The organism is Streptomyces griseochromogenes, assembly GCF_001542625.1.
Taxonomy (GTDB): domain Bacteria; phylum Actinomycetota; class Actinomycetes; order Streptomycetales; family Streptomycetaceae; genus Streptomyces; species Streptomyces griseochromogenes.
Genome location: NZ_CP016279.1, coordinates 3,480,513 through 3,537,111 on the forward strand (window position 1 = coordinate 3,480,513; position 56,599 = coordinate 3,537,111).

Here is a 56,599-nt window from a genome sequence, read left to right on the forward strand (position 1 = left end):
CCGACCACGCTGATACGCCGCGCGTCCGCCTAGACCGCCGGCCCGCCTGGGGTGCCGGCCCCTCTGCACCGGCCGTCCGCCTGGACCGCCCGTCTGCCCGAACCGCCCGTTCGCCCGAGCGCCGTCCGTCCGCACATGCAGAGAGACCACGCGTCCGCATGGGCCGACCGTGTCCACCCCACGTTGTGCAGCCGCCCCCGCGACCTCAGCCCTGTGGTGGCGCGCTCTTGATCACCGCGAAGCGGACGCCGTACGGGTCGGCGAGCTTGGCCATGCGGCCGACGCCCTCCACGGTCGTCGCCGGCATGCGCACCGTGCCACCCAGCCCCTGTGCCTTCTCGACCAGGGCGTCCGTGTCCTCGACCTCGAAGTACGGCAGCCAGTGGGCGTCGGTCTCCGTCGGGTCGTCGGCCAGCGGGACCATCCCGCCGAACATCGTGTCCTCTCCGGCACCGCCAGGGTTGACACAGGTGTACGTACCGCCCGGGAACGGCACGGCCGAGGTCTCCAGTCCGAGGACCCGGTGGTAGAAAGCGGCGGCCGCGGCGATGTCCGGCGTGTACAGCTCGACCCAGCACAGCGCACCCGGCTCGTTCGCCGCGTCCACGCCCTTGGTCCGGCCGGGCTGCCAGATCCCGAACGGCACGCCCGCCTGGTCGGCGAGAACCGCCATGTGCCCCTGGCCCATCACGTCCAGGGGCTGGAACAGCACGCTGCCGTGGGCCTGTTCGGCCGCCTTGGCGGTGGCCTGCGCGTCCGCGCTCTGGAAGTACACCGTCCAGGCGGGCGGACCCTGATCCGGGCCGGTCTGCATACCGCCGGCGACGGTCCTGCCGTCCAGCTGGAAGAAGCCGTAGCCGCCGGCGTCCGGCCCGGCCGACTGGAACCGCCAGCCGAACAGACCGCCGTAGAAGGACTGGGCGCCCTCGATGTCGGGGGTACCGACGTCGATCCAGTTGGGAGCGCCGTCCACGAATCGGGTGGTGAGCATCTTCGCCCTCCTTGAAAGCGAGCCCACGAGATGGGCCTGTCCGCTGCACTGCCGAGTCTTGCACCGCCCACTGACAACCGCCGCCCCGCGCCGCCGTGCGCCGGGCCGATACCCCCCGGTCGCCCTGGACGGCGAGCGGGACTCCGGCAGGCCTCTCGCGGGCCTGTCGTAGCGTGCTCGAAGGCTTCTCCGGGTTCTTCGGGATTTCTTGCCGATGCCGCGCGCCGCCGTGCGGCGGCCTGTCCCGGGGAGCATGATCGGGGGTGGCGCAGGGGCCCCGGCCGCGTCGTTGACCTGGCGTTGATCGAACGTTTTTCGCCGCCCGGCACGATCCTGGCCATGCACATCGAAACGATCACCCCGGCCGACACCGCCTGGCAGGCTCAGGCTCTGTGCGCGCAGACCGGGGCGGATTTCTTCTTCCCCGAGCCCGGCAGTTCGGTGCGCGAGGCGAAGCGCATCTGCGGCATGTGCGAGATGCGCTCGGCCTGCCTCGACTACGCGCTCGACAACGACGAACGCTTCGGCGTCTGGGGCGGCCTGTCCGAGAAGGAACGGCTCGCCCTGCGGCGCACGTCCTCCTGACGCCCCGCCGCCGGAAATCCGTGTCCGGCGGGACCGGGCGGGCGGTTAGGATCCCAGGGCGCGTCCGGAGGTAGCGCAGAGGCAGGCGCACCCGCATGGCATGCGGGTCACGCCGGTTCGAATCCGGTCGTCCGGACGCGTCTGCCGGTCCCGTGGAGCAGAGGCAGACTCGCCGCCTTCCCAGGGCGGTCACGCCGGTTCGAATCCGGTCGGGACCACTGCGGTACGACGGACAGGGCGGGCGGGGCGGGACGGATGAACGAGGCGACCGGTGCGGCGGTCACCGAAGCGGTGGCCGACGACGCGGTGGTCGGCGGTGAGGCGGTCGGCGAGGCCGAGCTGGCGGTCTTCCACCGGATCGTGGGCAGGCTGCGGGCGCTGCCCGTCGACGACCCGGTGCGGCTGAGGGCCGAGCAGGTGGCTGCGTCCTTCGCCCGGGACGGACGGCTCAGGCGCCGCAAGGCACGTGGGGCGGAGGCCTCGGCGGCCGACGCCGCGGCGATGGCCGCGACCGCCACCGGTGCCCTCGAACGCCGTGAGGACGCGCCGTTGGCCGGGCCCGGCGCCCCCGGAGTCTTCCGCAAGCCGCGCACCTGCTATGTCTGCAAGGCGCCGTATCGACGAGTCGACTCCTTCTACCATCTGCTCTGCCCCCGCTGCGCGGCCGACAACACCGCTCGCCGTGCCCTGAGCACGGACCTGAGCGGCCGTCGTGTGCTGCTCACCGGCGGCCGGGTGAAGATCGGCTTCCAGCTGGCGCTGATGATGCTCCGCGACGGCGCGGAACTGCTGGTCACCTCACGCTTCCCGCACGACACCGTGCGCCGCTTCCGGGCCGCACCGGGCAGCGCACGCTGGCTGGACCGGCTCACCGTCCTCGCCGTCGACCTGCGTGATCCGCGCCAGGTGCTCGGCCTGTGCGAGGACCTCAGGCAGCAGGACCGGCCACTGGACATCCTGGTCAACAACGCCGCCCAGACGGTCCGGCGGCCGCCCGAGTCGTACGCGCTGCTCGCCGCCGGCGAGCACGACACATTGCCCCCGGGCGCGCGGCAGGCGCCCGGGTTCACACCGATCGGCTCGCTGCCGGGCTCGGCCACCTCCCTGCCCGTTGCGCTGCGGGAGGCCGACGAGGCCGGGCTGCTGCCGGACCCGTCCCCCGAGAACTCCTGGTCGGCACGGCTCGGCACACTGGACCCGGCCGAGGTCCTGGAGACACAGCTCGTCAACGCGCTCGCCCCGGCCCTGCTGTGCGACCGGCTGCTGCCGCTGCTGCTGGCCTCGCCGCACCCGCGCCGCTATGTCGTCAACGTCACCGCGGTGGAGGGCCGTTTCGCCGTCCGCAACAAGACCGCCGGTCATCCGCACACCAACATGGCCAAGGCCGCCCTGAACATGCTGACCCGCACCAGCGCCGCCGAACTCGCCGAGCGGGGCGTGCACATGTGCGCCGTCGACACCGGGTGGATCACCGACGAGAACCCGGCGCCGAAGAAGGCCCGGATGGCGGACGCCGGTTTCCGCACCCCGCTGGACGTGGTGGACGGCGCGGCACGGGTCTACGACCCGATCGTGCGCGGCGAGGCAGGCGACCCGGTGTCCGGTGTGTTCCTGAAGGACTACCGGGAGGCGGAGTGGTGAGCGAGGAGACGAGCGAGCCCATGACCGGGTTCGCCGGTGTCCCCGACCTCGTGCCCCGCCCCCTGGCCGACCTCGACCCACTGCTGGACTGGCTGCGCGCCGGGCGCCCGGCGGGGGAGCGGCTGGACTTCGCGTCCGGTACGGCCCTGCCGGACGGGCGGCTGGACCTGTGCAAGCAGGGCGTCGGCGCCGAGGGGCCGCGCTGATCGCCGGAGCCCTGGCCGCCGGACCCTCGCCGGTGCGGCATCTGCTGCTCGGCACGGACGCGCTGGGCGACGCCGGAGCCGAGGCCGTGGCCGGGGCGGGCGTGGACGTCGAGACGCTCTATCTCGGCTGCAACGGCATCACCGCGGCCGGTGCCTGCCGGATCGCCGACCAGCTGCGGGCCTCCCCGCAGGTCGTCACCGGTGTCTGGCTCAAGCGCAACCCGCTGGGCGGGGCGGGCGGGCACGCGGCGGCCGAGCTCCTGGAGTCGGCACGGTCGTTGCGCACCCTCGACCTCGTCCAGACCGGGCTGGACCCGTCGGGCGCGGCCGTCCTCGCCGACGCGCTGCTCGCAGCGGAGCAGGGCGGGCGGCGGATCGAGCGGCTCTTCGTCGGGGGAAATCCGCTGGGCGAGGCGGGCGCTCGGGCCCTGGCCGCCGTGCTCGCCGCGGGCGCGGTCGACGAACTGTACGTCTCCGCCGTCCGGTTGGGCGACGCCGGCGCCCTCCGGCTCGCCGAGGGTCTGGAGCGCGCACCGCACGGCCGGCTCATCCGGCTGTCCGTCGCCAGCAACGGCATCGGTCCACGGGCCGTCGTCCGTCTCGTCACGGCTGCCGCCGCGGCCGGCGTGACCCTGCTCGACCTCGGCCGGGTCCGGGCCGCCGCGGTCCTCGCGGCCGAGGACAACCACGTCGACCTCGCCGCCGCCGACGCCATCGGCCGGGCCCTCGCTCAGGCCGAGCACCGCCTCGGCCACCTCGTCCTCACCCATACCGGCATGCGCAGCCCGGAGGCCCACCGCCTCCTCGACCACGCGGCCGATTCCCGCACCGCCACCCGCTACCGGCTGGGCAACGGCATCGCCACCAGCGTCAAGCAGCGCCTGGCCGCCCTCAGCAGCCACATTCCCGCCCTCCCGATCCCACGGGACGTGGCGGCGGTCCGCAGCGTGTACCGAACGGCGCCGCCGGACGAGCAGTGAGCCGGAGGACAAGCCTTCCTCCGCTCAGCCGCGTCTCATCGTCGTGAAGACCTCCGTCCAGAACCGCTGCTGCTCCTCCGACGCGCCCACCAGGTAGGTCGCCCGCAGCTTCGCGGGCAGCAGGCGCACCAGGCGGGCGACCGGCCCCCGGTGCTTCTTCAGCTGGGAGAGTTCCGCGTTCGCGAGGATCTGGTGGACGGTGTCACTGTCGTCGCCGCCCTCGGTGGAGTGCTCGGCGGCCCGGCGAAGGCGTGCCTCCCAGGCGTCGGTATCGCGGGCGAGTTCGCGCAGGCCGGTGACCTGGCGGTCGCTCAGGCGGTCGATCAGCGCGGTGAGCGGCACGGGCGCGTACTCGCCGTCGCCGAGGTACATCGTGCCCATCTCCAGCGGCAGTCCACGCCGGTGCAGCTTGATGAGCCGCTCCAGAGTGCGCTTGGTGATCCAGGCACGGCCCTCGTCGTCGATGTCGTGCTTCCACCACTCCAGCACCGTTTCGGCGTCGGAGCCGTAGCGGGACAGCAGCCACTCGTTGGCCGGGACGTCCTCGGGCTCCACGGTGAGCGAGGCGGTGAAGCGGGTCGCCTGAGTGATGTTGTTCCTGGACACCAGCAGCTTGCGGCCCAGGTGGTACGGCGGGTTCTGTACGGCGATCTGGGCGCGCAGGTTCTCGATCCGCCGTCCTGCCAGCGACCACTCCTGGGTGATCTCCATCAGCTTGGCGAACGCGGCCCTGTCCTTGGGCCGGTTGTACTCGTCCCAGACGATCGCCTTCGGCTCCGGGCCGGTGAACTTCGCCGCCAGCAGGTTCTCGAGCGTGCCGTCCGGGGACGGGACGGGCGCGCACAGGTCCTCGACATTGGTCACGGGCAGCGAGAAGTACAGCGGTTCCCGGCCCATCCCCTCGCGCAGGGTCTCCCGCACGGCCTCCGTCTTGCCGCACCCCGGCGGGCCCTGGAGCAGCACCGTCCAGCGGTTGCGCAGCGCGGCCCGGACGACCTGCCGGACCGGATCCGCGATCCTCGCCGGATTGGCGACGCCCACCGCCTCCGCGATCCGGTCGAGTACCTCGGCCGTGCGGTCGTGTCCGGGCCTGCCGTCCGGGCCGGGCTCGGCCAGCCGCAGCCGTGCGCCGTCGAGCAGGGGCAGGCCCCAGCGCAGCGGGAACCCCTCCCGGGCGTTCGCCAGGATGTGGTCCAGGGTGCGCGGGGACAGCAGCTCGCGCAGGGCGGGGGAGAGCGACGCCCACAGGCTGAACACCGCACGCAGGTCCCACGGGCGGTACTTGGCCGCCAGGTGCCGGCGCCAGGAGGTGTCGTTCGCCGTGATCCGCAAGGTCACCATGCGGTCGAGCAGCGCCAGGTCCCCACGCCGGGCCGACGTCTCGGACAGCGACTCGTTGTCCGTGAGGAACACGCCCACACAGCCGAGGGCCCGCAGATCGTGCTCGCCCAGGGTCCAGTTGCAGGCGATCTGCATCAGCTGCGACTGGATCGTGTCGCCGGCCTGCAGCGAGTCGTCGACGAGCAGTACGAACGGGCGGCCCGGCGTGAGCTGGCTCATCACCAGCTGGCGCAGCACCAGTTCACCGGTGTGCGGATCGCGCACGGGCGCGTTGACGAGCAGGTCGTCCGGCGTCAGGTTCGCCGCGGGCACGTACACCAGGGACGTGTCCGGGTGGGCGCGGGCCAGGTGCGAGAAGAACGTCGCCGTCTTGCCGATGCCGTGCTCGCCGAAGACCTGACCGGTCTGTCCCATGTCGATCATCGCGTCGATGAACGACTCCAGCCGGGAGGCCGTGGTCGTCTCCGTGTGTGTGGTCATCTTCCGTCTACCGCGATCCTGTGGTGACGCGATGGGAGTCCATCGCGGGTCGGTGCCGTTCGGGCCATTCGTCGCCGCCCTCGGTGATCAGCCAGATCCATTTCTCCGGCTCGGCGGGTGTGATCGGCGGGGCGTACCCGTCGGTGAGGACCACGACGGCGTCCGGAACGGCGTCCAGCCGGCGGCCGCCCACCTCCGTGCGGCCCTCGACGTAGTCCGCGACCGCCTGGAAGCTCGTGCCGCCACCGCCGTACACATGCTCGCCCGGCCGGAAAGGCATCACCACCGCGTCGAAGGACAGCCAGTGTGCCTCCACCCCGTCGATGCGGCCGACGAGTTCGGTGAGCCAGTGGATCACGTGCTGGGGCATCGAACCGGAGGTGTCGTAGGCGATCACCAGCACCTTCTCCCGGACCGGGCCGCGCCGGGCGAGCACCGGGTCCTGGCCGAGGGCCGCCAGCAGCGCGCCCCGCTTCTTGGGGTACACGAGCCGCTCGCCCTCGCGGAGCCTGGAACCCAGCACGTCCACGAGCCAGCGCTGCCACCAGTCGACGGTCCGCGTGCGCGTCGTCTCGCCGCGCAGCATGCCGGCGCCGAGCTTCCCCCAGATCCGGGCGGCCCGCGCCGAACCGTCCTCGGTACGGCCCATCAGGTCCAGCAGCTCGCGCTCCGCGCCCGCGTGGCCGCGGCGGGCCGCCAGCAGGGAGTTGAGCAGCGCGGAGGAGGTGATCGCGTCGACGGTCTCCTGGTCGGCGGGGACGAGGCCGTCCACCAGGTGCGCGCACAGCGGTTCCGGGACGGGGGGCCGGTGCATCCGCTTCAGCTCGCCGTAGACCCGCAGGTCCGTCTCGATGAACCGTTCGTACGGCACCGGCTCCAGGGCGTGTGCCGTCAGGTCCGCCACGTAGCCGTCGTACACCGCCCGGGGGTCGATGCCGGTGGGCCGGCCGTCCAGGAGCGGGAGTTCCTCCCGGTCGAGGCGAACCAGCGCCACGTGGTTGATCGCCACTTCGGCGGCCAGCGTGAACACCGGGTCGGCACGCAGCTCGTCGTCGGCGAACAGATGGCGGTGCACCAGGTGCCGTGCCTCGTGGAAGAGCACGAACTTCACACCGTCCAGGCCCAGCCGGACGAAGAAGTCAGGGTTGTACAGCAGCAGGCAGGAGCCGTCGCCGGAGGCGACCACCGCGGCCGTGTCCACCGCGGTCGTCGGGATCTGGTGCCGGCATTTGCTGTACAGCCAGGAGGCCACCGCCGACTGGGTGAGACCGAAGTCCAGCAGCGCGGCCTCTTTCAGCCGCCGCGCCTCCTCGACCACCGCCGGGTCCGCCGGGCGGTACCGCTCGATCGCCCTGCGGTCGGCGAGGTCCACCACCGGCGCGCGCGGCCGCCCCCGCTCTCCGTACGCCATGTGCCGTACCCCCGTACCGTGATTCCCCCGTGCCTCCTTGGTACCAGCCCGCACCGACAACGGGCCAAGGCATTACGCTCGGCGCCAAGGGCGGGGCCGTAGCGCAGAGGCAGACGCACCGGTCTGCAAAACCGGAACACGCTGGTTCGAATCCGGCCGCCCCGCCCCCTCGGCCCGCTCAGGCGATGGCGCCGGCGGTCGCGATCAGCTCGGGTGCCGTGCCGCGGAAGGTGTCGACGAGCTGGGCCAGGACCGCCCAGGCTTCCACGCGGTCCCCCAAGTGCTCGTGCACGAGCGGACGCAGGGCGTCCTCGGCCTCCTGGGCCCGCGCCGGGAACAGCGTCCGGCCCATGGACAGCACCTGGAGCACCGGGGCGGCGGAGCGATGCGCCGTCGCGTACTCGGCGGGGCCGTCGAGCACCCCTGCCTGTCGCACACGGTGCGTGAACTTGGGATGCGAACCGAACCGCGCGCGCAGTGCGGGCGGGCAGTCGGGGCGCACGGACAGTGCCCAGCGGACGTAGCCGGGCAGCGGGCCTTCGCCGTCGGCCGCGGCCGCGGCCGCCCAGTCGGCCGGCGTGAGGACCATCGAGGCCGCCGCGCGTGCCGTGCTCATGGACCGGGCGGCACGCAGGGCGCCGGCCAGCCCGAGACGGACGTAGCTCTCCGGGGTCTCCGGCTCCTCGCCGTGCAGGGTGGGGTGGACCGGGACGGGCTCGGTGCGTCCGGCCCCGAACGGCACACCCCGGGCGATGGCCCGCCGCAGCCCGGCGTCGGTGCCCATGAACCGCCACACCACCGCGTTGAGGTCCGGATCGTCCTCCTGCAGGACCCACAGCACCACCGAGGCGGGCAGCACGTTCCCCCACGCCCATGCGCGCTCCAGCCGCCGCCGGACCGCCCGCGGATCCTCGGGTCCGGGCAACCCCGTCCGCTCCCGGACCCGCCCGGCGGTCTCGTCGTCGATCAGACGCAGCAGAAAGCCCGCCGCCTGCTCGGCCCTGGTGTGATCACGCATGCGGGCATGATGCCGCAGGCCACCGACGGCCCGCACCGTCGATTCCGCACGCGCGCGTACGGCATCGACATGGTTCGGTCATACCCGTGGGCACGGTGAGCCGGGTCGGTGCCCAGGCTCACCGCGCCCACGGGCTGGGCGATCAGGCCCCGGCCCGGGCCGCCATCCGCGCCTTGCGGGCCGCCAGCTTCTCGTCGAACTTCAGCGCCTCGGAGTTCAGACCGCCCATGAACAGGCCGAGTTCCTCCTGTGCCTGGAGGCCCTCCGGGCCCAGGCCGTCGATCTCCAGGACCTTCAGGAAGCGCAGCACGGGCTGGAGGACGTCGTCGTGGTGGATGCGCAGGTTGTAGACCTCGCCGATCGCCATCTGAGCCGCGGCCCGCTCGAAGCCGGGGATGCCGTGGCCGGGCATGCGGAAGTCGACCACGACGTCCCGGACCGCCTGCATGGTCAGGTCGGGGGCGAGTTCGAAGGCGGCCTTCAGAAGGTTGCGGTAGAAGACCATGTGCAGGTTCTCGTCGGTCGCGATGCGCGCCAGCATGCGGTCGCAGACGGGGTCGCCGGACTGGTGGCCCGTGTTGCGGTGCGAGATCCGGGTCGCCAGCTCCTGGAAGGCGACGTAGGCGATCGAGTGCAGCATCGAGTGCCGGTTGTCGGACTCGAAGCCCTCGCTCATGTGCGCCATCCGGAACTGCTCCAGCTTGTCCGGGTCCACCGCGCGCGAGGCGAGCAGATAGTCGCGCATCACGATGCCGTGCCGGCCCTCCTCGGCCGTCCAGCGGTGCACCCAGGTGCCCCAGGCGCCGTCGCGGCCGAAGAGCGAGGCGATCTCGTGGTGGTAGCTGGGGAGGTTGTCCTCCGTCAGGAGGTTCACGACGAGGGCGATCCGGCCGATCTCCGTCACCTTGGACTGTTCCTTGTCCCAGGCCTCGCCGTCCTCGAACAGGCCGGGGAAGTTGCGGGCGTCGCTCCAGGGCACGTACTCGTGCGGCATCCAGTCCTTGGCGATCTTCAGATGCCGGTTGAGTTCCTTCTCGACCACTTCCTCCAGCGCGTACAGCAGCCGTGCGTCGGACCATGCGGACGGGCTGCCGAGGTGAGGGGAGGTGATCGTCACGGGAACTCCAGGGGGAACGCCGAACAAGGGGGAGAGACGGGGAACGGTCCGGCGAGCGGTGCCGGAAACCTACGAGATCGTAGGCTACGAAGCCGTAGGTTACGAAGCCGTAGGTTAAGTTCGCTGTAAAGATGGCTGATCAGCGACACCGCGCCCGCTTTTTGAGGGCATGTCAAACGGCCCCGAGACCCGCAGGTCCCGGAGCCGTAGTGGTGACGCGATCACCCCGTCAGGCGTACAGCTCCCGCAGTCGCACCGAGAGACAGGTCACACAGCCTTCGAGCTTCTCGAACTCGCTGATGTCCACCGTGACCACCTCGTGGCCGAGGTCGGTCAGCAGCTCCGCCGTCTTCGGGGCGCTCGCCGCCATGAGCAGCTTGTGGCCGCCGAGCAGGACCACGTGCGCGCCGGACTCCTCGGGCACCGACAGGAAGCCAGGGAACAGCGACGGCCGGTCCACCTTCGGGATGTGCCCGATGACCGTACCGTCCGGCAGCGCGGTGACCGCCGACTTCAGGTGCAGCACCTTGCTCACGGGCACGGGCACCACGCGCGCGCCGAGCGGCTCGAAGGCGGCCCGCAGCTGCTGCACGCCGGCCGCGTTGGTGCGTCCGCCCCGGCCCACGTAGATGGTGTCGCGGACCTTCAGGACGTCACCGCCGTCCAGGGTGCCCGGCTCCCATATCCAGTTCACCGAGCAGCCGAGACGGGCCACCGCCTCCTCGACGCCCGCGGTCTCCTCCCGCCGGGACTCGGCGCCGGGCCGGGTGATCAGCGCCACGTTCTTGTACATGACGACGGTGTCCTCGACGAACACCGAGTCCGGGCAGTCGTCCTCCGCGTCGACCTCGATCGTCTCCCAGCCGTGCGTGCCGAGGGCCTCGACGTAGGCCTCCCACTGCTCGACGGCCAGCTCGACGTCGACCTTCTCCCGCTCGATGTGCGTCACCAGGCCTTCGGCGAGGCGGGGGCTGGGACGGCGGACGAGCGCCTTCTTGCTGGGCACGAGAGGCCTTTCGAATCGGTGGTGCGAGGCGGCGCCCAGGACCCGGCACCGCTGCGCCATCATGCAGGGCGGCCCGGCCCGCACAAAACCCCGGGTGCCGGGCTGTGGCCCTCCTGAGATGCTCGGGCCGGGTCACGCTCGGGGCAGAGGCGCCCGAAGCGGCCCGGCCCGGCGCACTCGCGGACCATCGGGTCCGCCTCACGGGCTCAGGTGACGGTGACGACGTCACGTACACCGTTGAAACCAGGCGGGATGCCCGACCTCCTCCGGCGCGATCTCCTTCAGCTCTCCCTCCTCCAGCAACAGCCACCGCGTGATCCCGATCGACTCCAGGAACGGCAGGTCGTGGCTCGCCACGAGCAGCGCTCCCTCGTACGACTCCAGGGCCGAGGTCAGCTGCCGGACGCTCGCCATGTCGAGGTTGTTGGTCGGCTCGTCCAGCAGAAGCAGCTGGGGTGCGGGCTCGGCGAGCATCAGCGCGGCCAGGGCCGCACGGAAACGCTCGCCGCCCGAGAGCGTCCCGGCCCTCTGGTCGGCCCGCGCGCCCCGGAACAGGAAGCGGGCGAGCCGCGCCCGGATCCGGTTGTTCGTGACGCCCGGCGCGAACCGGGCCACGTTCTCGGCGACCGTGCGCTCGTCGTCCAGCACGTCCAGGCGCTGGGGCAGGAACCGCAGCGGGACGTGTGCCCTCGCCTCACCGGCCACTGCCGTCAGCTCCCCGGCGACGGTCCGCAGCAGCGTCGTCTTGCCCGAGCCGTTGCGGCCGACGAGGGCGATCCGCTCCGGACCGCGCAGATCGAGGGTCCCCTCGACACGCGCCCCGTGGGTCATCTCCAGGTTCTCCAGAGTGAGCACCTGCCGGCCCGGCGGGACGGCGGTGTACGGCAGGTCGACACGGATCTCGTCGTCGTCCCGTACGGCCTCCACCGCCTCGTCAAGACGCTCCCTGGCCTCGGCGAGCTTCTCCTCGTGCATGATCCGGTGTTTGCCGGCCGACTCCTGGGCGGCACGCTTGCGCGCGCCCATGACGATCTTCGGTTCCCGCTTCGAGTCCCACATCTTCTGCCCGTACCGCTTGCGGCGGGCCAGCTTGACCTGGGCGTCGGCGAGTTCGCGCTTCTGCTTGCGCAGATCCGCCTCCGCGACGCGCACCATCCGCTCGGCCGCCTCCTGTTCCACGGCGAGAGCCTCCTCGTAGGCCGAGAAGTTGCCGCCGTACCAGGTGATCTCCCCGGAGCGCAGATCGGCGATCTGGTCGACCAGGTCCAGGAGTTCACGGTCGTGGCTGACGACCACCAGCACGCCCGGCCAGGCGGCGACGGCCGCGTACAGCCGGCGGCGCGCGTACAGGTCCAGGTTGTTGGTGGGCTCGTCAAGGAGCAGGACGTCAGGGCGGCGCAGCAGCAGCGCGGCCAGGCGCAGCAGCACCGACTCGCCGCCGGACACCTCGCCGACGGTGCGGTCCAGGCCGATGTGGCCGAGACCGAGTTCGCCGAGGGTGACGAGGGCGCGCTCCTCGACGTCCCAGTCGTCGCCGACCGTCTCGAAGTGCTCCTCGGCGACATCGCCCGCCTCGATGGCGTGCAGGGCGGCGCGCCGGTCGGCGATGCCGAGGGCCTCGTCGACGCGCAGCGCCGTGTCGAGCGTGACGTTCTGCGGCAGGTGACCGACCTCGCCGGTCACCTTGACGGTGCCGTCGGCCGGGGCCAGCTCGCCGGCCAGCAGCTTCAACAGGGTTGACTTGCCTGATCCGTTGACGCCGACGAGACCGGTCCGGCCGGGGCCGAAGGCGGTGTCGAGGCCGTCGAAGACGGGGGTGCCGTCGGGCCAGGCGAAGGACAGGGACGTGCAGGTCAGGGAAGTAGACATGAGGGCCTCGCGGTTGCTGGATGCGGTCGGGCGGACGCGTGCGGAGACACCGCGAGGCGGAAACCGAAGAACCTGGGGCACGAAAGGAAGACCTGTGCCTACGGACGGCTCGGACGCCGAGGTCGTACGCCACGCACACCTCACCGGTGTGAACGCGGTGTCTCAGGACCTCAGACGAGCAACGTCCTTCTCCAATCGGCGGCAACAGGAACATTGTACACCGTACGAGGGGGGCGGAAGCGCTGTCAACGCCATTTGTTCCGCGCTCTCCGCGGTCCGCGTTCGTGTCGGATTTCTGCCAGCGCCCGGCCCGCCGTGGCTGTTTGACTGGCGCCCATGACGCTCCGGTACCCGCTTCCCGACATCGCCCTGGCCTTCCGCGCGCTGCACGTGCCCGGCCGCCCCCTGGTTCTGCCGAACGCCTGGGACCCGGTGAGTGCCGCCGTCGTCGCGGAGGCGGGCGCCCCCGCCGTAGCGACCACCAGCGCGGGGCTCGCCTGGGCGCTCGGCGCCGCCGACGGGGACCGGCTGGACCGCGACCGTGCGCTCGATGCGGTCGCGCGCATCGTGGACGCCGTGCCGGGGATCCCGGTCAGCGCCGACATCGAGGGCGGCTACGCCGAGGACGCCGCGGGAGTCGCCGACACCGTGCGGGCGGTGGTCGTCGCGGGCGCGGTCGGCGTCAACATCGAGGACGCCCGCCACCAGGCGGGCGGTGCGCCGCTGCGGTGCGTGGCGGAGCAGGCGGAGAGGATCGCCGCCGCCCGCGCGGTCGCCGACAGGGCGGGCGTGCCGCTGTTCATCAACGCGCGGATCGACACTTTCCTGCGCGGTGCCGGGGGAGTGGAGCCGACCCTGGAGCGGGCCGCGGCCTTCCTGGCCGCGGGCGCCGACGGGATCTTCGTCCCCGGGGCCGTCGACCCGGAGACCGTCAAGGCGCTCGTCGCGGGCGTCGACGGGCCGCTCAACGTGATGGTGGGCCCCGGCGCGCCGTCGGTCGCCGAGCTGGCCGCACTCGGCGTCGCCCGGATCAGCGCGGGCGCGGGCCTCGCCCAGGCCGCCCACGCCCTGGTCCGCCGCGCCGCGCGGGAGCTGCTGCGGGAGGGGACGTACGGGGCGCTCGCCGGCGGGCTGGACTACGGGGAGCTGAACGAGTTGCTCACGCGCGCGTAGTGGGTCAGCAGGCGTCCCGCATCAGCTCGGCCAGGCCGTGGTCGAGATCCAGCTGAAGGTGCTCAAGGCCGACCGGCACGAGGTCGCCGGTCGCCTCCAGGAACCGCCGTATCTCGCCGGAACGCACGTGCACGATCGCGGTGCCCTCGGGCGCGTGGAACTCCAGTACGGTGCGGTCGTAGCCGTACGGCCGCACGCGGACGTCCCCGAAGCCCTCCGCGCCGTGCAGCCCGGCCGCGAGGAGCTCGCGGGAGAAGGTCCAGCAGACCTCGACGCCCTCCAGGGTGGCGGGGGCCGGGAAGGTCATACGGACGGCGAACGGATCGTTCCGGTCGTAGCTCAGCGTGGCGGGAATGCTCGGCATGCGCGGTGCGGCGGCGACGAGGCGGGCCTCTACTGGCTGCTCGATGACGGTGGACAAGGCCTTGCTCCCTCGTGACGGCTGGAAATCTTCCGGGCGTGTCAGACCTGGCACTGGAAGAGACGTCAGAATCGGCCAATCCGTGCACAGGAGGAACGAGTGACCTCGGTCACCGCCTTCATGCGAGGGAATCGCGAGGAACGCGGCCGGGGAGATCCTCTGGACGGCGGCCCGCCGGTGGGCTAGCTTCGCCCGCCATGAGGCGTTCGGGGAGCACGCGACGCAGGGGACGGACGGGCCGGCTGGTGGCGACGGGGGTGGCTTGCGGGGCGGCGCTCGCCGCGCTGACGGTCCCGGCCGCCGAGGCACAACCGCTCGGGCACGGGACGGTGCACTGGGCCGAGAAGGACAGCGGCACCCCTCAGGTGCGCTACCGCGGCCTGGCCGCCGTCGACCGCGACACCGCCTGGCTGGCCGGTACGGCGGGCACGGTGCTGCGCACCACCGACGGCGGAACGAGCTGGCGGAACGTCTCCCCGCCCGGCGCGGCCGCGCTGGAGTTCCGGGACGTCGAAGCGTTCGACGCACGGCACGCGGTGGTCCTGGCCATCGGCGAGGGCGAGGCCTCGCGCATCTACCGCACCGACGACGGCGGCGCGACCTGGACCGAGTCCTTCCGCAACACCGACGCGAAGGCGTTCTACGACTGCCTCGCCTTCTCCGACCGCCGTCACGGCCTCGCCATGAGCGACCCCGTGGACGGCAGGTTCCGCATCCTGTCCACCAGTGACGGCGGCCGCTCCTGGCGGGTGCTGCCCGCCGACGGGATGCCGGCCGCGCTGGACGGCGAGGCGGGCTTCGCCGCGAGCGGCCAGTGCCTGGTCACCTCCGGCCCGAAGGACGTCTGGCTGGCCACCGGCGGCGGCGCCCACGCGCGCGTGCTGCACTCCGCCGACCGCGGCCGGACCTGGACGGCCACCGACACGCCGATTCCGGCCGGGGATCCGGCCCGGGGCGTGTTCGCGCTCGCCTTCCGGGACCGCGCGCACGGCCTCGCGGTCGGCGGCGACTACCGCCCCGGCCGGTCCTCGCCGCAGGCCGCCGCGGTCACCTCCGACGGCGGCCGCACCTGGCGGCTCGCCGCCACCCCGCCGCCCGCCTACCGCTCCGGCGCCGCCTGGCTCCCGCACAGCCGCCGTGCAGCGCTCGCCGTAGGCCCCACCGGCACGGATCTGACCACCGACGGCGGCCGCAGCTGGCGGACCATCGACACCGGTTCGTACGACACGGTCGACTGCACTCCGGACCTGAGCTGCTGGGCGGCCGGGGAGCAGGGGCGGGTGGCCCGGCTGGAGAACTGACGCACGAGGCCGGATCGCGGGTACTCGTTCCCTGCCGCGAAGGAGCGAGGAGAGGAGTGGTCATGCCACGCGGTTCCAGCCCCAAGCGGGAACGTCAGTACGAGCACATCAAGGAGAGCGCGCTGGAGCGGGGCGAGAGCCCGAAGCGCGCAAAGGAGATCGCCGCGCGGACGGTCAACAAGGAACGCGCCCGCTCCGGCGAGTCCGGGACCGCCAGCCGCAGCTCGACCCAGGACATGTCGTCCGGCGAGCGCGGCGGCAAGCGGTCGGGCAAGGGGTCCCAGGGCCCGACCTACGACCAGTTGTACAACGAGGCGAGGCAGCGCGGCATCGAGGGGCGTTCGGACATGAACAAGGCCCAGCTGCAGCGCGCGCTGAACGCCAAGAAGGGCTGACCCCGCCGGCTCAGCCCAGTGTCTGCCGGTGGCGTGCCAGTTCGGGTGCGGTCTTCGTGGCGACGAACTCCGTGACCCGGTACTCGCACACCCCGGCAGCCAGGAACGGATCGCCCGCGACGACCTCCTCGATACGGGCGCGGTCCTCGGCGACAGCGAGGATCACCCCGCCGTCGCGGGGGTCCTTGCGCCCGGAAGCCAGGAAGAAGCCCTTCTCGTACTGCTCCTCCAGCCAGGTCACATGCGTCGGCAGGACAGCGTCCACGGCATCGAGCGGGGCGGTGTAGGTCAGCTCCAGTACGAACATGATCGTGAGCGTACCCCCGGCGCCCGTCGGGCCGCTCGCGGGCCGTACAGTCGGGACACCATGACGACCGTAGGCGTACCGGCGGGCTGGCCCGCGACCGAGGAAGAGGCGCGCGCCGTACAGGACCGGCTGCGCGCGCGGGTGGTGCTCGACGAGCCGGGGCCACCGCCCGGGACGGGCCATGTCACCGGAGTCGACGTCGCCTACGACGACGAACGCGACCTGGTCGCCGCGGCGGCCGTCGTCCTGGACGCGGCCACCCTGGAGGTCGTCGCGGAGACGACGGCCGTCGGCCGGATCTCGTTCCCCTACGTTCCGGGACTGCTCGCCTTCCGCGAGATCCCGACCGTGCGGGCCGCTCTGGACGCCCTGCCCTGCCCGCCCGGTCTGGTCGTGTGCGACGGCTACGGCCTCGCCCACCCGCGCCGCTTCGGTCTCGCCAGCCACCTCGGCGTGCTCACCGGCCTGCCGACCATAGGCGTCGCCAAGAACCCGTTCACCTTCACGTACGACGATCCCGGGCCCGCCCGGGGCAGCGCCGCACCGCTCCTCGCCGGGACCGAGGAGGTCGGCAGCGCCCTGCGCACCCGGGACGGAGTCAAGCCGGTGTTCGTCTCCGTGGGCCACCGGGTGAGCCTCGGCAACGCCCTCGCCCACACCATGGCGCTCACGCCCGAGTACCGGCTGCCCGAGACGACGCGCAGGGCGGACGCGCTGTGCCGGCGGGCGCTTCAGGATGCCACGACGCGCCAGGCGCCCACCTCCTGATACGCCGAGTCGTAGACGGCCGAGCCGTCGCCCGGTTCCAGGGCGTAGTGGTGGAGATTGCCGCCCCAGTAGCGCAGGATCCGTCCCAGCTCGCCGGCCCGCTCCGCCGCCGACGCATCCTCGCCCACCGTCACTTCCAGCACGAACTTCACTTCCGTTCCGCCTCCTTCTGCCTGGGCCTCCAGCGTCTCATTGACGTTTCCGGTGAAACTTATGAGCGCGCGGCCGCAGGTGACTCCGCATTCCGGGAGCGGAAAGTCTCAAACGCGGGAGAAGGGCCGGAGGTGCTCGTACCTCAGGACCACCGGTCGGCCACCACCCGGAAGGTGATGCCCGCCGAGCGCAGCCGCTCGGTCAGTGCGTCGCCCATCGCGGTGGCCGTGGTGACCTGCCCGGCGGTCGGCGGCAGCTCGTCGAAGGCCAGGCTGAGTGCCGCCTCGGCGAACATCTTCGCCGTCTCGTCGTAGCCCGGGTCGCCGCCCGCGACCTCGGTGAAGACACGCCGCCCGCCGCCCTCGCCGACGAAACGCACCTTGAACCAGCTCTTCGCCCGCTTCTCGGGACCCGGCCCGTCCCCGGGCCTGAGCCGGTCCGACAGCCAGCGCCGGGCGGGCGGCAGCCGGGCGGCGGCCGCGAGCGCTCCGATCGCGGCGACACCGCCCGCGGCGACCGGCAGATACCTGACCGCCGCATAGTGCCGGTAGCGGAAATCGGGACCGTACCGCGCAAGGGCCTTCGCCGACCGGCGCACGATCTGCGGATCGATGGTCGGCAGTGGCAGCGCCCAGGCGCCGACCTCCTTGGCGAACCGCGGCGCGCCGACCGGTGCCGCCACCCGGCGCTCCATCAGACGGGGTTCGTGCCGGCCGCGTTCGCGGGCCGCGGCCGCCATCTGCCGGCCGCGCGCGAGCTGGTTCAGTGCCGACGCCAGCGTGCCGCCGGAGAAGGTGGCGTCCGCGGTCACGAACCCGTTCACGGTCAGCGGCACACCCTCCGGCAGCTGCCGGACCGTGAAGTACGCGCCCAGGTCGTGCGGTACGGAGTCGAATCCGCAGGCGTGCACCAGCCGGGCGCCCGTCTCACGCGCGCGTGCGTCGTGCCGTACGTACATCAGGTCGACGAACTCCGGCTCACCGGTGAGATCGAGGTAGTCGGCTCCGGTGTCCGCGCAGGCGGCGACGAGCTCCTCGCCGTAGGTGACGTACGGGCCCACCGTCGTGGCCACCACGCGCGCGTGCTCCGCGAGCGCGCGCAGCGTGGCCGGTTCCCGCACGTCGGCCCGCAGCACCCCGACACCGCGGGCGCCGGGCAGCCGGTCGCGCAGCTGGTGCAGCTTGCGTTCGTCACGGCCCGCGATCGCCCAGCGCAGCTGCTTGGGGGCGTGTGCGGCGAGGTACTCCGCCGTGAGCGCGCCGACGAAGCCGGTGGCCCCGAAGAGCACGATGTCGTAGGGACGGTCCGTCCTGTTCAGCCTGCTCATGACACCCCTTGCCGGTGCAGCCCGCGCCGCTGTCGGTGGCTGAGGCTAGCGTGAACGATGCGGACCCCGGACACGGCCTCGGCAGGGCTGCCCGGGCACTTGGCTAAGCGCTTGCTCGTTCAGGTCTTGTGTCCGGTGGAACGTGTTCTTAGCATCACTGGTGTTACATCAGTTGTGTCACATGAGCTGGGGGCAGGACGGCATGACGACGGCAGGGACGCCGAGGACGTCGGGGGACGGCCCGCTCGGCGGTGTGCGCGTGGTGGAGCTGGCCGGCATCGGGCCGGGCCCCTTCGCCGCCATGCTCCTCGCCGACCTGGGCGCCGACGTGGTCCGGGTCGACCGCCCGGGCGGTCCGGGCCTGGGCATCGACCCCGCGTACGACGTGACGAACCGCAACAAGCGCTCGGTCGTCGTCGACCTCAAGGCCCCGGACGGCCCCGCGCGCGTCCTGGACCTGGCCGAACGGGCCGACATCCTCATCGAGGGCTACCGCCCCGGGGTGGCCGAGCGGCTGGGCGTCGGCCCCGGGGACTGCCACGCCCGCAACCCCCGTCTGGTCTACGGCCGCATGACCGGCTGGGGTCAGGACGGCCCCCTCGCCGACCGCGCGGGTCACGACGTGGCGTACATCGCCCTCACCGGCACCCTCGGCATGATCGGGCCTCCCGACGAGCCGCCGGCCGTCCCCGCCAACCTGCTCGGCGACTACGCGGGCGGCTCCCTCTACCTGGTCGTCGGCGTCCTCGCCGCCCTGCACCACGCGCGCGTGAGCGGCATCGGACAGGTCGTGGACGCGGCCATCGTGGACGGCACCGCGCACCTGTCCGCGATGATCCACGGCATGCTGGCCGCCGGCGGCTGGCAGGACCGGCGCGGCGCCAACCTCCTGGACGGCGGCTGCCCGTACTACGGCACCTACGAGACCGCCGACGGCGGATACATGGCGGTCGGCGCCCTGGAGGCGCGGTTCTACGAGGAGTTCCTGCACCTGCTCGGGTTGGACGACCTGGCCCCGGCCCGCAAGGACTGGACCCGCTGGGGCGAGCTGCGCGAGCGTGTGGCCGCCCGCTTCAAGTCCCGTACCCGCGACGAGTGGACGGCGCTGTTCGAGGGCTCTGACGCCTGCGTGGCGCCCGTCCTGTCCCTGGGCGAGGCCCCGCACCACCCGCACCTGGCCGCCCGCGGCACCTTCACCCGGCACGGCGGCATCACCCAGCCGGCCCCCGCCCCACGCTTCTCCGCCACCCCGACGACCGTCCGCACCGGCCCCGCCCTGCCCGGCGCCGACACGGGGACGGTGGCGCGGGACTGGGGCATACCTGATCTCGTGAACGACGACCTGATCCCGGACGGCGACTGAGCCCGCCCGGCCGACGACCCTCCGCCCGGCCCACCCTCCCGAAAGGCACCCCAGTGAGCACCGAAGCGTACGTGTACGACGCGATCCGCACCCCGCGCGGCCGCGGCAAGGCGAACGGCGCCCTGCACGGCACGAAGCCCATCGACCTGGTCGTCGGCCTGATCCACGAGATCCGCGACCGCTTCCCGGGGCTCGACCCGGCCGCGATCGACGACATCGTCCTCGGCGTCGTCGGCCCTGTCGGCGACCAGGGCTCCGACATCGCCCGGATCGCCGCCATCGCCGCCGGACTGCCGGACACGGTCGCGGGCGTCCAGGAGAACCGCTTCTGTGCCTCGGGCCTGGAGGCCGTCAACCTGGCCGCCATGAAGGTCCGCTCGGGCTGGGAGGACCTGGTGCTGGCCGGTGGCGTGGAGTCGATGTCCCGCGTACCGATGGCCTCCGACGGCGGCGCCTGGTTCAACGACCCGATGACCAACCTGGCCGTCAACTTCGTGCCGCAGGGCATCGGCGCCGACCTCATCGCCACCATCGAGGGCTTCTCCCGGCGGGACGTGGACGAGTACGCGGCCCTGTCCCAGGAGCGCGCCGCCACCGCCTGGAAGGAGGGCCGCTTCGAGCGTTCCGTGGTTCCGGTCGAGGACCGCAGCGGCCTGGTCGTCCTGGACCACGACGAGCACATGCGTCCCGGCACCACGGCCGACTCCCTCGCCAAGCTCAAGCCGTCGTTCGCGGACATCGGCGAGCTGGGCGGCTTCGACGCCGTCGCGCTGCAGAAGTACCACTGGGTGGAGAAGATCGACCACGTCCACCACGCGGGCAACTCCTCCGGCATCGTGGACGGCGCCTCGCTGGTCGCGATCGGCTCCAAGGAGGTCGGCGAGCGCCACGGCCTCACCCCGCGCGCGCGGATCGTCTCCGCCGCCGTCTCCGGCTCCGAGCCCACCATCATGCTCACCGGTCCCGCCCCCGCGACCCGCAAGGCGCTCGCCAAGGCCGGACTGACCATCGACGACATCGACCTGGTCGAGATCAACGAGGCGTTCGCCGCGGTCGTGCTGCGCTTCGTGAGGGACATGGGCCTCACCCTGGACAAGGTCAACGTCAACGGCGGCGCCATCGCCCTCGGCCACCCGCTCGGCGCGACCGGCGCGATGATCCTCGGCTCGCTCATCGACGAACTGGAGCGCCAGGACAAGCGGTACGGCCTCGCCACCCTGTGCGTGGGCGGCGGCATGGGTATCGCCACCATCGTCGAGCGCATCTGAACTCCCTGCGGAATCACGAGACTTCAACGGAGACGACTGTCATGACCGAGAGCAACACCATCCGCTGGGAGCAGGACGACACCGGTGTCGTCACCCTCGTCCTCGACGACCCGAGCCAGTCCGCGAACACCATGAACCAGGCGTTCCGCGACTCCCTCGCCGCGATCACCGACCGGCTGGAGGCCGAGCAGGACTCGATCCGCGGCATCATCTTCACCTCGGCGAAGAAGACCTTCTTCGCCGGCGGCGACCTGCGCGACCTGATCCGGGTCACCCCGGAGACCGCGCAGGACCTGTTCGACGGCGGCCTCGCCATCAAGCGCAACCTGCGCCGCATCGAGACCCTCGGCAAGCCCGTCGTCGCGGCGATCAACGGCGCGGCCCTGGGCGGCGGTTTCGAGCTGGCCCTGGCCTGCCACCACCGGGTCGCCCTCGACACCTCCGGCACCAAGATCGGCTGCCCCGAGGTCACCCTCGGCCTGCTCCCCGGCGGCGGCGGAGTCGTCCGCACCGTACGACTGCTGGGCATCGCCGACGCGCTGCTGAAGGTGCTCCTCCAGGGCCAGCAGTACAACGCGCGGCGCGCCCAGGAGAACGGCCTCGTCCACGAGGTCGCCGCCACGCCCGAGGAACTGCTCGCCAAGGCCCGCGCCTTCATCGACGCCAACCCCGAGTCGCGGCAGCCCTGGGACAAGCCGGGCTACAAGATCCCCGGCGGCACGCCCGCCAACCCCAAGTTCGCCGCCAACCTGCCCGCCTTCCCGGCCAGCCTGCGCAAGCAGACGAACGGCGCCCCCTACCCGGCGCCGCGCAACATCCTCGCCGCGGCCGTCGAGGGCTCCCAGGTCGACTTCGAGACCGCCCAGGTCATCGAGGCCCGCTACTTCGTGGAACTGGCCGCCGGGCAGACCTCGAAGAACATGATCCAGGCGTTCTTCTTCGACCTCCAGGCCGTCAACTCCGGCGCCAACCGCCCGAAGGGCATCGAGCCCCGCCAGGTCCGCAAGGTCGCCGTTCTCGGCGCCGGCATGATGGGCGCGGGCATCGCCTACTCGTGCGCCCGCGCGGGCATCGACGTCGTCCTCAAGGACGTCTCCCCGGAGGCGGCCGCCAAGGGCAAGGGCTACTCCGAGAACCTGTGCGCCAAGGCCGTCGCCAAGGGCCGTACCAGCCAGGAGAAGGCCGACGCGCTGCTCGCCCGCATCACCCCCACCGCCGAGGCGGCCGACCTCGCGGGCTGCGACGCGGTGATCGAGGCCGTCTTCGAGGACACGGCCCTCAAGCACAAGGTGTTCCAGGAGATCGAGGCCGTCGTCGAGCCCGACGCGCTGCTGTGCTCCAACACCTCCACCCTGCCCATCACCGCCCTCGCCGAGGGGGTGCAGCGCCAGGGCGACTTCATCGGACTGCACTTCTTCTCGCCCGTCGACAAGATGCCGCTGGTCGAGATCATCAAGGGCGAGCGGACCGGCGACGAGGCCCTCGCGCGCGCCTTCGACCTGGTCCGGCAGATCAACAAGACGCCGATCGTCGTCAACGACTCGCGCGGCTTCTTCACCTCCCGGGTGATCGGCCACTTCATCAACGAGGGCGTCGCCATGGTCGGCGAAGGCGTCGAGCCCGCCTCCGTGGAGCAGGCCGCGGCCCAGGCCGGCTACCCCGCCAAGGTGCTCTCCCTCATGGACGAGCTGACCCTCACCCTCCCGCGCAAGATCCGCAACGAGTCGAAGAAGGCCGTGGAGGAGGCGGGCGGCACCTGGTCCGCGCACCCGGCGGAGGCGGTCATCGACCGTCTGGTCGACGAGTTCGGCCGCACCGGCCGCAGCGGAGGAGCCGGCTTCTACGACTACGCGGAGGACGGCAAGCGGGCCGGGCTGTGGCCGGGCCTGCGCGAGCACTTCACGAAGCCCGGGTACGAGATCCCGTTCCGGGACATGCAGGAGCGGATGCTCTTCTCCGAGGCGCTCGACACCGTACGGCTCCTCGAAGAGGGCGTGCTGACCTCCGTCGCCGACGCCAACATCGGGTCGATCTTCGGCATCGGCTTCCCGGGCTGGACCGGTGGTGTGCTGCAGTACATCAACGGCTACGAAGGGGGCGTGCCCGGATTCGTGGCACGCGCGCGTGAACTCGCCGAGTGCTACGGCGAGCGGTTCACCCCGCCCGCGCTGCTCGTGGACAAGGCCGAGAAGGGGGAGCGGTTCAGCGACCCTGCGCGCTCATGATCCGCTGAGCCACTCGCTCAGCTCTTCCCGCAGCGACCGCTGGAACGTCGTCAGCAGCGCCTGCACCACCAGGGGGTGCATGTGAGCCGACAGGGACTTCACGTCCCGGGCGTCACGCTCCGCCACCTCGCCGCGGAAGAGCTGAGCCAGCTCGTGGGCCGCGGCGCGCGAGTGCTCGATGAGCACTTTGCGCGCCGCGAGGATCGCGTCCTGCGACAGCGGAACGTCCAGGAGCCGGACGCCGAGCCGCAGCAGCCCGGAGTCGACACGGAAGGTGTCGCCGTCGTCCGGCACCACGACGCTCATCGCCGCCAGCCGCTCGATGTCCTCGGCGGCGAGCGGCCGTCCCGCCCGCCGCTCCAGTTCCCGCCGCGACACCGTCTCCGCCGGGTCCGGTGCCCAGGACGCGACCACCGCGCGGTGGATGGCCAGGTCGTGCGGGGTGAGGTCCGGTGGCAGCTGTTCCAGGTACCGCTCGATCGCCGCGAGCGTCATGCCCTGCTGCTGCAACTCCTCGATGAGGGCAAGCCGTGCCACGTGCCCGGGCCCGTAGTGCCCCACCCGGCGCGGACCGATCACCGGCGGCGGGAGCAGCCCCTTGCTGCCGTAGAAGCGGATGGTGCGGACCGTGACGCCCGCCCGCGCGGCCAGCTCGTCGATGGTGAGGGCGGGCTCCCCGGCGTCGGTCGTCGCCTCGGTCGTCGCGTCGGTGGTCATGTGCAGCAGTATCGCTGTCTCACCACTGCTGTGACACCTCCACGGCAACGGCCGCACACAGTGTGACGCGCATGAATGCGAAATCTCTGTCCTCCTTTCGAGGGGCCGTCTCGGCAGGCGATTCCGTGGAGTGAAATTGCACGGATGTGGTGATTTACGGCAGCTTTCCGGCCGGCGGAATCGAGGGAGTGAACGCCTGTCCTGCCGACGCTTTGCTGTTCCTTGGGGGTTTGTGACAAACGCCGCTGTGTGACGTGGGTCATCGCATGGAACGCGATCTTCCTGGAAAGCTGCTGTCTTGGTATGTGCCGCCTCCGGGCTGGTGCGGACCAAGGCACGTACGGACCCACCCGGCCGGTGATCCCGCCCGGGTGCCCCAGAGAGTGGAACCACCCGTGAGCAAGGACGCCGTGCACACCACAGCGCAGGCCGAGACCCGCAATGGGGCGGCCGGGACCCCGGTCGACGCGGGCGACGCCGGCTACAGCAAGGACCTCAAGGCCCGCCACGTCAACATGATCGCCATCGGCGGTGCCATCGGTACCGGCCTCCTCCTGGGCGCCGGCGGCCGACTGCACAACGCCGGACCGGCACTCGCCCTGGCCTACCTGGTCTGCGGCATCTTCGCCTTCTTCGTCGTCCGGGCCCTGGGCGAGCTGGTCCTGTACCGGCCGTCCTCCGGTTCCTTCGTGTCGTACGCGCGCGAATTCCTCGGCGAGAAGGGCGCCTACGTCGCCGGCTGGATGTACTTCCTGAACTGGTCGACCACCGGCATCGCCGACATCACCGCGATCGCGCTCTACACGCACTACTGGAGCATGTTCACGACCATCCCGCAGTGGGTGCTGGCGCTGATCGCCCTCGCGGTGGTCCTCGCCGTGAACCTGATCTCGGTGAAGATCTTCGGCGAGATGGAGTTCTGGTTCGCGATCATCAAGGTCGCCACCATCGTGGGCTTCATGCTGATCGGCATCTTCCTGCTCGCCACTCAGCACAAGGTCGGCGGCCACACCCCCGGCCTGAGCGTGATCACCGACCACGGTGGTGTCTTCCCGCACGGCGTCATGCCGGTCGTCCTCGTCATGCAGGGCGTGATCTTCGCGTACGCCGCCCTGGAGCTGGTCGGCGTCGCCGCCGGTGAGACCGCCGAGCCGGAGAAGGTCGTCCCGCGCGCGGTGAACTCGATCATGTGGCGCGTGGGCCTGTTCTACGTGGGCTCGGTCGTGCTGCTCGCCCTGCTGCTGCCCGGCTCGGTGTACTCCGCCGACCAGAGCCCGTTCGTGACGGTCCTGTCGAAGATCGGCGTCCCGGCGGCCGGCGACGTGATGAACCTGGTCGTGCTCACCGCCGCCATGTCCTCGCTCAACTCCGGCCTGTACTCCACCGGCCGCATCCTGCGCTCCATGGCCATGGCGGGCTCCGCCCCGAAGTTCACCGCCCGGATGAACCGCAGCCAGGTCCCCTACGGCGGCATCCTGCTGACCTGCGGGGTCTGCGTGCTCGGCGTCGGCCTGAACTACCTGATGCCCAGCCAGGCCTTCGAGATCGTGCTGAACATCGCCTCGCTCGGCATCATCAGCACCTGGGTGATCATCATGCTCTGCCACATGATCTTCGTCCGGCGGGCCCGCGCGGGCCTGGCCACCCGGCCGCACTTCCGGCTGAAGGGCAGCCCGGTCACGGAGATCGCCACGATCACCTTCCTGCTGGTCTGCCTCGGCATGATGTGGAACGACCCGGACGTCGGCCGCAAGACCCTGCTGCTCATCCCGGTGATCGCCCTGCTGCTGGTCGTCGGCTGGTTCGGCGTCCGCCGCCGTGTCTCCCGCGACACCGACAAGGAACTGACCGAGCTGTCGCGATGACGAAGTAGCAGCTCAGCGCCACTGTCAGTGGCACCGCCTACGGTGGCGTCATGTCGGAGATCATGTATGTCCGGGGTGACGCCACCGTTCCGTCGGTCAAGGGCGTCAAGGTCATCGCCCATGTCTGCAACGACATCGGGGGCTGGGGGAAGGGCTTCGTCCTGGCGCTCTCGCGCCGCTGGCCGGAGCCGGAGGCGGCGTACCGCGCCTGGCACCGCGACCGAGCCAAGAACGACTTCGGTCTGGGCGCGGTCCAGCTCGTCAGGGTCGACCCGTACGTGTGGGTGGCCAACATGATCGGCCAGCGCGGCATCCGGAGAGGCAGCAAGGGCGCTCCCGTCCGCTACGACGCGATCGACACCGCCCTCGCCCGCCTCGCCGGCGAAGTGATCGAACTCGGTGCGTCCGTGCACATGCCCCGCATAGGCTGCGGCCTGGCGGGCGGCACCTGGTCCCGCACAGCGCCGCTCATCACCGAGCGGCTGGTCAAGCGCGGCATCGCGGTGACGGTGTACGACCACGGGGAGGGTGGCGGATGACGGCACACGAGGGTGCGATCGACGTCCTGGTGCTCGGCGGAGCCGGGGTGGACACGATCGTGTACGTTCCCGAGCTGCCGCTCCCGTACGCCGACAGCTACATGATCGATTCCGGTATCCGCACCCGCGCCGGGCAGACCGGCGACTTCGTCGCCCTGAGCCTGACCTCGCTGGGACTGCGCACCCACCACCTCGACCTGCTCGGCGACGACCCCGAGGGCGACCTCGTCCGCGCCCTGCACCGGAAACGGGGCATCGGGTTCACCGCGCTTCCGCAACCCGCCGGGACCAAGCGCGCGGTCAATCTCGTCGGCCCGGACGGCCGGCGGCTGTCCCTCTACGACACCAGCCGCGCCCACCCCGACGACCGCTTTCCCGAAGAGACCCTGAACACCCTGGCCACGGCGAGCCGGCACGTCCACGTCACCCTCACCCAGCCCTGCTCCCACGCCCTGCCGGCGCTGATCGAGACGGGCGTTCCCCTCTCCACCGATCTGCACGACTGGGACGGCGAGAACCCGTACCACGAGCCTTTCGCCCTCGCGGCCGACGTCGTCTTCCTCTCGGCGGCCGCACTCACCGACCCCGAACGGACCATACGGCGCATCGCCGGGCGTGGCCGGGCCGAGGTCGTCGTCGCGACCGCCGGAGCCGACGGCGCATATCTGCTGGCCGACGGCGAACTGAACCGCGTACCGGCGGCGGACCCGCCCGCGCCGGTGGTGGACTCCAACGGCGCGGGCGACGCCTTCGCCGCCGCCTTCCTCTACGGCCGCCTCATGGGCGAGCCTCCCCAGCGATGCGCCCTGTACGGTGCGGTCGCCGGGGCGTACGCCTGCACGGTCCCGGCCACACGCGCGGAGGCGATAGGCCGGGACGAACTGCTCGCGCGGGCGGACCGGACGAGACCCTGAGGCCCCGGGCGTCAGTGCCCGTGCACGTCGTTGGTGGCCTCGATCTTCTTCCACGACTTCGGCTGGACGACGGCCGTACCGGCCTTCGTGAGGGACGCCGCGCGGGCCGCGGCTGCGGCCGGCTTCGACGGCTGGAACAGCCAGGTGTCGAACAGGGCGGCCAGCGGCTTGCCGGAGACCTGCTCGGCGTACCTCTGGAAGTCGGCCACCGAGGCGTTGCCGTACGCGTGATCCTTCGGCCAGCCCTTCAGAAGGGCGAAGAAGGCGTCGTCACCGATCTCGTCGCGCAGCGCCTGGATGGCGAGCGCGCCCCGGTCGTAGACGGCGAGGTCGAACTGGCCGTCCGGGCCCGGGTCGCCGGGCTTGACCGTCCAGAACGCGTCACCGGACGGGTGAGAGGCGTACACGTAGTCGGCGAGTTCCTGCGTGGTGCCCTCGCCCTCGTGCTCCGACCACAGCCACTGCGCGTACCGCGCGAAGCCCTCGTTGATCCAGATGTCCTTCCAGCCCTTCAGGGACACGTCGTCGCCGTACCACTGGTGGGCCAGCTCGTGCACGACCACCGAGGTGTTGGAGCCGTTCGCGAACTGCTTCGGACTGTAGTAGACACGGGTCTGCGTCTCCAGCGCGTACCCGGTGGTGGTGTTGGGCACGTAGCCGCCGGCCGAGCTGAACGGATACGGCCCGAAATAGCCGCTCAGCCAGTCCACGATCTCCCCGGTGCGCTCCACGCTCGCCCGCGCGGCCCCGTCGTTGTCGCCGAGGTCCTTGCTGTAGGCGTTGACGACCGGCACCCCGCCGTCCGAGGTGCTGGTCGTGATGTCGAACTTCCCGACCGCGAGGGTGGCCAGATAGGTCGCCTGCGGCTTGTTCTGCCGCCAGTTGTAGGTGGTCCAGCCCAGCTTCGAACCGGTCGACTGGAGGGTGCCGTTGGAGATGGCCTGGGTGCCGTCCGGGACGGCCACCGACACGTCGTAGGTGGCCTTGTCGCTCGGGTGGTCGTTGCTCGGGAACCACCACCAGGCGGCCTCGGGCTCGTCCGCGGCCACCGCGCCGTCGGGCGTGCGGTGCCAGGTGTTGAAGCCGTAGGCGCTCTTCTTCGACGGCACTCCGCTGTAGCGGACGACGACGGTGACCGGCGTGCCCTTGGCGAGCGGTGTCTTCGGAGTGATGACCAGCTCGTGCTGGTCGGACGTCGTGAAGGACGCCTTGGCGCCGTTGACCCGCACCTCGCTCACGTCCAGCAGGAAGTCCAGGTCGAAGCTGGACAGGTCCTCCGTGGTCCTCGCCAGGATGGTCGCCGTGCCCTGCAACTCGTCCGTCTTCGGCTGGTACCGCAGCCTCAGGTCGTAGTGCGAGACGTCGTAACCGCCGTTGCCGTAGGACGGGTAGTACGGGTCGCCGATGCCCGGCGCGCCGGGGGCGTAGCTCGCGGCCGATGCCGGGATCGCCAGCAGGAGGGAGGCCGCCACGAGTGCGCCCGGCGCGATGATTCTGCGGTGCACGTCAGCTCCAAGTCGTCGGGACAGGAAGTCTGTTCGGAGCCTATTCAGTCCCTGTGGCCGCTGACCTGTCCATGGCCCCTGCTGTCACACGATCGCCATTCAGCCGTCACGCACCACGCTAGACCGTACGACACCCTCAGCTGTCCTCTTCTGTACGGGAGTTGACCGGGGTAACGTCCGCGCATGCCGAACAGCACACCGATGCGCACGCGCTTCACGATCTGGAGAACGCTGGCGACCGCGGCCGTCACAGCCCTGATGGCCGCCTTCCTCGTCCCCACCGCCGCCCAGGCCGCGCCCCGTGAGAGCCGGCCCGTCTACTCCTACGCACACGCCATCCGTGAGGCGGTCTGGGTCGACACCGGCCTCGACAGCGACGGCGACGGGAAGACGGATCGCGTCGCCGCCGACATCGTCCGGCCCGCCGAACCGGCCCGCCAGGGCCGCAAGGTGCCGGTCATCATGGATGCCAGCCCGTACTACTCCTGCTGCGGCCGCGGCAACGAGAGCCAGAAGAAGACGTACGACGTACACGGCCGCGTCGTGCAGATGCCGCTGTTCTACGACAACTACTTCGTGCCCCGCGGCTACGCCTTCGTCGGCGTCGACCTGGCCGGTACCAACCGCTCCGACGGCTGCGTCGACGTCGGCGGCCGCTCCGACATCCGGTCGGCGAAGGCGGTCATCGACTGGCTGAACGGCAGGGCCAGGGCGTACACGACCCGGACCGGCACGAGCACCGTCAAGGCGAGCTGGACCAACGGCAGAACCGGCATGATCGGCAAGAGCTGGGACGGCACGATCGCCAACGGCGTCGCGGCCACCGGCGTCAAGGGCCTGAGGACGATCGTCCCGATCAGCGGCATCTCCTCCTGGTACGACTACTACTTCGCCCAGGGCGCCCCGCTGTACGACGGCGGCCCCGACGAACTGGCCGGCTATGTCGAGAGCGGCGACGCCGCGGCCCATTGCGCGGCCGTGCACAAGAAACTCGCCGACGGCAGCCCGCGCAGCGGCGACTGGACCTCCCTGTGGACCGAGCGGAACTACGTCAGGGACGCGGCCAAGGTGCGGGCCAGCGTGTTCCTGGTGCACGGCATGCAGGACCTCAATGTGCGCACCAAGCATTTCGGCCAGTGGTGGGACGCCCTCGCCGAGCACGGGGTGAAGCGCAAGATCTGGCTCTCCCAGACCGGGCACGTCGACCCCTTCGACTACCGGCGCGGCGCCTGGGTCGACACCCTGCACCGCTGGTTCGACCACGAACTCCTCGGCTATGACAACGGCATCGACCGAGCGCCGATGGCCGACATCGAACGCCACCCCGACCAGTGGGTCACCTCCGAGGTCTGGCCGCCGCACGGCACCCGGGCCACCACGCTCCGCCCGGCCCCCGGCACCACTCCCGGCGTCGGCACCCTCGGCCCGCGTCCGGCGACCGGCACCGAGACCTTCACCGACGACCCGAAGCTGAGCGAGACCGACTGGGCGGCCCACCTCACCACCCCCACCCCGGAGAAGGCCGGCTTCCTCACCGCGCCCCTCACCCGCGACCTGCGTCTGTCCGGTTCTTCCACGGTGACGGTGACCGCCACGCCCACCACCTCCTCGGCCCATCTGTCCGCCGTCCTGGTGGACCTCGGCCCGGACACCATCCGCGACTACGCCGACGGCGGCGAGGGCATCACCACCCTCACCGACCGCGGCTGCTGGGGCGCGAGCACAGCCGGGGACAGCGCCTGCTTCAAGAACACCAAGGCGAAGACGATCGCCGTCGACGACACGGTGCTCAGCCGCGGCTGGGCCGACCTCGGCCACTACGCCTCGCCCGACCACGGAGTCCCGCTCACCCCGGGCAAGGCGTACACGATCACGCTGTCCCTGGCGGCGACCGATCACGTCGTCCCCAAGGGCCACCGCCTGGCGCTGATCGTCGCCGGCACGGACAAGGACCTCATCGACCCGCCGTCCACCAAGCCGGCCCTCACCCTGGACCTGTCCCGGACCACGGCCAGGATCCCGCTGGTCGGCGGCGCCGCGGCGTTCGCCCGGGCCACCTCCACCAGCGCGTCCGCCGCTCCCGGGACGACGGTCCTGGACGGCGTCCGCGCACCGCGCGCCGGCCGGCACATCCCGGCGAGCTGACCGCTCAGGCGGCCGGGCGGGTCAGCCCGGCCGCCTCACGGGCGCAGCCCCAGGCCACCGTGATCCCGGCCCCGCCGTGCCCGTAGTTGTGCACCAGCACCCGCCCGTCCGGCAGGGGCTGCCGTTCCAGCCGTACGGCGGGCCGGGCGGGCCTGAGCCCCACCCGGTGCGCCAGCACCCGTGCCCCCGCGATCTCCGGCCGGACGGCCGCGCACCGCGCGACGATCGCCGAGGCCGTGGCGGGATCCGGCGTCAGGGACCACGCGTCCTCCTCCGCGGTACCGCCCAGCAGCAGGCCGCCCGGCTGCGGGATGAAGTAGGTCGAGGCTCCGGAGGAGTGGTCGGCGGACGTGTACCACGTCGTGATGCCCGGGTTCTCCACCACGACCAGCTGCCCGCGCACCGGGTGCACCGCCGGATCCGGCACCAGCGAACGCGCCCCCAGCCCCGTGCAGTTGACCACGACGGCGGCGGGTACGGCGGTCAGGTCCGTCACCTCACGCGACTCGACCGTGCCCCCCGCCCGCATGAGCCGCTCCCGCAGCCACGCCAGATGGACCGGCATGTCGATCACCGGCAGCCGGGCCGCCAGCCCGGCGGCCACCGCGCGCAGCCCCGGCACCCGGTGCGCCCACTCACCCAGCTCGTCCAGCCGTGTCCCCTGGTGTACGCCCTCGACCAGGCGTACGCCGGACTCCCGAGGACGGCCGGCCAACTCCTCGTACACACCGAGGGACTCCAGAGCCCACACGCCGGCCAAGAGCTCGGGCTCGATCCGGTACGGCCACCACAGACCGCCCGCGACCGCCGAGGTCGTGTGTTCCGCGGGCTCCCGCGCCCACACCCGCACCCGCCGCCCGGACTCGGCCAGGACCACGGCCGTCGTCAGCCCGACGACCCCGCCACCGACCACGACCACCGCGTCCGCCGACTCACGCTCCACACCAGGACGCTAACCGAATATGTCATGCCGCGCTCACATCCATCCCGATGTGGGGATACTCACAGCATGTCTGCCGCATACGCGACCTTCGGCCTGGCACCGGCGACCCGCGCCGGCGGTGTCCTCGCCGACGGCGGCTACCAGGTCCACCGTGACTTCGTGGATTTCATCGTCGACGGCCGTCCCCTGTTGTTCCAGCTCTCCGACCTGGACGCCGTCTCCCCGCTCGCCTCCGACATCCCGCCCGCCATCTTCACCGCACAGGTGCGCGGCCTGCTCCTCCAGGCACGGCCGCCGCTGCCGGACGGCCGGTTCGTGATCTACGGCTGCCCCGAGTGCGCGGACCTGGCCTGCGGCGCGGTCACCGCCGTCATCGAGCGGGACGGCGACGACTACGTCTGGCGGGACTTCGCCTGGCAGACCGACGAACGCGCCGATCTGGAGCTCAACGGCTACCACGGCATAGGCCCGTTCCGCTTCCACGGGCCCGAGTACCGTGCCGCCCTGGCCGCACTGATCGAGGACACCGAGGGCACGTCCGCGCCCCGCCGCCGGGTGCTGCTGATCGGCGCCCGGGTCGCCGTCCTCGCCAAGCTGGCGGCCGCGCTGCGCACCATCGGCATAGGAGCCGACATCACCCAGGACGCCCGTGCCGTCCCCGCCGAGGAACTGCGCGGGTACGGGGCCGTCGCCTTCGGGCGGGCGATCGGCGAGGCCGAACGGGCCGCCGTACGGCAGTCGTTCGAGCAGGCCGGGGTCGAGATCGCCTATGTGAGCGGCCTGGCCCCGATCGTGCCCCTGCTCGTCGCGCAGATCGAGCACGCGCTGGAGCGCAGCCCGCTCGGCCGGCGCCGGCTGACCGAACTGGTGGCCGCCGACGGCGGGGCGGCTGTCGAGGTGACCTCGGCGTGCCGGGTCCAGGTCACCGCCTACCGCCTCGACCGGCTCTACCGCACCCATACCCACGAGGTCTTCGACGGCATCCTGGAACCCGGCCGGCACCGCATCCCCCTGGACCCCAAGGCGGTCAAGGGGGAGTCGTTCGTCGTGGCCAGGACCTCCGGGAGCGTGCTGGTGGAGCCGGTGCGCCGGTGAGAGCCCGGCCGAGCGGCGGGCGCGGGGAGCATTAGGATCGGCGTCCTGATGACTGCCACACTCGTCGCCAAGAACCTCGCCGCCGGCCACGGCGACCGCTCCCTCTTCACCGGACTCGACCTCGTCGTCGCGCCCGGTGACGTGATCGGGCTGGTCGGCGCCAACGGCGCGGGCAAGTCCACGCTGCTGCGCCTGCTCGCCGGACTGACCCCGCCGGAACAGGGCGAGCTGCGGCTGTCCCCGCCGACCGCGACCGTCGGCCATCTGCCGCAGGAGCCCGAGCGCAGGCCGGGGGAGACCGTCCGGGCGTTCCTGGCCCGCCGCACCGGCGTCGCCGAGGCACAGCGCGTGATGGACGAGGCCACGCAGGCGCTGGTCGACGGCGCGCCCGGCGCCGACGACGCCTACGCGGTGAGCCTGGAGCGCTGGCTGAACCTGGGCGGCGCCGACCTGGAGGAGCGCGCGGAGGAGATCGCCGACTCCCTCGGCCTGGCCGTGGACCTGGACCAGCCGATGACCTCCCTCTCCGGCGGCCAGGCGGCCCGTGCCGGCCTCGCCTCCCTCCTGCTGTCCCGCTACGACGTCTTCCTCCTGGACGAGCCCACCAACGACCTGGACCTGGACGGCCTGGAGCGTCTGGAACGCTTCGTCACCGGCCTGCGCGCGGGCACGGTCGTCGTCAGCCACGACCGCGAGTTCCTCACCCGAACGGTCACCAAGGTCCTCGAACTCGACCTCGCCCAGCGGCAGATCAACCTCTACGGCGGCGGCTACGAGGCCTACCTGGAGGAGCGCGAGGTCGCCCGCCGACATGCCCGCGAGGACTACGAGGAGTACGCCGACAAGAGGGCCGCCCTCCAGGACCGCGCGCAGATGCAGCGCGGGTGGATGGACAAGGGCGTCAAGAACGCGCGCCGCAAGGCCGGCGGCGACAACGACAAGATCGGCCGCAAGTTCCGCAGCGAGGCCAGCGAAAAGCAGGCCGCCAAGGCCCGGCAGACCCAGCGCATGATCGAGCGCCTGGACGTGGTCGAGGAGCCGCGCAAGGAGTGGGAACTGCAGATGGAGATCGCGTCCGCGCCGCGCTCCGGCGCCGTGGTCGCGACCCTGCGCGACGCCGAGGTCCGGCGCGGCGGCTTCACCCTCGGCCCGGTCAGCCTGCAGATCGACTGGGCCGACCGGGTCGCGGTGACCGGAGCCAACGGCGCCGGCAAGTCCACCCTGCTCGGCGCGCTGCTCGGCCGGATCCCGCTCCACTCCGGACATGCCGCCCTCGGCTCCGGCGTCCTGGTCGGCGAGGTCGACCAGGCCCGCAAGCTGTTCCACGGCCCCGAGTCGCTGCTCGACGCCTTCTGCGCGGCGGTCCCGGACACCGAGCCGGTCGAGGTCCGCACCCTGCTGGCCAAGTTCGGCCTGAAGGCGGACCACGTCCTGCGCCCGGCCGCGACCCTCTCCCCGGGCGAACGCACCCGGGCCGCCCTGGCGTTGCTCCAGGGCCGGGGAGTGAACCTGCTCATCCTGGACGAGCCGACGAACCACCTCGACCTGCCCGCGATCGAGCAACTGGAGTCGGCCCTCGACTCCTACGAGGGCACCCTGCTCCTGGTCACCCACGACCGGCGCATGCTGGACGCGGTCCGGGTGACCCGGCGCCTGGAGGTGGCCGCGGGCAAGGTCGTGGAACGCTGAGCGAGGGGCCGTACCGGCGGAATCGGGCGTGTCCGCGGTGCACCGAGCCGGGGACCGTACCCGCCGACGCCCTACGCTGACCGCAGTTCCACGTCGGCGGCCGGTCGAGGAGTGACCATGAGCGGTGGGGTGAGCGGTCCGGGCCGACCGGGTGGTCCGGGGCTGCGGCTGCTGCGCGAGCAGGACGTGCTCGCGCGGATGCGCGGGACCGAGGACAGGATCGCGGACGCGATCACCGCCTTCGCGGGGACCATGCAGTTCGTCTATCTGCACGCCCTGTGGTTCACGGTCTGGATCGTGTGCAACGAAGGCGTGTTCGGCCAGGAGGTGATCTGGGATCCCTTCCCCTTCGGACTGCTCACCATGATCGTCAGCCTGGAGGCGATCTTTCTGTCCACCTTCGTGATGGTGAGCCAGAACCGCCAGGCCGCCCGCGAAAACGTGCGGGCCGACCTGGACTTCGAGACCAATGTGCGCTCGGAGGTGTGGTCGATCCACATGGGCCGGGCCCTGGGCGTCGACCCCGAGGAGGTCGAGCGCGGGGTCCGGGAACTGCTCGCGGAGAACCGCGCCCGCATGAGCGGCTCCCCCCGGTCCCCCGAGTGAGGGGCCACGTCCGCGCACCGGCTCCCGCCACGCGACGGGACGGTGACACGGGTGTCCGGGGCGGCCGGACGACGTCGCCGGGGAATGAGCGCATGGACCGGTCCCGCGTCCCCACCGGCGGCCGGAGGTGACCGGGCACCGCGGCGTGTTCCTGTCCGCCGGCATCGTGGGCAGGACGGACGACCGGGCGGCGCCGGTGATCGACGCGCCCCCGGCGCACGATGTGCGCCGGGCGGCCGATCTGTCGCGGCTGCTGGTGTCCCTGGCCATGCTGGGGCTGACGGCGCTGGTGGCGGTCGCCACCCGGGCGTTCGCCCGCACGGCGCAGCAGGGGCTGCTGTCCGCGGCGGCCGCGTTGCCACCGGGCCTGCGCGACGGGCTGGTCGGCACGGTGCAGTTCGTCGCTCTGGCGGCGCCGGTCGCGGCCGTGGTCCTCCTCGTCGTGCGCCGGTGCGGGGACGCGGTGCTCAGAATCCTGCCCGCCGCGGCGCTGGGCGCGGCGACCGCCTGGGCGCTCACACGTCTGGCGCTGGCACGCGGCCGACCGGATCTGTGGCCCGGGGTGCTGGCCGGCCGGGGCGGACTGATGGGGGCGGGCTGGCCGTCGGCGGTCTCCCTGGCGGCGTACGCCGCGGCGGTGGTCGCCGCAGGACCCTGGCTCGCGCGGCCGTGGCGGCGGACACTGTGGGCGCTGACGGCCGCGTGCGCCGTGCTCGGCGCCGTGGCCGCCGCTCTCGTACCTCTGGAGGCCGTCGCCGCGCTGGCAGCGGGCGGCGCGGCCGGCTCCGCGGTCCTGCTCATGGCCGGCGGCCCGCCGGACCGTCCGCCGGCCGGGGCGGTCGCCGACGCGCTGGTCGCCTGCGGGATCCCGCTCGCCACCCTGCGCGAGCTGCCCGAGGACGAGCAGCTTTCCGGCGAAGGGATCGTCTACCGTGCCGAGACCGCCGCAGGCCTGCGGCTGACCGTACGGGCCGTCGCCGCCGAGGACCAGGGCCGAGACCTGTTCCACCGGCTCGCCCGGCGTACCCTGCTGCGCCACCCGGACGACCCCGGCGCGCAGACCCCGCTCACCGCGGTCGAGCACGAGCTGCTCATGCTGGTCTTCGCCGCCCGCACCGGCGCCCGGGTCGACGAACCCGTGATCGCCTACCCGGTGGACGAAGGGGGCGCCCTCCTGGTGACCGTCGGGCAGGACGCCCGACGGCTGTCCGCGCTGGCGGCCGAGGATCTGACCGACGAACTGCTCGGCGAGGTGTGGCGGTCCGTGGCCCGTCTGCAGGAGCACCGCCTCGCGCACCGCGCCCTGCGCACCGAGAACATCCTCGTCGAACCGGGCGGCGGACTCAGGCTCACCGCCTTCGCCCGGGCCCGGCTCGACGCGCCGCCCGAGGCGCTCGGCAGCGACATCGCCGAACTGCTGGCCACCACCGCCGTACGCGTCGGCCCGAGCCGCGCCACCGCCTGCGCGCTGGCCGGCCTCGGCCACGAGCGGCTGGCGAGCGCACTGCCGTACCTGCAACCGCTCGCGTTGATCGGCCCCGCGCGGCGCGAGGTCGCGCGCTACGACCAGGAGCGCGCCAAAGCCGCCGGGGAGGGCGTACGGGCCGTGCCCGGCGGCCCGGCGGACGGCCCAGCCTGCTGCACGACCTCGCCGCCGAGGTCCGTACGGTGTGCGCGGCGTCGTACGCCCCGCCGGCCCGCCTGGCACGGTTCACCTGGAAGAGCGTTCTCGGCCTGCTCGGCGCCTTCCTGGTGCTGCACCTCGTGCTGCCGCAGTTCGCCGGCGCCCCGGCCGCTCTCCATGCGCTGAAGGAGGCGAACTGGTGGTGGCTGCTCGCCGTCGTGCCCGTCACCTTCGTCTCGCAGGCGTTCTCGACCTGTCTGCAACTGGGCACGATCCCCGACCGACTGCCGTTCGGCCCCACCTACCAGGTGCAGTTCGCCGGCTCGTTCCTGAACCGGATCACTCCGAACAACGTCGGCGGCATGGCGCTGGGCCTGCGCTACCTGCAGAAGACGGGCATCGAGACCGGCGCGGCCACGGCCTCGGTCGGGCTGCAGAGCCTGGCCGGGGCCGTCTCCAACGCCCTCGTCGCCGCGGTGTTCCTCGCCTGGGCCGGGGGGCACCACGCGGGAGTCCACCTGGACGTGCCCGTCGGCCGGTACGCGCTTCCCGTCATCGCCCTCGTGCTCGCCGCCGGAGGGCTGATCGGTTTCACCCCGCCGGGCCGGCGCTTCCTGCACGAGAAGGTGTGGCCGTTCCTCAGCTCGGCCGGGTCGACCGTCAAGGGCATCGCCACCGACCCCGCGAAGATCGCCCTCGGCACCCTGGGCGCGCTCGGCCTGCCCCTCGTCCAGATCGTGGGCCTCGCCCTGAGCGTCCACGCACTCGGCGGAGACCTCCCCTTCGTCCAGGTGGGCGCCGCCTACATGGGGGCCCGGCTGCTCGCGAACGCGGCTCCTGTGCCCGGCGGCCTCGGTGCGCTCGAAGCCGGACTCATCGCCGGTCTGACCGCGCTCGGCGTGCCCGCCGGCGCCGCCACTTCGGCCGTCCTGGTCTACCGGCTGCTCACCTTCTGGCTCAACGTCCCCCTGGGCGCGCTCGCCCTCGGCATCGTCCGGCGAAAGGGGTATGTGTGACGTCGGCTCACATCCGGGAGCCGGGTCCCGGATCCTCGCCCGCCACCACGGCGGGCCGCTCGACGCGGTGCGCCCAGCCCTCTTCGTGCGCGGCACACGGCCTCGGGAGAGGGCAGGTTCCGGTGGACACCGCCGCAGGAGGGCGTCCTCGGGCACTTGGGCCAGGGTGATCCCGCTCGTCGAGGAGCCGGGCGGCAGCGGCATTCCGCCCTCTGCCCAGCCTCAGGTGAAGACGGTGCGCCGGGGCAGGCCGATCCCGACGTGGTGGCCCTCGGCGACGTTGCCACCGGTGACGTTCGTCCGGTGGACACCGCCGGGCCCGGAGCCGAATGCGCCATCGGGTCGTCTCGGCGGCGCCCGTGGCCGAAGACGGGGCGGGGCGCACGGTGTGCCGCACGGCCCCGCCCCGGTGGCTCAGCGCCGCCCGTCGTTCGGGTTCAGCAGCCCGGCCCGCCGCAGTGCGTCCGCCATGGCGCTGTTGGCCGGCGCGGGCGCCTGACGCCCACCCCGGTCACCGCCGCGGCTCTGCCGCTGGCCCTGGCCCTGGCCCTGCCGCTGGCCCTGGCCGCCGCTCTGGCCCTGCCGCTGCTGTGGCGGCCGGCCGGCGCCACCCCGCTGCTGCCTGCCGCCCTGTCCCTGCGCGGCGGCCTCGTCGTCCAGCCTCAGCGTCAGCGCGATCCGCTTGCGCGGAATGTCCACGTCGAGCACCTTCACCTTGACGATGTCCCCGGGCTTCACGACATCCCGAGGGTCCTTGACGAACGTCTTGGACATCGCCGAGACATGCACCAGCCCGTCCTGGTGGACACCGACGTCCACGAAGGCCCCGAAGGCCGCCACGTTCGTGACCACCCCTTCCAGGACCATCCCGGCGGACAGGTCGGAGATCTTCTCCACGCCCTCCTTGAAGGTGGCCGTCTTGAAGGCGGGACGCGGGTCACGCCCCGGCTTCTCCAGCTCCTTCAGGATGTCGCTGACCGTCGGCAGACCGAAGGTGTCGTCCACGAAGTCCGCCGGCCGCAGCGAGCGCAGCACACCGGTGTTGCCGACGAGGGAGGCGACCTGCTGCCCCGTCGTCTTCACCATGCGCCGCACCACCGGATACGCCTCCGGGTGCACGCTGGAGGCGTCCAGCGGATCGACGCCGTCCCGGATCCGCAGGAAGCCCGCGCACTGCTCGTACGCCTTCGGACCGAGCCGCGCCACCTTCTTCAGCTCGGAGCGCGAGGTGAACGGCCCGTTCGCGTCCCGGTGCGCCACGATGTTCTCGGCGAGACCGGACGAAATGCCCGACACCCGCGACAGCAGCGGCACGGAGGCGGTGTTGACGTCCACGCCGACGCCGTTCACACAGTCCTCGACGACCGCGTCGAGCGAGCGGGACAGCTTCACCTCGGACAGGTCGTGCTGGTACTGGCCGACACCGATCGACTTCGGGTCGATCTTCACCAGCTCGGCAAGCGGGTCCTGCAGCCGGCGGGCGATGGAGACCGCGCCGCGCAGCGACACGTCCATGTCGGGCAGTTCCTGCGAGGCGTACTGCGACGCCGAGTACACGGAGGCGCCCGCCTCGGACACCATCACCTTGGTGAGCTTCAAGTCCGGGTGCCTGGAAATGAGTTCACCGGCGAGCTTGTCGGTCTCGCGGGAGGCCGTGCCGTTGCCGATGGCGATCAGGTCGACCGTGTGCTCCTTCGCCAGCCGGGCCAGCTTGGCGATCGCCTCGTCCCACTTGTTGGCCGGGACGTGCGGGTAGATCACGTCCGTGGCGACGACCTTGCCGGTGGCGTCGACCACCGCGACCTTCACACCCGTACGGAAGCCGGGGTCCAGGCCGAGCGTCGCGCGCGTGCCGGCCGGCGCGGCCAGCAGCAGGTCCCTCAGGTTCGCCGCGAACACGTTGACCGCCTCGTCCTCGGCGGCCGTACGCAGCCGCAGGCGCAGGTCGATGCCGAGGTGCACCAGGATGCGGGTGCGCCAGGCCCAGCGGACCGTGTCCTTCAGCCACTTGTCGGCGGGGCGGCCGCGATCGGTGATCCCGAAGCGATGGGCGATGATCCCCTCGTACGAGGACGGGCCCTCCACGGGCTCCTCCGGCTCCAGGACGAGGTCCAGGACCTCCTCCTTCTCGCCGCGCAGCATCGCCAGGATGCGGTGCGAGGGCAGCTCGGTGAACGGCTCGGCGAAGTCGAAGTAGTCGGCGAACTTGGCGCCCGCCTCCTCCTTGCCGTCCTTCACCTTGGCGGCCAGCCGCCCACGCACCCACATGCGCTCGCGCACCTCGCCGATCAGGTCGGCGTCCTCCGAGAACCGCTCGGTGAGGATGGCCCGCGCGCCGTCCAGCGCGGCCTGGGGGTCGGCGACGCCCTTGTCCGCGTCGACGAACGCGGCAGCGGCGGCGAGCGGCTCCACGGCCGGGTCCCCCAGCAGCCCCTCGGCCAGCGGCTCGAGGCCGGCCTCGCGTGCGATCTGCGCCTTGGTCCGCCGCTTGGGCTTGTAGGGCAGGTAGATGTCCTCGAGCCGCGCCTTGGTCTCGGCGCTGCGGATCTGCGCCTCCAGCTCCTCGGTGAGCTTGCCCTGCTCGCGCACCGACTCCAGGATCGCGGTCCGCCGCTCCTCCAGCTCCCGCAGGTAGCGCAGCCGCTCCTCGAGCGTGCGCAGCTGCGCGTCGTCGAGCATCTCGGTCGCTTCCTTGCGGTAGCGGGCGATGAAGGGCACGGTCGAACCGCCGTCGAGCAGCTCCACCGCGGCCTTCACCTGCCGCTCCCGTACGCCGAGTTCCTCGGCGATCCTGCCTTCGATGGACCCTACTTCGATGGATCCGGGTGTCGTCACGATCCCGTACCGCCTTCTCCACTGAGGTTGCGCGGCAATTGTGGCAGGTGACACCGACAACCGGGGATCAGGGCGCCCCGGCGGGCCGCCGTGCCGCGCGGGAGTCCGGACACCACACCCCGGCCGACCTGCCCGGGCGGCCCGCGGGCCATGGCAGAAAAGGTGGGAATCTCGTCATTGCGGCCATGGCCGCACTCTCGAAGAATCGAGGACATGCCGCAGCGAACGCTCCTCTTCGTCCTCTTCGACGGTGTGCAGAGCCTCGACGTCACCGGGCCCCTCGAGGTGTTCGCCGGTGCCGAGCAGCACAGGCCCGGCACGTACCGCATCCGCACGGCCTCGCTGGACGGCGGCCCCGTGCGCACCTCCAGCGGCCTGACCCTCGTACCGGACGGGGCGCTCGCGCAGGCGCCCGACCCGCACACCCTGCTGGTCCCCGGCGGTCAGGGCACCCGCAGCCCCGATCCGCGGCTGACCGAGTGGCTGCGCGCACACGGCCCGCGCGCGCGGCGCCTCGTCTCCGTCTGCACCGGCTCGCTCCTGCTGGCCGCCGCGGGTCTGCTCGACGGCCGCCGGGCGACGACCCACTGGGCCCAGTGCGACAAGCTCGCCCGTGACCACCCGGCCGTGCGGGTGGACCCCGAGCCGATCTACGTACGCGACGGACACGTCTCCACCTCGGCGGGCGTGACCTCCGGCATCGACCTCGCCCTCGCGCTGGTGGAGGAGGACCTGCACCGGGACGTGGCGCTCGATGTCGCCCGGCACCTGGTGGTCTTCCTGCGCAGGCCCGGCAACCAGGCGCAGTTCAGCGTCCAGCTCGCCGCCCAGACCGCGCGGCGCGCACCCCTGCGGGACGTGCAGCAGTGGATCACCGAGCACCCCGCCGGTGACCTGAGCGTCGAGGCTCTCGCCGCCCGCGCCCGGCTCTCGCCGCGCCACTTCGCCCGTGCCTTCCGGGAGGAGACGGGCCTGACGCCCGGCCGCTACGTCGACCGCGTCCGGCTGGAGCACGCCCGCCGGCTCCTGGAGGACACCTGCGACGGCATCGAGGAGATCTCCCGCGCCAGCGGTTATGGAACTCCCGAGGCCATGCGGCGCGCCTTCCTCAAGTCGCTCGGCACACCGCCCGCGGAGTACCGCAGGCGCTTCCATCCGGCATCCGCCCACTGAACCGGCCGCACACCGGGACGGCACCCGACCACCGAAAGGGATCGTCATGCACATCGCCATGGTCGTCTACGACCGCTTCACCGCCCTGGACGCCGTGGGGCCCTACGAGATCCTCAGCCGGCTCCCGGACGCCCGGGTCGACTTCGTGGCCGAGCGGCCCGGCCCGGTCCGCACCGACACGGGCTTCCTCGCCGTCACCGCGGACAAGGCCCTCGACGAGGTGACGAGCCCCGACATCGTCGTGGTCGCCGGCGGTCCCGGCACCGCCGAGCAGCTGGAGAACCCCGCCCTCCTCGACTGGCTGCGCGCCGTCGACGCGAGGACCACCTGGACGACCTCGGTCTGCTCGGGCTCGCTGCTGCTCGCCGCCGCCGGTCTGCTCAAGGGCCGGCGCGCCACCAGCCACTGGGCCGCCCTGGAGGTGCTGAAGCAGTTCGGCGCCGAACCGACGGGCGAGCGGGTGGTCACCGACGGCAAGTACGTCACCGCCGCCGGTGTCTCCTCCGGCATCGACATGGGCCTCACCCTGGTCGGCAGGATCGCGGGCGACGAACACGCCCAGGCCGTCCAGCTGCTGACCGAGTACGACCCGCAGCCGCCCTACGACGCCGGTTCGCCGCAAAAGGCCCCCGCGCACCTGGTGGAGGAGTTCCGCGCGCAGAGCCGCCTCACTCTGCGGTAGGCACGCTCCAGGTGAAGCGCGGCCGCCTGCGCTCCAGGAAGGCGGCGACCCCCTCCGCGGTGTCGCCGCTGCCGCGCGCCTGCTCCGTCCAGTGGGCGTCCCGGTCCGTGCGGCCGTTCGCGAACTCCTTCGCGGCGGCCTGGGTCAGCTGGGAACGGGACGCCAGGATCCGGGTCAGCTCGGCGACCCGCTTGTCCAGTTCGCCCTCGGGCAGCACCTCGTCCACGAGCCCGGTGCGCAGGGCCCGCCCGGCATCGATCAACTCGGCCGTGAACAGCAGGTACTTGGCGGTGGACGGCCCCACCAGCGACACGAGCCGCCGCGTGGACGAGGCCGCGTACACGATCCCGAGCTTGGCCGGCGTGACCCCGAAGAGCGCTCCCTCCTCCACGAGCCGCAGATCGCAGGCGGCCGCGAGCTGGGCACCGCCGCCCACACAGTGGCCGCGCACCGCGGCGAGCGTCGGCTTGGGGAACGCGGCGAGCGCCTCCTCGGCCGCCACTGCCAGCCCCTGCGCCTCGGCTGGCGACCCCTGAAGCGTGGAGATGTCCGCACCCGCGCAGAAGGTCGCGCCCTCGCCGGTCAGAACCAGCGCCCGCACGGTGGGATCGCCCGCCAGCTCGTCCAGCAGCGGCGGCAGGGCCCGCCACATCGCGGCGGTCATGGCGTTGCGCTTGGCCGGATTCCGGATGATCACCGTGGCCACGGAGTCGGCGATCTCGTGCGAGAGCTGGGGATCCATGCGATGGATGCTATCGGGGGCCGCCTACGGGGCCGGAGGGCCGTCCAGTGGTGCGGTCCCGCCCCCTCCGGGGTTTTCCCACAACCCGAATAGTTCGTGAACCGGCGTCAAGGGCGACAGGAGCGGTCCTACAACTGCCGTTGTCATACGCCCGCGGTCAGAAGCGCTCGATAATCGCTGACTTCTGGTCAGTCATCCGGAGCCGAGCGCATCGTTACCAACACTCGACGTGTGGTGACAATCGAGCGCGAGGGTGGCGACCGGACGATGGACAACCACGGGTGCGGGGACGGCCCGCGCCCAGCGGGGGGCGCCGGGCGGCCGCCCGATCCACTGCCGTACGAGGGAGTCTGGCGGTTCACCGCGCCCGCCGTGGACGCCTCGGTCCCGCAGGCCCGGCACGCCGTACAGGACCTGCTGCTGCGCCAGGGTGTACCGGTCTCCGACGACCTGGTGTACGGCCTGCTGCTGATCGTCTCCGAGCTGGTCACGAACGCGGTCAGGCATGCGGCGCTGCTGTCGCCGATGCTCGCCGTGGAGGTGGCCGTCGGGGCCGAATGGGTGCGTGTGTCGGTGGAGGACAACCACCCCTACCGCCCGACCGCTCTGGAAGCCGACCACGGCCGGACCGGCGGCCGGGGCCTGCTCCTGGTCCGTGAGATCGCCCGGGAGGCGGGCGGAGCGGTCGACGTGGAGCACACGGCCGGCGGCGGCAAGGTGATCTGGGCCGCCCTGCCGCTCAAGCCGGCGACCCTTTCCTAGGGAGTCGCCAGAGGGCGCGGGCGGGGTTCACCAGCCCGCGGACTCGCCGGTCAGCTCCCTGATCGCCGGACGTGCCGCGTCCAGCACGGTCATGAACCACGCCGAGAACGGGTCCCGCGCGTGCCGCTCGGCCAGCTCGGCCGCCGTCACGTACGCGGTCGCCTCGACCTCCTCCGGGACCGGCGCGAGCGGAGCCTGCACCATGCCGACGAACAGGTGGTTGTACTCCTGCTCGACCAGGCCCGAGGCCGGGTCCGGGTGGTTGTAGCGGACGGTGCCCGCCTCCGCCAGCAGGGAAGGCGAGACACCCAGCTCCTCGTACGTCCGCCGGGCCGCCGCGGCGAAGGGTGCCTCGCCGGGGTAGGGGTGGCCGCAGCAGGTGTTGGACCACACACCGGGGGAGTGGTATTTGCCGAGCGCCCGCTGCTGGAGCAGCAGCCGGCCGTACTCGTCGAAGAGGAACACCGAGAACGCACGGTGCAGCTGCCCCGGCGGCTGATGCGCGGCGAGCTTCTCCGCGGTGCCGATCGTCACGCCCTTCTCGTCGACAAGTTCCAGCAAAATCGCCTCTGCGGTGCCGTTCGACGAGCTGTGCGTCTCGGTGGCAGGTGTGATCGGCATACCCATCCTTAGCCTCGGTCTTCGCACCCCAAGTCTGCCGTACGAATCCGGCACTCCCGGCACTTCCCGGCACGTCCGCATGTCCCGAGCCGGGCGGTACCGGAGTGGGACCCGGTGATCATCGTGCCCGGCGCCACTCGCCGGGAACCGCCCGCGGGACTCGAACAAGATTGCGTACGGTCAATGGCACAGCCGCGCCTCGTGCTCCGCGTGACCACCCGGCTCCAGCTGGAAGGTGCAGTGCTCGACGTCGAAGTGGTCGCCCAGGCATCCCTGCAGCTCGTGCAGCATCTTCTCGTTGCCGATGGCGTTCAGCACGTCCGAGCTGACCACCACGTGCGCGGACAGCACGGGCATGCCCGAGGTGATCGTCCAGGCGTGCAGGTCGTGCACGTCCTCCACGCCGTCCAGGGCCAGGATGTGCGCCCGCACCTCCGCCATGTCGACATCCTTCGGGGCCGCCTCCAGCAGCACGTCCAGCGTCTCGCGCAGCAGCTTCAGCGTCCTCGGCACGATCATCAGGCCGATGACCAGCGAGGCGACCGGGTCGGCGGCCTGCCAGCCCGTGGTCAGGATCACCGTGGCCGAGATCAGCACCGCCACCGAGCCGAGCGCGTCCGCGGCCACCTCGAGGAAGGCGCCTCGCACGTTCAGGCTCTCCTTCTGCCCACGCATCAGCAGGGTGAGCGAGATGGAGTTCGCGACCAGGCCGATCAGACCGAAGACGATCATCAGGCCGCCGCGGGTGTCCGCGGGCGTGACGAACCGCTGCACCGCCTCGTACAGCACGTATCCGCCGACCCCGAGCAGCAGAAGGCAGTTGGCCAGGGCGGCGAGGATCTCGGCGCGGGCGTAGCCGAAGGTACGGTTCGTGCTCGCCGGGCGGTTCGCGAAGTGGATGGCGAGCAGCGCCATGCCCAGGCCGACCGCGTCGGTCGCCATGTGGGCGGCGTCCGCGATCAGGGCGAGCGAGTCCGCGACGAGACCGCCGACGATCTCGACCACCATGATCGTGAGGGTGATGCCCAGCGCGACGCGCAGCCGCCCGCGGTAGGCCGCCGCGGCCGTACCTGTGGGGGGCGCGTGGCTGTGCGCATGCCCGTGGTCGTGCCCTGCCCCCATGAAAACCGCCCCTTCCGTGTTCCGTCCGGGCTCACAGTGAACTACGGGTGGGGGGTATCGGGCAACGCGGCACTGAACACCGTTGTCATGTGCCCTGACCTGCGGAAACGAAACGCAGGTCAGGGCGTGGCCACGGGCTCACTTCCCGTGGTGCAGCTGCCAGCCCCGCCAGGCCGAGGCGACCATCTCCGGCACCCCGCGCCCGGCCCGCCAGCCCAGTTCCTCGGCGGCCCGCTCCGCCGAGGCGACCGCGCGCGGCGCGTCCCCGGGGCGGCGCCCCTCGACCACCGGCGCCCGCCGGTCGCCGGTGACCTCACCGATGACAGTGATCAGCTCGCGCACCGAGACGCCCTCGCCGCGGCCGATGTTCAGCGTCAGATCGCCCGTGAGGTCCCCGCCGGCGAGCCGCCGCGCGGCCGCCAGGTGCGCCTCGGCGAGGTCGGCCACGTGGATGTAGTCCCGGATGCAGGTGCCGTCCGGCGTCGGATAGTCGGTGCCGAAGATCCGCGGGGCCTCGTCGCGGGTGAGCCGGTCGAAGACCATCGGCACGATGTTGAACACACCTGTGTCCGCGAGTTCCGGTTCGGCCGCGCCCGCCACGTTGAAGTAGCGCAGGCACACCGTCGAGATCCCGTGCGCCCGGCCCGCCGCCCGTACCAGCCACTCCCCGGCCAGCTTGGTCTCGCCGTAGGGGTTCACGGGCGCGCAGGGAGTGTCCTCGGTGATCAGCTCCACGTCCGGGTTGCCGTACACCGCCGCCGACGAGGAGAACAGCAGGCGGCCGATCCCCGCCTCGGCGACCGCGTCCAGGAGGGTGGCCAGGCCGCCCACGTTCTCCCGGTAGTAGCGCGTGGGCTCGGCCACGGACTCGGCGACCTGCTTGCGCGCGGCGAGGTGGACGACGCCCGTCACGCCGTACTCCGCGAAGACCCGCTTGAGCAGGCTCCCGTCCAGCGTCGAGCCCGCGACGAGCGGGATCCCGGCCGGGAGCCGCTCGGGCACCGCGGCCGACAGGTCGTCCAGCGCCACGACGCTCTCCCCGGCGCCCGCCATGGCCCGCGCCACATGTGCCCCGATGTATCCGGCCCCGCCGGTGATCAGCCACGTCATGGTCGCCCACCCTATGCCGACCCGACCGTGTGTCCGTGATGCCGGGGAAGCCCGGGTCTGCGACCAAAGTTTGTGGGACGGGCCCCGGATCCCCGATGATGATCGCGGCAAAGGCCTGGGCAGCACTCGTGGACCGGCCCGTGAACGGGCGGTGAACACGGACTTCGGCCCATCGGATAGCCTCTGCCGACATGCCGCCCGGGCACCGCAGGCCAAGGCGCCCCCCACCACGCTAAAGACCGGCGTCGAAGCGCCGGCACCCAGGGAGTGAGTTCGGTTGCCGACCGCCATCGTCACCGGTCAGCCGGTCCCCGGATCGTCGCTCGAGAACGATCTGCGGTCCCTCGGCTTCGACGTGCGCGCGGCCACCGACGCCGCCGAGGCGGAGACCCTGCTCGCCGCCGTCCCCGCCGACCGGCGCGTCGCCCTCGTCGACGCCCGCTTCGTCGGCCACGTGCACGCACTCCGGCTCGGCCTCACCGACCCGCGCTTCGACCTCGCCGCCGTCCCGGGCGCCGTCACCGCCCAGCCGGCCGCCCGGCCGGCCCTGACCCGGGCGCTGGCCCGCGAGACCTCCGCCGGCGGCGGTACGGCGGTGGCCGTGGACAGCGTCGCCGACCGCCTCGTCACCGCCCTCGGCACCGACGGCTGCGAGGTCCACCGGCCCGAACTGGGCAGCCTGGTCGCCGCCGTCCCGGCCGACCCGCAGGGCCGCAACGAGGCCCGGCAGGCCGTCGCCGCCGTCGACGACGAGGCGATACGCCTGAAGTCGGCCGTGAAGTCCCGCGACGGCTTCTTCACCACGTTCTTCATCAGCCCGTACTCGCGCTACATCGCCCGCTGGTGCGCCCGCCGGGGCCTGACCCCCAACCAGGTCACCACCGCCTCGCTGCTCACCGCCCTGATCGCGGCGGGCTGCGCGGCGACCGGCACCCGGGGCGGGTTCATCGCGGCCGGCGTGCTGTTGATCGCCTCGTTCGTGCTGGACTGCGCCGACGGCCAGCTCGCCCGCTACGCCCTGAAGTACTCCACCCTCGGCGCCTGGCTCGATGCCACCTTCGACCGGGCCAAGGAGTACGCCTACTACGCCGGTCTCGCCCTCGGCGCCGCTCGCGGCGGCGACGACGTGTGGGCGCTCGCCCTCGGCGCGATGATCCTGCAGACCTGTCGGCACGTGGTCGACTTCTCCTTCAACGAGGCCAACCACGACGCCGCCGCCAACACCAGCCCCACCGCGGCCCTCTCCGACAAGCTGGACAGCGTCGGCTGGACGGTCTGGGCGCGCCGGATGATAGTCCTGCCCATCGGTGAGCGCTGGGCGATGATCGCCCTCCTCACCGCGGCCACCACCCCCCGCATCACCTTCTACGTGCTGCTCGCCGGCTGCGCCTTCGCCGCGACGTACACCACGGCCGGCCGGGTGCTGCGGTCCCTGACCCGCAAGGCACAGCGGACGGACCGGGCCGCCCAGGCCCTGGCGGACCTCGCCGACAACGGCCCGGTCGCCTCCCGCATGGCGCATCTCACCCGCGTCCGCTTCGGTGCCCCGCTGCTGGTGGCCCTGGCCGGCACGGCCGTCCTCGCCGTCTCCCTCTTCTCCGGGAGGACCTGGGCGCCGGTCGCCGGTGCCTTCGTCTACGCCGTCACCTCGGGCCAGGCCCTGTGCCGCCCCCTCAAGGGCGCCCTCGACTGGCTCGTCCCCCCGCTGTTCCGGGCCGCCGAATACGGCACCGTCCTCGTCCTCGCGAGTAAAGCTGGGGTAAACGGGGCGCTTCCTGCGGCTTTCGGCCTGGTGGCCGCCGTCGCCTACCATCACTACGACACGGTGTACCGCATCCGCGGCAACGCCGGAGCGCCGCCGGCCTGGCTGGTGCGCGCCGTCGGGGGGCAGGAGGGGCGGACACTGCTCGTCACCCTGCTGGCCGCGCTGCTCACCGCTGGGCAGTTCAAGGTCGCGCTCACGGTCCTCGCCGTGATCGTCGCCCTGGTGGTGCTCGTCGAGAGCATCCGCTTCTGGGTGTCCGCTGGGGCACCCGCCGTACACGACGAAGGAGAACCCGCATGATCGGCCTCGTGCTGGCGGCCGGCGCCGGACGGCGTCTGCGCCCCTACACCGACAGCCTTCCCAAGGCTCTGGTGCCAGTGGGCCCTGCGGGCATAGAGGACTCGATCACCGTGCTCGACCTCACTCTCGGCAACTTCGCCGAGATCGGTCTGACCGAGGTCGCGGTCATCGTCGGCTACCGCAAGGAGGCCGTGTACGAGCGCAAGGCGGCCCTGGAGGCGAAGTACGGCCTCAAGCTCACCCTGATCGACAACGACAAGGCCGAGGAGTGGAACAACGCCTACTCCCTGTGGTGCGGCCGTGACGCCCTCAAGGACGGTGTGATCCTCGCCAACGGCGACACCGTCCACCCGGTCTCCGTCGAGAAGACGCTGCTCGCCGCGCGGGGCGAGGGCAAGAAGATCATCCTCGCCCTCGACACCGTGAAGTCCCTCGCGGACGAGGAGATGAAGGTCGTCGTCGACCCCGAGAAGGGCATGACGAAGATCACCAAGCTGATGGACCCCGCCGAGGCCACCGGCGAGTACATCGGCGTCACCCTCATCGAGGGCGACGCCGCCCCCGAGCTGGCCGACGCGCTGAAGACGGTCTGGGAGACCGACCCGCAGCAGTTCTACGAGCACGGCTACCAGGAGCTGGTCAACCGCGGCTTCCGGATCGACGTGGCACCGATCGGTGACGTCAAGTGGGTCGAGATCGACAACCACGACGACCTCGCCAAGGGACGGGAGATCGCGTGCCGCTACTGACCCGGCTCATTCCCTCGCCGGTCGTCGTCGACATCCGCCCGGGTGCCCTGGACGACCTGGCCTGTGTCCTCGCCGACGAGCGCATCGCGCAGTCCGGCCGGCTCGCCGTCGCCGTCAGCGGCGGCTCCGGCACCAAGCTGCGCGAGCGCATCGCCCCCTCGCTGCCCGGCGCCTCCTGGTACGAGGTCGGCGGCGGCACCCTCGACGACGCGATCCGGCTGGCCGGAGAGATGAAATCCGGCCACTACGACGCGGTGGTCGGGCTCGGCGGCGGCAAGATCATCGACTGCGCCAAGTTCGCCGCGGCGCGCATCGGCCTGCCCCTGGTCGCCGTGCCGACGAACCTCGCGCACGACGGCCTGTGCTCGCCGGTCGCCACGCTCGACAACGACGCCGGGCGCGGCTCCTACGGTGTGCCGAACCCGATCGGTGTCGTCATCGACCTGGACGTGATCCGCGAGGCCCCGGCCCGCTTCGTCCGGGCCGGCATCGGCGACGCGATCTCCAACATCAACGCGGTCGCGGACTGGGAGCTGTCCAACCGCGTCAACGGCGAGAAGATCGACGGTCTCGCCGCGGCCATGGCCCGTCAGGCCGGCGAGGCGGTCCTGCGCCACCCCGGCGGCATCGGCGACAACGACTTCCTCCAGGTGCTCGCCGAGGCGCTGGTCCTCAGCGGTATCTCGATGTCGATCTCCGGCGACTCCCGGCCGTCCTCCGGCTCCTGCCACGAGATCAACCACGCCTTCGACCTGCTGTTCCCCAAGCGGGCGGCCGCCCATGGCGAACAGTGCGGGCTCGGCGCGGCCTTCGCGATGTATCTGCGCGGAGCCCACGAGGAGGCGGCCCACCAGGCCGGGGTGCTACGCCGGCACGGGCTTCCGGTGCTGCCGGAGGAGATCGGCTTCACGGTGGACGAGTTCGTCCGCGCCGTGGAGTTCGCCCCGGAGACCAGGCCCGGCCGCTACACGATCCTCGAACACCTCGACCTCAAGCCGAACCAGATCAAGGACATCTACGCGGACTATGTCAAGGCCATCGGTAGCTGAACTCCGTCCGGTCGTCCACCCCGCCGGGGTGAAGGACCGGCGCAGCGGTGAGCACTGGGCGGGACGCCTCTACATGCGTGAGGTGTCCCTGCGCGTCGACCGCTACCTGGTGAACACCAGGGTCACGCCCAACCAGCTCACGTACCTGATGACCGTCTGCGGCGTGCTCGCGGCCCCGGCCCTGCTGGTGCCGGGGATCGCGGGAGCCGTGCTCGGTGTGCTCGCCACCCAGCTGTACCTGCTGCTGGACTGCGTCGACGGCGAGATCGCCCGCTGGAAGAAGCAGTACTCCCTCGGCGGGGTCTACCTGGACCGCGTCGGCGCCTACCTGACCGACGCGGCGGTCCTGGTCGGCCTCGGCCTGCGCGCCGCCGACCTGTGGGGGAGCGGGCGCATCGACTGGCTGTGGGCCTTCCTCGGCACCCTCGCCGCCCTCGGCGCGATCCTGATCAAGGCCGAGACCGACCTCGTCGGCGTCGCCCGGCACCAGGCAGGGAAGCCGCCGGTCCAGGAGGCGGCCTCCGAGCCGCGCTCCTCCGGAATGGCGCTGGCCCGCCGGGCCGCCTCGGCGCTGAAGTTCCACCGGCTCATCCTCGGTATCGAGGCCTCGCTGCTGATCCTGGTCCTCGCGATCGCGGACCAGATCCACGGCGATCTGTTCTTCACCCGGCTCGGCACCGCCGTGCTCGCCGGCATCGCCCTGCTGCAGACCCTGCTGCACCTGGTGTCCATCCTCGCCTCCAGCAGGCTGAGGTGAGCGGCATGAAGGTCGGCGCGGTCATCATCACCATGGGCAACCGGCCCGAGGAACTGCGTGCCCTGCTCGACTCGGTCGCCAAGCAGGACGGCGACCGGGTCGAGGTGGTCGTCGTCGGCAACGGCTCGCCCGTCCCGGACGTCCCCGAAGGCGTACGGACCATGGAGCTGCCCGAGAACCTGGGCATCCCTGGCGGCCGCAACGTCGGCATAGAGGCCTTCGGGCCCAGTGGCCGCGATGTCGACATACTGCTTTTCCTCGACGACGACGGACTGCTCGCCCGGCACGACACCGCCGAGCTGTGCCGTCAGGCGTTCGAGGCCAACCCGAAGCTCGGCATCATCAGCTTCCGGATCGCCGACCCGGACACGGGCGAGACCCAGCGCCGGCATGTACCGAGGCTGCGCGCCTCCGACCCGATGCGTTCCTCCCGGGTCACCACCTTCCTCGGCGGCGCCAACGCCGTCCGCACCCGGGTCTTCGCCGAAGCCGGTGTGCTCCCGGACGAGTTCTTCTACGCCCACGAGGAAACCGACCTGGCATGGCGGGCCCTCGACGCGGGCTGGATGATCGACTACCGGTCCGACATGGTGCTGCACCACCCGACGACCGCGCCCTCCCGGCACGCGGTGTACCACCGCATGGTGGCCCGCAACCGGGTCTGGCTGGCCCGCCGCAACCTGCCCGTGCTCCTCGTCCCCGTCTACCTCGGGGTCTGGCTGCTGCTCACCCTCCTGCGCCGCCCGTCGGTGCCGGCCCTGAAGGCCTGGTTCGGCGGCTTCAGAGAGGGCTGGACCACTTCGTGCGGCCCCCGTCGCCCCATGCGCTGGCGTACCGTGTGGAGGCTCACCCGACTGGGCCGGCCCCCGGTCATCTGACAAGCTCGTCGGTGCGGGGCGCGCGTTCCCGGTGCGCCCGGGGAGGGATCCGACGACGCCCGCGAACGATGAATCCGACGCAGCCGACGCACATGACGCACAACGACGTACCCGAAGACGAAAGCTTCCTCCTGTGAGTGAGACAACGCATGACGGCGGTGTCGCGGTGACCGCGGCCCCGTCACCCGACGAGGGACTGACGGCGGCGCAGCTCGCCGCCAAGTACGGGCTCGCCGTGAGCGGCGCCCGGCCCTCCCTCGTCGAGTACGTCCGTCAGCTGTGGGGACGGCGCCACTTCGTCCTCGCCTTCTCCCAGGCGAAGCTGACCGCGCAGTACAGCCAGGCCAAGCTCGGCCAGCTCTGGCAGGTGGCGACGCCCCTGCTGAACGCGGCCGTGTACTACTTCATCTTCGGCGTCATCCTGCACGCGAGCAAAGGCATGTCCAAGGACGTGTACATCCCGTTCCTGGTCACGGGCGTGTTCGTCTTCACGTTCACGCAGAGCTCGGTCATGACGGGCGTCCGCGCCATCTCCGGCAACCTCGGCCTGGTGCGCGCCCTGCACTTCCCGCGCGCCTCGCTGCCCATCTCCTTCTCCCTGCAGCAGCTGCAGCAGCTGCTCTTCTCGATGATCGTGCTGTTCGTCGTCGCGATAGGATTCGGCAGCTACCCGAGCGCCTCCTGGCTGCTGATCGTGCCGGTCCTGGTGCTGCAGTTCCTGTTCAACACCGGGCTCGCGCTGATCGTGGCCCGCATGGGCGCCAAGACGCCGGACCTCGCCCAGCTGATGCCGTTCATCCTGCGCACCTGGATGTACACGTCCGGTGTCATGTTCTCCATCAACAAGATGATGGAGGGCCGCTCCGAGCTGTCGGTCCGGCTGCTCGAGGTCAACCCGGCCGCCGTCTACATGGACCTGATGCGCTACGCGCTGATCGACGGCTACCACGCCTCGAACCTGCCGCCGCACGTGTGGGCCATCGCCCTGTTCTGGGCCGTGGTCGTCTTCGCCGGCGGTTTCGTGTACTTCTGGAAGGCGGAGGAGAGGTACGGCCGTGGCTGAGCAGAACATCGCCGAACAGGACATCCGGGACCCGCGCCCGACGGTCATCGCGGACGACCTGCACATCGTCTACCGGGTCAACGGAGCCAAGACCGGCAAGGGCAGCGCGACGGCGGCCCTCAGCCGCATTCTCAGGCGAGGCTCCGACGACTCGGCGCGCGGGGTGCGCAAGGTGCACGCCGTGCGCGGTGTCTCCTTCGTCGCCTACCGCGGCGAGGCCATCGGCCTGATCGGCTCCAACGGCTCCGGCAAGTCCACGCTGCTGCGCGCCATCGCCGGCCTGCTGCCCGCCGAGAAGGGCAAGGTCTACACCGACGGCCAGCCCTCGCTGCTCGGTGTGAACGCGGCCCTGATGAACGACCTGACCGGAGAGCGGAACGTCATCCTCGGCGGTCTCGCCATGGGCATGTCCCGTGAGCAGGTCAAGGAGCGCTACCAGGACATCGTCGACTTCTCCGGGATCAACGAGAAGGGCGACTTCATCACGCTGCCGATGCGGACGTACTCCTCCGGCATGGCTGCCCGGCTGCGCTTCTCCATCGCCGCCGCCAAGGACCACGACGTCCTCATGATCGACGAGGCCCTCGCCACCGGCGACCGCAAGTTCCAGAAGCGCTCCGAGGAGCGCATCCGGGAGCTGCGCAAGGAAGCCGGCACGGTGTTTCTGGTCAGTCACAACAACAAGTCCATCCGCGACACCTGCAACCGTGTCCTGTGGCTGGAACGCGGCGAACTGCGCATGGACGGACCCACCGAAGAGGTCCTCAAGGAGTACGAGAAGTTCACGGGCAAGTAGCCCGGGTTCGGCCGGAGCCCGCCGGAACTCCCGGTGGGGCCCGCGTCCGCAAAGGAAGCGTCAACTCGCTCTGGTCTTAGGAATCTTGACGCCAATCGGTGTGTTGTTGTGATGCGCAGGACACCCCGCCTGACCTCGCTGCGTTGTACAACGTAAGCTGTACCGGTCCCGGAAAGCGGCAAGTGGGGCGATAATGCGCGACAGCCTTTGCCGGGCAGCCCGGCGGAAGTCCGGGCGGCGTGTCCGAAATAGTGTGTATTGGGTCGGCAGTGTAGAACGGGAGATGTGACGGCAATGGTTACGGAAACTCCCCAGCTCAGCGCAGTATGTGCCGTCCCCGCCCAGGGCAGCGCGCGGTGACGGGAACCGACACGGCGCCCGCACTGGAGCGCGCCACGCTGGACAAGGCCACGAGCGAGAACTTCCCCGTGGCCCCCTTCTTCCTGCCCCGGGCCTGGCGCGACGACCTCATGGCCGTCTACGGCTTCGCCCGCCTCGTGGACGACATCGGCGACGGCGATCTGGCCCCCGGTGGAGCCGACGCGCGGATCCTCGGCGTGTCGGCCGGTGAGGCCGAGGACCGTCTGATCCTCCTCGACGCCTTCGAGGCCGACCTGCGGCGTGTCTTCGACGGCGCGCCCCGCCATCCCCTGCTGCGCCGCCTGCAGCCCACCGTCCGCCGCCACGCCCTCACCCCCGAGCCCTTCCTCGGCCTGATCGCCGCCAACCGCCAGGACCAGCTGGTCACCCGGTACGAGACCTACGACGACCTCCTCGCCTACTGCGAACTGTCCGCCAACCCCGTCGGCCGCCTCGTCCTCGCCGTCACCGGCACCGCGACCCCCGAGCGGAACCGTCTCTCCGACGCGGTCTGCACCGCCCTGCAGATCGTGGAGCACCTCCAGGACGTCGCGGAGGACCTCGGCCGCGACCGGATCTATCTGCCGGCTGCGGACATGAAGCGCTTTCACGTCCAGGAAACCGATCTCGCCGCGAAAACCGCGGGCGCATCGGTGCGCGCCCTGGTTGCATACGAAGCGCAACGCGCCCGCGATCTGCTGAATGAAGGCGCCCCCCTGGTGGGTAGCGTCCACGGCAGGTTGAAGCTGCTGCTCGCGGGGTTCGTGGCGGGGGGAAGAGCGGCGGTCCGGGCGATCGCCGCCGCCGAATACGACGTACTTCCCGGCCCGCCCAGACCCGGCAAGGTCCGGTTGCTGCGTGAGGTGGGCGTGATCCTGCGAGGAGAGGGGTGATCCGGACCGTGGATTCTGCACCGCACGTGTCCGCGCCGGTACTCGCCGCCTACAGCTACTGCGAGGCCGTCACCGGGCAGCAGGCCCGCAACTTCGCGTACGGTATCCGCTTGCTGCCGACGCCCAAGCGCCGCGCGATGTCGGCGCTGTACGCCTTCTCCCGGCGTGTCGACGACATCGGCGACGGCGACCTGCCGGGCGAGGTCAAGGTCAAGCGGCTGGAGGACACCCGGGCGCTGCTCACCCGGATCCGCGAGGGCGGCGTCGAGGAGGACGACACCGATCCGGTGGCCGTCGCGCTCACCCATGCCGCGCGCGCCTTCCCGATCCCGCTCGGCGGTCTGGACGAGCTGATCGACGGCGTCCAGATGGACGTGCGCGGGGAGACGTACGAGACCTGGGACGACCTGAAGGTCTACTGCCGCTGTGTGGCCGGAGCCATCGGCCGTCTCTCGCTGGGCGTGTTCGGCACGGAGCCGGGGGCGCGCGGCGCCGAGCGCGCACCCGAGTACGCCGACACCCTCGGTCTCGCGCTCCAGCTCACCAACATCCTCAGAGACGTCCGCGAGGACGCCGAGGGCGGCCGTACCTATCTGCCCGCCGACGACCTCGCCAAATTCGGCTGCTCGGCCGGGTTCAACGGGCCGACACCACCGGAGGGCTCCGACTTCGCGGGCCTCGTGCACTTCGAAGTGCGACGGGCCCGCGCCCTTTTCGCCGAGGGCTACCGGCTGCTCCCCATGCTCGACCGGCGCAGCGGCGCCTGTGTGGCAGCCATGGCCGGCATCTACCGCCGGCTGCTGGACCGCATCGAGCGCGAACCGGAGGCCGTGCTGCGCGGCCGGGTCTCGCTGCCCGGGCGCGAGAAGGCCTATGTCGCCGTGCGCGGACTGTCCGGGCTCGACACCCGGCACGTGTCCCGGCGGACCGTCAGGAGG

52 protein-coding genes and 3 tRNA genes (2 of these 55 only partly in view) are annotated in these 56,599 nt (G+C 71.8%); 36 read left to right on the plus strand and 19 right to left on the minus strand.

Annotated elements, in window-relative coordinates:
• On the plus strand, positions 1–33 hold the 3' portion of the coding sequence (locus AVL59_RS14870) for a LacI family DNA-binding transcriptional regulator (RefSeq protein ID WP_067303971.1). 1,026 nt of this gene lie to the left of the window's left edge; 33 of the gene's 1,059 nt are visible here — the last part of the coding sequence; the start codon falls outside the window, past its left edge; its stop codon occupies positions 31–33.
• Positions 34–205: 172 nt separating this feature from the next.
• Here AVL59_RS14870 and AVL59_RS14875 read toward each other — a convergent pair whose 3' ends face one another.
• Positions 206–991 (minus strand): VOC family protein, encoded by a 786-nt coding sequence (locus tag AVL59_RS14875; RefSeq protein ID WP_067303974.1) that lies wholly within the window; start codon positions 989–991, stop codon positions 206–208.
• Between the two features lie 339 nt (positions 992–1,330).
• On the opposite strand from AVL59_RS14875, the gene AVL59_RS14880 reads away from it, so the two are divergent.
• From AVL59_RS14880 to AVL59_RS14900, 6 genes are all read left to right on the plus strand, one after another.
• The gene (locus AVL59_RS14880; protein ID WP_067317293.1) at positions 1,331–1,576 is read left to right on the plus strand and encodes a WhiB family transcriptional regulator; all 246 of its coding nucleotides are present in this window, start codon (positions 1,331–1,333) and stop codon (positions 1,574–1,576) included.
• Between the two features lie 64 nt (positions 1,577–1,640).
• Positions 1,641–1,712: transfer RNA gene (locus tag AVL59_RS14885), tRNA-Ala, on the plus strand.
• A 10-nt stretch (positions 1,713–1,722) separates the two neighbouring features.
• Positions 1,723–1,794 (plus strand) — tRNA-Gly (locus AVL59_RS14890).
• A 37-nt stretch (positions 1,795–1,831) separates the two neighbouring features.
• A complete protein-coding gene (locus AVL59_RS14895; RefSeq protein WP_067303977.1) occupies positions 1,832–3,217 on the plus strand; it encodes an SDR family NAD(P)-dependent oxidoreductase in 1,386 nt (461 codons plus the stop codon).
• Positions 3,214–3,423 carry a hypothetical protein gene (locus AVL59_RS54190; protein ID WP_237281509.1) on the plus strand — a complete coding sequence of 70 codons (210 nt, stop codon included), beginning with the start codon at positions 3,214–3,216 and terminating at the stop codon, positions 3,421–3,423. The genes AVL59_RS14895 and AVL59_RS54190 overlap by 4 nt, the downstream gene beginning before the upstream one ends.
• Complete coding sequence (locus tag AVL59_RS14900; RefSeq protein WP_237281510.1) at positions 3,387–4,403, plus strand: leucine-rich repeat domain-containing protein; 1,017 nt, start codon at positions 3,387–3,389, stop codon at positions 4,401–4,403. The genes AVL59_RS54190 and AVL59_RS14900 overlap by 37 nt, the downstream gene beginning before the upstream one ends.
• Positions 4,404–4,427: 24 nt before the next feature.
• On the opposite strand, the gene AVL59_RS14905 is transcribed toward AVL59_RS14900, so the two are convergent.
• Both AVL59_RS14905 and AVL59_RS14910 read right to left on the minus strand, forming a co-directional pair.
• Positions 4,428–6,224: an ATP-binding protein gene (locus AVL59_RS14905; RefSeq protein ID WP_067303979.1), complete on the minus strand. Its 1,797-nt coding sequence runs from the start codon at positions 6,222–6,224 to the stop codon at positions 4,428–4,430.
• Between the two features lie 7 nt (positions 6,225–6,231).
• The gene (locus tag AVL59_RS14910; protein WP_067303982.1) at positions 6,232–7,635 is read right to left on the minus strand and encodes a vWA domain-containing protein; all 1,404 of its coding nucleotides are present in this window, start codon (positions 7,633–7,635) and stop codon (positions 6,232–6,234) included.
• Between the two features lie 90 nt (positions 7,636–7,725).
• Between AVL59_RS14910 and AVL59_RS14915 the strand changes: the two genes are divergently transcribed.
• Positions 7,726–7,801, plus strand: a tRNA-Cys gene (locus AVL59_RS14915).
• Positions 7,802–7,813: 12 nt separating this feature from the next.
• Here the strand turns inward: AVL59_RS14915 and AVL59_RS14920 are convergent.
• The 4 genes from AVL59_RS14920 to AVL59_RS14935 form a co-directional block, all read right to left on the minus strand.
• Positions 7,814–8,653, minus strand: coding sequence for a hypothetical protein (locus AVL59_RS14920; RefSeq protein WP_067317294.1), 840 nt, complete (start codon positions 8,651–8,653; stop codon positions 7,814–7,816).
• A gap of 142 nt (positions 8,654–8,795) precedes the next feature.
• Complete coding sequence (locus AVL59_RS14925; RefSeq protein ID WP_067303985.1) at positions 8,796–9,770, minus strand: acyl-ACP desaturase; 975 nt, start codon at positions 9,768–9,770, stop codon at positions 8,796–8,798.
• A 229-nt stretch (positions 9,771–9,999) separates the two neighbouring features.
• Positions 10,000–10,776 carry a dimethylargininase gene (ddaH, locus tag AVL59_RS14930; RefSeq protein ID WP_067317295.1) on the minus strand — a complete coding sequence of 259 codons (777 nt, stop codon included), beginning with the start codon at positions 10,774–10,776 and terminating at the stop codon, positions 10,000–10,002.
• A gap of 225 nt (positions 10,777–11,001) precedes the next feature.
• Entirely contained in the window at positions 11,002–12,645 is a 1,644-nt protein-coding gene (locus tag AVL59_RS14935) for an ABC-F family ATP-binding cassette domain-containing protein (RefSeq protein ID WP_067303987.1), read from the minus strand.
• Positions 12,646–12,981: 336 nt separating this feature from the next.
• Here AVL59_RS14935 and AVL59_RS14940 point away from each other — a divergent pair, with 336 nt between their 5' ends.
• Positions 12,982–13,818, plus strand: coding sequence for an isocitrate lyase/PEP mutase family protein (locus AVL59_RS14940; RefSeq protein ID WP_067303990.1), 837 nt, complete (start codon positions 12,982–12,984; stop codon positions 13,816–13,818).
• Between the two features lie 4 nt (positions 13,819–13,822).
• Here AVL59_RS14940 and ssgD read toward each other — a convergent pair whose 3' ends face one another.
• On the minus strand, positions 13,823–14,239 hold the full coding sequence (gene ssgD, locus AVL59_RS14945) for a spore wall synthesis regulator SsgD (protein ID WP_067303993.1): 417 nt from the start codon (positions 14,237–14,239) through the stop codon (positions 13,823–13,825).
• A gap of 197 nt (positions 14,240–14,436) precedes the next feature.
• On the opposite strand from ssgD, the gene AVL59_RS14950 reads away from it, so the two are divergent.
• Both AVL59_RS14950 and AVL59_RS14955 read left to right on the plus strand, forming a co-directional pair.
• On the plus strand, positions 14,437–15,540 hold the full coding sequence (locus AVL59_RS14950; RefSeq protein ID WP_237281511.1) for a WD40/YVTN/BNR-like repeat-containing protein: 1,104 nt from the start codon (positions 14,437–14,439) through the stop codon (positions 15,538–15,540).
• A gap of 62 nt (positions 15,541–15,602) precedes the next feature.
• The gene (locus tag AVL59_RS14955) at positions 15,603–15,935 is read left to right on the plus strand and encodes a plasmid stabilization protein (protein WP_067317297.1); all 333 of its coding nucleotides are present in this window, start codon (positions 15,603–15,605) and stop codon (positions 15,933–15,935) included.
• Between the two features lie 10 nt (positions 15,936–15,945).
• On the opposite strand, the gene AVL59_RS14960 is transcribed toward AVL59_RS14955, so the two are convergent.
• Complete coding sequence (locus AVL59_RS14960; protein WP_067303995.1) at positions 15,946–16,242, minus strand: YciI family protein; 297 nt, start codon at positions 16,240–16,242, stop codon at positions 15,946–15,948.
• A 60-nt stretch (positions 16,243–16,302) separates the two neighbouring features.
• Between AVL59_RS14960 and AVL59_RS14965 the strand changes: the two genes are divergently transcribed.
• The gene (locus tag AVL59_RS14965; RefSeq protein ID WP_067303998.1) at positions 16,303–17,010 is read left to right on the plus strand and encodes an endonuclease V; all 708 of its coding nucleotides are present in this window, start codon (positions 16,303–16,305) and stop codon (positions 17,008–17,010) included.
• Here the strand turns inward: AVL59_RS14965 and AVL59_RS14970 are convergent.
• Together AVL59_RS14970 and AVL59_RS14975 are read right to left on the minus strand one after the other, a co-directional pair.
• Positions 16,974–17,162, minus strand: a complete 189-nt coding sequence (locus tag AVL59_RS14970) for a hypothetical protein (protein WP_067304001.1) — start codon at positions 17,160–17,162, stop codon at positions 16,974–16,976. The genes AVL59_RS14965 and AVL59_RS14970 overlap by 37 nt on opposite strands.
• 143 nt (positions 17,163–17,305) lie before the next feature.
• The gene (locus AVL59_RS14975) at positions 17,306–18,490 is read right to left on the minus strand and encodes a saccharopine dehydrogenase family protein (protein ID WP_067304004.1); all 1,185 of its coding nucleotides are present in this window, start codon (positions 18,488–18,490) and stop codon (positions 17,306–17,308) included.
• A gap of 202 nt (positions 18,491–18,692) precedes the next feature.
• Here AVL59_RS14975 and AVL59_RS14980 point away from each other — a divergent pair, with 202 nt between their 5' ends.
• From AVL59_RS14980 to AVL59_RS14990, 3 genes are read left to right on the plus strand one after another with little or no spacing between them, the layout of a single operon-like run.
• Positions 18,693–19,853, plus strand: coding sequence for a CaiB/BaiF CoA transferase family protein (locus tag AVL59_RS14980; protein WP_067304007.1), 1,161 nt, complete (start codon positions 18,693–18,695; stop codon positions 19,851–19,853).
• A 53-nt stretch (positions 19,854–19,906) separates the two neighbouring features.
• On the plus strand, positions 19,907–21,121 hold the full coding sequence (locus AVL59_RS14985; RefSeq protein WP_067304010.1) for an acetyl-CoA C-acetyltransferase: 1,215 nt from the start codon (positions 19,907–19,909) through the stop codon (positions 21,119–21,121).
• Between the two features lie 41 nt (positions 21,122–21,162).
• Entirely contained in the window at positions 21,163–23,346 is a 2,184-nt protein-coding gene (locus tag AVL59_RS14990; protein ID WP_067304012.1) for a 3-hydroxyacyl-CoA dehydrogenase NAD-binding domain-containing protein, read from the plus strand.
• Here AVL59_RS14990 and AVL59_RS14995 read toward each other — a convergent pair.
• Positions 23,341–24,063: a MerR family transcriptional regulator gene (locus AVL59_RS14995; protein WP_067304015.1), complete on the minus strand. Its 723-nt coding sequence runs from the start codon at positions 24,061–24,063 to the stop codon at positions 23,341–23,343. The two genes, AVL59_RS14990 and AVL59_RS14995, sit on opposite strands and share 6 nt — an antisense overlap.
• Before the next feature lie 395 nt (positions 24,064–24,458).
• Here AVL59_RS14995 and AVL59_RS15000 point away from each other — a divergent pair, with 395 nt between their 5' ends.
• From AVL59_RS15000 to AVL59_RS15010, 3 genes are read left to right on the plus strand one after another with little or no spacing between them, the layout of a single operon-like run.
• The gene (locus AVL59_RS15000; RefSeq protein WP_067304018.1) at positions 24,459–25,928 is read left to right on the plus strand and encodes an amino acid permease; all 1,470 of its coding nucleotides are present in this window, start codon (positions 24,459–24,461) and stop codon (positions 25,926–25,928) included.
• A 50-nt stretch (positions 25,929–25,978) separates the two neighbouring features.
• Entirely contained in the window at positions 25,979–26,467 is a 489-nt protein-coding gene (locus AVL59_RS15005) for a macro domain-containing protein (protein WP_067304021.1), read from the plus strand.
• Positions 26,464–27,381: a PfkB family carbohydrate kinase gene (locus AVL59_RS15010; protein ID WP_067304024.1), complete on the plus strand. Its 918-nt coding sequence runs from the start codon at positions 26,464–26,466 to the stop codon at positions 27,379–27,381. The genes AVL59_RS15005 and AVL59_RS15010 overlap by 4 nt, the downstream gene beginning before the upstream one ends.
• An 11-nt stretch (positions 27,382–27,392) precedes the next feature.
• On the opposite strand, the gene AVL59_RS15015 is transcribed toward AVL59_RS15010, so the two are convergent.
• Entirely contained in the window at positions 27,393–28,886 is a 1,494-nt protein-coding gene (locus AVL59_RS15015; RefSeq protein ID WP_067304026.1) for a M1 family metallopeptidase, read from the minus strand.
• Positions 28,887–29,069: 183 nt separating this feature from the next.
• Here AVL59_RS15015 and AVL59_RS15020 point away from each other — a divergent pair, with 183 nt between their 5' ends.
• Positions 29,070–31,031 carry a Xaa-Pro dipeptidyl-peptidase gene (locus AVL59_RS15020; RefSeq protein ID WP_067304029.1) on the plus strand — a complete coding sequence of 654 codons (1,962 nt, stop codon included), beginning with the start codon at positions 29,070–29,072 and terminating at the stop codon, positions 31,029–31,031.
• A gap of 4 nt (positions 31,032–31,035) precedes the next feature.
• On the opposite strand, the gene AVL59_RS15025 is transcribed toward AVL59_RS15020, so the two are convergent.
• Positions 31,036–31,950, minus strand: coding sequence for an FAD-dependent oxidoreductase (locus AVL59_RS15025; protein ID WP_067317299.1), 915 nt, complete (start codon positions 31,948–31,950; stop codon positions 31,036–31,038).
• Between the two features lie 90 nt (positions 31,951–32,040).
• Here AVL59_RS15025 and AVL59_RS15030 point away from each other — a divergent pair, with 90 nt between their 5' ends.
• The 5 genes from AVL59_RS15030 (at position 32,041) to AVL59_RS52115 (ending at position 38,004) form a co-directional block, all read left to right on the plus strand.
• A complete protein-coding gene (locus AVL59_RS15030; protein ID WP_067304032.1) occupies positions 32,041–33,069 on the plus strand; it encodes an oxidoreductase in 1,029 nt (342 codons plus the stop codon).
• A gap of 48 nt (positions 33,070–33,117) precedes the next feature.
• Positions 33,118–34,758: an ABC-F family ATP-binding cassette domain-containing protein gene (locus AVL59_RS15035; RefSeq protein WP_067304034.1), complete on the plus strand. Its 1,641-nt coding sequence runs from the start codon at positions 33,118–33,120 to the stop codon at positions 34,756–34,758.
• A gap of 117 nt (positions 34,759–34,875) precedes the next feature.
• Positions 34,876–35,364: a DUF1003 domain-containing protein gene (locus tag AVL59_RS15040; RefSeq protein ID WP_067304037.1), complete on the plus strand. Its 489-nt coding sequence runs from the start codon at positions 34,876–34,878 to the stop codon at positions 35,362–35,364.
• Between the two features lie 127 nt (positions 35,365–35,491).
• A complete protein-coding gene (locus tag AVL59_RS52110) occupies positions 35,492–37,174 on the plus strand; it encodes a protein kinase family protein (protein WP_067304039.1) in 1,683 nt (560 codons plus the stop codon).
• A complete protein-coding gene (locus tag AVL59_RS52115; protein ID WP_067304042.1) occupies positions 37,117–38,004 on the plus strand; it encodes a lysylphosphatidylglycerol synthase transmembrane domain-containing protein in 888 nt (295 codons plus the stop codon). The genes AVL59_RS52110 and AVL59_RS52115 overlap by 58 nt, the downstream gene beginning before the upstream one ends.
• A gap of 414 nt (positions 38,005–38,418) precedes the next feature.
• On the opposite strand, the gene AVL59_RS15055 is transcribed toward AVL59_RS52115, so the two are convergent.
• The gene (locus tag AVL59_RS15055; RefSeq protein WP_067304043.1) at positions 38,419–40,839 is read right to left on the minus strand and encodes a Tex family protein; all 2,421 of its coding nucleotides are present in this window, start codon (positions 40,837–40,839) and stop codon (positions 38,419–38,421) included.
• Positions 40,840–41,052: 213 nt separating this feature from the next.
• Here AVL59_RS15055 and AVL59_RS15060 point away from each other — a divergent pair, with 213 nt between their 5' ends.
• Together AVL59_RS15060 and AVL59_RS15065 are read left to right on the plus strand one after the other, a co-directional pair.
• Positions 41,053–42,012: a GlxA family transcriptional regulator gene (locus tag AVL59_RS15060; protein ID WP_067304046.1), complete on the plus strand. Its 960-nt coding sequence runs from the start codon at positions 41,053–41,055 to the stop codon at positions 42,010–42,012.
• A 46-nt stretch (positions 42,013–42,058) separates the two neighbouring features.
• The gene (locus AVL59_RS15065) at positions 42,059–42,694 is read left to right on the plus strand and encodes a DJ-1/PfpI family protein (protein WP_067304049.1); all 636 of its coding nucleotides are present in this window, start codon (positions 42,059–42,061) and stop codon (positions 42,692–42,694) included.
• Here the strand turns inward: AVL59_RS15065 and AVL59_RS15070 are convergent.
• Positions 42,681–43,436 carry an enoyl-CoA hydratase/isomerase family protein gene (locus AVL59_RS15070; RefSeq protein WP_067304051.1) on the minus strand — a complete coding sequence of 252 codons (756 nt, stop codon included), beginning with the start codon at positions 43,434–43,436 and terminating at the stop codon, positions 42,681–42,683. The two genes, AVL59_RS15065 and AVL59_RS15070, sit on opposite strands and share 14 nt — an antisense overlap.
• A gap of 267 nt (positions 43,437–43,703) precedes the next feature.
• Between AVL59_RS15070 and AVL59_RS15075 the strand changes: the two genes are divergently transcribed.
• Positions 43,704–44,198: an ATP-binding protein gene (locus tag AVL59_RS15075; RefSeq protein ID WP_067317301.1), complete on the plus strand. Its 495-nt coding sequence runs from the start codon at positions 43,704–43,706 to the stop codon at positions 44,196–44,198.
• Between the two features lie 27 nt (positions 44,199–44,225).
• Here AVL59_RS15075 and idi read toward each other — a convergent pair whose 3' ends face one another.
• The 3 genes from idi to galE form a co-directional block, all read right to left on the minus strand.
• Positions 44,226–44,819, minus strand: a complete 594-nt coding sequence (gene idi, locus AVL59_RS15080; RefSeq protein WP_067304053.1) for an isopentenyl-diphosphate Delta-isomerase — start codon at positions 44,817–44,819, stop codon at positions 44,226–44,228.
• A 180-nt stretch (positions 44,820–44,999) separates the two neighbouring features.
• Positions 45,000–45,941 (minus strand): cation diffusion facilitator family transporter, encoded by a 942-nt coding sequence (locus AVL59_RS15085; protein WP_067304056.1) that lies wholly within the window; start codon positions 45,939–45,941, stop codon positions 45,000–45,002.
• Positions 45,942–46,079: 138 nt separating this feature from the next.
• Positions 46,080–47,051 (minus strand): UDP-glucose 4-epimerase GalE, encoded by a 972-nt coding sequence (gene galE / locus AVL59_RS15090; protein WP_067304059.1) that lies wholly within the window; start codon positions 47,049–47,051, stop codon positions 46,080–46,082.
• 277 nt (positions 47,052–47,328) lie between these two features.
• Between galE and AVL59_RS15095 the strand changes: the two genes are divergently transcribed.
• The 9 genes from AVL59_RS15095 to hpnD form a co-directional block, all read left to right on the plus strand.
• Positions 47,329–49,116, plus strand: coding sequence for a DUF5941 domain-containing protein (locus AVL59_RS15095; RefSeq protein ID WP_067304061.1), 1,788 nt, complete (start codon positions 47,329–47,331; stop codon positions 49,114–49,116).
• Positions 49,113–49,865 carry a phosphocholine cytidylyltransferase family protein gene (locus tag AVL59_RS15100; protein ID WP_067304064.1) on the plus strand — a complete coding sequence of 251 codons (753 nt, stop codon included), beginning with the start codon at positions 49,113–49,115 and terminating at the stop codon, positions 49,863–49,865. Before AVL59_RS15095 ends, AVL59_RS15100 begins: the two co-directional genes overlap by 4 nt.
• Positions 49,853–50,914, plus strand: coding sequence for an iron-containing alcohol dehydrogenase family protein (locus AVL59_RS15105; protein WP_067304066.1), 1,062 nt, complete (start codon positions 49,853–49,855; stop codon positions 50,912–50,914). Before AVL59_RS15100 ends, AVL59_RS15105 begins: the two co-directional genes overlap by 13 nt.
• Entirely contained in the window at positions 50,892–51,671 is a 780-nt protein-coding gene (locus AVL59_RS15110; RefSeq protein WP_079147388.1) for a CDP-alcohol phosphatidyltransferase family protein, read from the plus strand. The genes AVL59_RS15105 and AVL59_RS15110 overlap by 23 nt, the downstream gene beginning before the upstream one ends.
• Positions 51,672–51,676: 5 nt before the next feature.
• Positions 51,677–52,549, plus strand: coding sequence for a glycosyltransferase family 2 protein (locus AVL59_RS15115; RefSeq protein WP_067304072.1), 873 nt, complete (start codon positions 51,677–51,679; stop codon positions 52,547–52,549).
• A 133-nt stretch (positions 52,550–52,682) separates the two neighbouring features.
• Entirely contained in the window at positions 52,683–53,612 is a 930-nt protein-coding gene (locus tag AVL59_RS15120; RefSeq protein WP_067304073.1) for an ABC transporter permease, read from the plus strand.
• A 7-nt stretch (positions 53,613–53,619) separates the two neighbouring features.
• The gene (locus AVL59_RS15125; RefSeq protein ID WP_099053284.1) at positions 53,620–54,408 is read left to right on the plus strand and encodes an ABC transporter ATP-binding protein; all 789 of its coding nucleotides are present in this window, start codon (positions 53,620–53,622) and stop codon (positions 54,406–54,408) included.
• Positions 54,409–54,734: 326 nt separating this feature from the next.
• Positions 54,735–55,661: a squalene synthase HpnC gene (gene hpnC / locus AVL59_RS15130; protein ID WP_208870380.1), complete on the plus strand. Its 927-nt coding sequence runs from the start codon at positions 54,735–54,737 to the stop codon at positions 55,659–55,661.
• A protein-coding gene (gene hpnD, locus AVL59_RS15135) for a presqualene diphosphate synthase HpnD (RefSeq protein WP_067304081.1) crosses the window boundary here: on the plus strand, positions 55,658–56,599 show its 5' portion. 9 nt of this gene lie beyond the right edge of the window; only the first 942 of its 951 coding nucleotides appear in the window; it begins with the start codon at positions 55,658–55,660; its stop codon lies beyond the right edge, outside the window. The genes hpnC and hpnD overlap by 4 nt, the downstream gene beginning before the upstream one ends.

Coding starts and splice junctions, on each gene's coding strand:
- idi (WP_067304053.1), bottom strand. CDS start 44,819: ATGCCGATCACACCTGCCACCGAGACGCACAGCTCGTCGAACGGCACC.
- hpnC (WP_208870380.1), top strand. CDS start 54,735: ATGTGCCGTCCCCGCCCAGGGCAGCGCGCGGTGACGGGAACCGACACG.
- AVL59_RS14995 (WP_067304015.1), bottom strand. CDS start 24,063: ATGACCACCGACGCGACGACCGAGGCGACGACCGACGCCGGGGAGCCC.
- AVL59_RS15040 (WP_067304037.1), top strand. CDS start 34,876: ATGAGCGGTGGGGTGAGCGGTCCGGGCCGACCGGGTGGTCCGGGGCTG.
- AVL59_RS14910 (WP_067303982.1), bottom strand. CDS start 7,635: ATGGCGTACGGAGAGCGGGGGCGGCCGCGCGCGCCGGTGGTGGACCTC.
- AVL59_RS14920 (WP_067317294.1), bottom strand. CDS start 8,653: ATGCGTGATCACACCAGGGCCGAGCAGGCGGCGGGCTTTCTGCTGCGT.
- galE (WP_067304059.1), bottom strand. CDS start 47,051: ATGACGTGGCTGATCACCGGCGGGGCCGGATACATCGGGGCACATGTG.
- AVL59_RS15110 (WP_079147388.1), top strand. CDS start 50,892: ATGTCAAGGCCATCGGTAGCTGAACTCCGTCCGGTCGTCCACCCCGCC.
- AVL59_RS14895 (WP_067303977.1), top strand. CDS start 1,832: ATGAACGAGGCGACCGGTGCGGCGGTCACCGAAGCGGTGGCCGACGAC.
- AVL59_RS14955 (WP_067317297.1), top strand. CDS start 15,603: ATGCCACGCGGTTCCAGCCCCAAGCGGGAACGTCAGTACGAGCACATC.
- AVL59_RS15060 (WP_067304046.1), top strand. CDS start 41,053: ATGCCGCAGCGAACGCTCCTCTTCGTCCTCTTCGACGGTGTGCAGAGC.
- AVL59_RS14880 (WP_067317293.1), top strand. CDS start 1,331: ATGCACATCGAAACGATCACCCCGGCCGACACCGCCTGGCAGGCTCAG.
- AVL59_RS15005 (WP_067304021.1), top strand. CDS start 25,979: ATGTCGGAGATCATGTATGTCCGGGGTGACGCCACCGTTCCGTCGGTC.
- AVL59_RS15075 (WP_067317301.1), top strand. CDS start 43,704: ATGGACAACCACGGGTGCGGGGACGGCCCGCGCCCAGCGGGGGGCGCC.
- AVL59_RS14965 (WP_067303998.1), top strand. CDS start 16,303: ATGACGACCGTAGGCGTACCGGCGGGCTGGCCCGCGACCGAGGAAGAG.
- AVL59_RS15030 (WP_067304032.1), top strand. CDS start 32,041: ATGTCTGCCGCATACGCGACCTTCGGCCTGGCACCGGCGACCCGCGCC.
- AVL59_RS15020 (WP_067304029.1), top strand. CDS start 29,070: ATGCCGAACAGCACACCGATGCGCACGCGCTTCACGATCTGGAGAACG.
- AVL59_RS15065 (WP_067304049.1), top strand. CDS start 42,059: ATGCACATCGCCATGGTCGTCTACGACCGCTTCACCGCCCTGGACGCC.
- AVL59_RS15100 (WP_067304064.1), top strand. CDS start 49,113: ATGATCGGCCTCGTGCTGGCGGCCGGCGCCGGACGGCGTCTGCGCCCC.
- AVL59_RS14940 (WP_067303990.1), top strand. CDS start 12,982: ATGACGCTCCGGTACCCGCTTCCCGACATCGCCCTGGCCTTCCGCGCG.
- AVL59_RS14960 (WP_067303995.1), bottom strand. CDS start 16,242: ATGTTCGTACTGGAGCTGACCTACACCGCCCCGCTCGATGCCGTGGAC.
- AVL59_RS14875 (WP_067303974.1), bottom strand. CDS start 991: ATGCTCACCACCCGATTCGTGGACGGCGCTCCCAACTGGATCGACGTC.
- AVL59_RS14975 (WP_067304004.1), bottom strand. CDS start 18,490: ATGAGCAGGCTGAACAGGACGGACCGTCCCTACGACATCGTGCTCTTC.
- AVL59_RS15035 (WP_067304034.1), top strand. CDS start 33,118: ATGACTGCCACACTCGTCGCCAAGAACCTCGCCGCCGGCCACGGCGAC.
- AVL59_RS15010 (WP_067304024.1), top strand. CDS start 26,464: ATGACGGCACACGAGGGTGCGATCGACGTCCTGGTGCTCGGCGGAGCC.
- AVL59_RS14950 (WP_237281511.1), top strand. CDS start 14,437: ATGAGGCGTTCGGGGAGCACGCGACGCAGGGGACGGACGGGCCGGCTG.
- AVL59_RS14935 (WP_067303987.1), bottom strand. CDS start 12,645: ATGTCTACTTCCCTGACCTGCACGTCCCTGTCCTTCGCCTGGCCCGAC.
- AVL59_RS14990 (WP_067304012.1), top strand. CDS start 21,163: ATGACCGAGAGCAACACCATCCGCTGGGAGCAGGACGACACCGGTGTC.
- AVL59_RS14980 (WP_067304007.1), top strand. CDS start 18,693: ATGACGACGGCAGGGACGCCGAGGACGTCGGGGGACGGCCCGCTCGGC.
- AVL59_RS15115 (WP_067304072.1), top strand. CDS start 51,677: ATGAAGGTCGGCGCGGTCATCATCACCATGGGCAACCGGCCCGAGGAA.
- AVL59_RS14905 (WP_067303979.1), bottom strand. CDS start 6,224: ATGACCACACACACGGAGACGACCACGGCCTCCCGGCTGGAGTCGTTC.
- AVL59_RS15070 (WP_067304051.1), bottom strand. CDS start 43,436: ATGGATCCCCAGCTCTCGCACGAGATCGCCGACTCCGTGGCCACGGTG.
- AVL59_RS15085 (WP_067304056.1), bottom strand. CDS start 45,941: ATGGGGGCAGGGCACGACCACGGGCATGCGCACAGCCACGCGCCCCCC.